Annotated in this window: 30 protein-coding genes (1 of these 30 only partly in view); 16 read left to right on the plus strand and 14 right to left on the minus strand. The window is 68.6% G+C overall.

What is annotated here, in order from left to right; translation table 11 throughout:
- The 3 genes from VFZ09_RS26130 to VFZ09_RS26140 form a co-directional block, all read right to left on the minus strand.
- Positions 1–5,039: the 5' portion of an FG-GAP-like repeat-containing protein gene (locus VFZ09_RS26130; RefSeq protein WP_329730382.1), read on the minus strand. The gene continues 391 nt to the left of window position 1, outside the view; 5,039 of the gene's 5,430 nt are visible here — the first part of the coding sequence; its start codon is at positions 5,037–5,039; the stop codon falls past the left edge of the window.
- Between the two features lie 378 nt (positions 5,040–5,417).
- The gene (locus VFZ09_RS26135) at positions 5,418–5,942 is read right to left on the minus strand and encodes a glycine cleavage system protein R (RefSeq protein ID WP_329730383.1); all 525 of its coding nucleotides are present in this window, start codon (positions 5,940–5,942) and stop codon (positions 5,418–5,420) included.
- Between the two features lie 81 nt (positions 5,943–6,023).
- Positions 6,024–6,515, minus strand: coding sequence for a VOC family protein (locus VFZ09_RS26140; RefSeq protein ID WP_329730384.1), 492 nt, complete (start codon positions 6,513–6,515; stop codon positions 6,024–6,026).
- A 185-nt stretch (positions 6,516–6,700) separates the two neighbouring features.
- Between VFZ09_RS26140 and VFZ09_RS26145 the strand changes: the two genes are divergently transcribed.
- Entirely contained in the window at positions 6,701–7,414 is a 714-nt protein-coding gene (locus tag VFZ09_RS26145; RefSeq protein ID WP_329730385.1) for a methyltransferase, read from the plus strand.
- Positions 7,415–7,543: 129 nt separating this feature from the next.
- Here VFZ09_RS26145 and VFZ09_RS26150 read toward each other — a convergent pair whose 3' ends face one another.
- The 4 genes from VFZ09_RS26150 to VFZ09_RS26165 are packed head-to-tail and all read right to left on the minus strand — an operon-like array spanning position 7,544 to position 12,192.
- Positions 7,544–9,043 (minus strand): DUF4340 domain-containing protein, encoded by a 1,500-nt coding sequence (locus VFZ09_RS26150; protein WP_329730386.1) that lies wholly within the window; start codon positions 9,041–9,043, stop codon positions 7,544–7,546.
- Positions 9,040–10,623 carry a GldG family protein gene (locus tag VFZ09_RS26155; protein WP_329730458.1) on the minus strand — a complete coding sequence of 528 codons (1,584 nt, stop codon included), beginning with the start codon at positions 10,621–10,623 and terminating at the stop codon, positions 9,040–9,042. The genes VFZ09_RS26150 and VFZ09_RS26155 overlap by 4 nt, the downstream gene beginning before the upstream one ends.
- A 4-nt stretch (positions 10,624–10,627) precedes the next feature.
- A complete protein-coding gene (locus VFZ09_RS26160; protein ID WP_329730387.1) occupies positions 10,628–11,422 on the minus strand; it encodes an ABC transporter permease in 795 nt (264 codons plus the stop codon).
- A gap of 38 nt (positions 11,423–11,460) precedes the next feature.
- Positions 11,461–12,192, minus strand: a complete 732-nt coding sequence (locus VFZ09_RS26165; protein WP_329730388.1) for an ABC transporter ATP-binding protein — start codon at positions 12,190–12,192, stop codon at positions 11,461–11,463.
- Between the two features lie 207 nt (positions 12,193–12,399).
- On the opposite strand from VFZ09_RS26165, the gene VFZ09_RS26170 reads away from it, so the two are divergent.
- Complete coding sequence (locus tag VFZ09_RS26170) at positions 12,400–13,593, plus strand: aspartate kinase (RefSeq protein ID WP_329730389.1); 1,194 nt, start codon at positions 12,400–12,402, stop codon at positions 13,591–13,593.
- Between the two features lie 62 nt (positions 13,594–13,655).
- Positions 13,656–14,864 (plus strand): hypothetical protein, encoded by a 1,209-nt coding sequence (locus VFZ09_RS26175; RefSeq protein ID WP_329730390.1) that lies wholly within the window; start codon positions 13,656–13,658, stop codon positions 14,862–14,864.
- A gap of 33 nt (positions 14,865–14,897) precedes the next feature.
- On the opposite strand, the gene VFZ09_RS26180 is transcribed toward VFZ09_RS26175, so the two are convergent.
- Entirely contained in the window at positions 14,898–18,401 is a 3,504-nt protein-coding gene (locus tag VFZ09_RS26180; RefSeq protein ID WP_329730391.1) for a hypothetical protein, read from the minus strand.
- 170 nt (positions 18,402–18,571) lie between these two features.
- Here VFZ09_RS26180 and VFZ09_RS26185 point away from each other — a divergent pair, with 170 nt between their 5' ends.
- Positions 18,572–21,115: a N,N-dimethylformamidase beta subunit family domain-containing protein gene (locus tag VFZ09_RS26185; RefSeq protein WP_329730392.1), complete on the plus strand. Its 2,544-nt coding sequence runs from the start codon at positions 18,572–18,574 to the stop codon at positions 21,113–21,115.
- Between the two features lie 243 nt (positions 21,116–21,358).
- Complete coding sequence (locus VFZ09_RS26190) at positions 21,359–21,922, plus strand: hypothetical protein (protein WP_329730393.1); 564 nt, start codon at positions 21,359–21,361, stop codon at positions 21,920–21,922.
- A 24-nt stretch (positions 21,923–21,946) separates the two neighbouring features.
- On the opposite strand, the gene VFZ09_RS26195 is transcribed toward VFZ09_RS26190, so the two are convergent.
- Positions 21,947–22,894, minus strand: a complete 948-nt coding sequence (locus tag VFZ09_RS26195; protein ID WP_329730394.1) for an ATP-binding protein — start codon at positions 22,892–22,894, stop codon at positions 21,947–21,949.
- A 70-nt stretch (positions 22,895–22,964) separates the two neighbouring features.
- Positions 22,965–23,615 (minus strand): hypothetical protein, encoded by a 651-nt coding sequence (locus tag VFZ09_RS26200; RefSeq protein WP_329730395.1) that lies wholly within the window; start codon positions 23,613–23,615, stop codon positions 22,965–22,967.
- Between the two features lie 279 nt (positions 23,616–23,894).
- Here VFZ09_RS26200 and VFZ09_RS26205 point away from each other — a divergent pair, with 279 nt between their 5' ends.
- The 11 genes from VFZ09_RS26205 (at position 23,895) to VFZ09_RS26255 (ending at position 51,629) form a co-directional block, all read left to right on the plus strand.
- Positions 23,895–27,488 carry a tetratricopeptide repeat protein gene (locus VFZ09_RS26205; protein WP_329730396.1) on the plus strand — a complete coding sequence of 1,198 codons (3,594 nt, stop codon included), beginning with the start codon at positions 23,895–23,897 and terminating at the stop codon, positions 27,486–27,488.
- A complete protein-coding gene (gene gltE, locus VFZ09_RS26210) occupies positions 27,488–28,927 on the plus strand; it encodes an adventurous gliding motility TPR repeat lipoprotein GltE (RefSeq protein WP_414640745.1) in 1,440 nt (479 codons plus the stop codon). Before VFZ09_RS26205 ends, gltE begins: the two co-directional genes overlap by 1 nt.
- A 113-nt stretch (positions 28,928–29,040) precedes the next feature.
- The gene (gene cglF / locus VFZ09_RS26215) at positions 29,041–29,322 is read left to right on the plus strand and encodes an adventurous gliding motility protein CglF (protein WP_329730398.1); all 282 of its coding nucleotides are present in this window, start codon (positions 29,041–29,043) and stop codon (positions 29,320–29,322) included.
- 69 nt (positions 29,323–29,391) lie between these two features.
- Positions 29,392–31,314: an adventurous gliding motility protein GltG gene (gltG, locus tag VFZ09_RS26220; protein WP_329730399.1), complete on the plus strand. Its 1,923-nt coding sequence runs from the start codon at positions 29,392–29,394 to the stop codon at positions 31,312–31,314.
- A gap of 112 nt (positions 31,315–31,426) precedes the next feature.
- On the plus strand, positions 31,427–32,041 hold the full coding sequence (gene cglE, locus VFZ09_RS26225; protein ID WP_329730400.1) for an adventurous gliding motility protein CglE: 615 nt from the start codon (positions 31,427–31,429) through the stop codon (positions 32,039–32,041).
- Between the two features lie 12 nt (positions 32,042–32,053).
- A complete protein-coding gene (locus VFZ09_RS26230; RefSeq protein ID WP_329730401.1) occupies positions 32,054–33,982 on the plus strand; it encodes a DEAD/DEAH box helicase in 1,929 nt (642 codons plus the stop codon).
- A gap of 95 nt (positions 33,983–34,077) precedes the next feature.
- Positions 34,078–46,344, plus strand: a complete 12,267-nt coding sequence (locus tag VFZ09_RS26235; RefSeq protein WP_329730402.1) for a tetratricopeptide repeat protein — start codon at positions 34,078–34,080, stop codon at positions 46,342–46,344.
- A gap of 154 nt (positions 46,345–46,498) precedes the next feature.
- Entirely contained in the window at positions 46,499–48,568 is a 2,070-nt protein-coding gene (gltJ, locus tag VFZ09_RS26240; RefSeq protein ID WP_329730403.1) for an adventurous gliding motility protein GltJ, read from the plus strand.
- 224 nt (positions 48,569–48,792) lie between these two features.
- Positions 48,793–49,704, plus strand: coding sequence for a hypothetical protein (locus VFZ09_RS26245; protein WP_329730404.1), 912 nt, complete (start codon positions 48,793–48,795; stop codon positions 49,702–49,704).
- Between the two features lie 222 nt (positions 49,705–49,926).
- Positions 49,927–50,418, plus strand: coding sequence for a hypothetical protein (locus VFZ09_RS26250; protein ID WP_329730405.1), 492 nt, complete (start codon positions 49,927–49,929; stop codon positions 50,416–50,418).
- 170 nt (positions 50,419–50,588) lie between these two features.
- A complete protein-coding gene (locus tag VFZ09_RS26255) occupies positions 50,589–51,629 on the plus strand; it encodes a TIGR04552 family protein (protein WP_414640747.1) in 1,041 nt (346 codons plus the stop codon).
- 80 nt (positions 51,630–51,709) lie between these two features.
- On the opposite strand, the gene VFZ09_RS26260 is transcribed toward VFZ09_RS26255, so the two are convergent.
- The 4 genes from VFZ09_RS26260 to VFZ09_RS26275 form a co-directional block, all read right to left on the minus strand.
- Entirely contained in the window at positions 51,710–53,662 is a 1,953-nt protein-coding gene (locus tag VFZ09_RS26260) for an Ig-like domain-containing protein (protein WP_329730407.1), read from the minus strand.
- A gap of 262 nt (positions 53,663–53,924) precedes the next feature.
- A complete protein-coding gene (gene ffh / locus VFZ09_RS26265) occupies positions 53,925–55,568 on the minus strand; it encodes a signal recognition particle protein (RefSeq protein WP_329730408.1) in 1,644 nt (547 codons plus the stop codon).
- A 159-nt stretch (positions 55,569–55,727) separates the two neighbouring features.
- The gene (locus VFZ09_RS26270) at positions 55,728–55,946 is read right to left on the minus strand and encodes an MbtH family protein (RefSeq protein WP_329730409.1); all 219 of its coding nucleotides are present in this window, start codon (positions 55,944–55,946) and stop codon (positions 55,728–55,730) included.
- Positions 55,947–55,986: 40 nt separating this feature from the next.
- Positions 55,987–57,576 (minus strand): MBL fold metallo-hydrolase, encoded by a 1,590-nt coding sequence (locus tag VFZ09_RS26275; RefSeq protein ID WP_329730410.1) that lies wholly within the window; start codon positions 57,574–57,576, stop codon positions 55,987–55,989.
- Positions 57,577–57,671: the final 95 nt, after the last annotated feature.

Genomic DNA, 57,671 nt, shown 5'->3' on the forward strand with positions numbered 1-57,671 from the left:
TCCGACAAGGCGTTGAGCTTCTCCGCCTTCATCTCCCGGATCTGCGCCAGCTCCTCGTTGTCGAAGCGTTCGCTCAGCTTGTCGGCGCCCTTCTGGATGTTCTCATCGAGGTGTTTGAACTCGTGGAACAGGCTCTGGGCGGTGTAGGCCCAGCCAATGGCTTGTTTCAGCCTGGAATCCAGGGGGCTGATGGGGGAGGTGAGGGCGGAGGTGGCGCCCCCTGCCCAGGCGGCCTGTGCTGTCTGGGCATTGCCCAGGAAGCCAGCCCCGAAGGTGTACGCGGATGCGGCGCCCAGCAGGATGCCGCCAATGCTCATCAGCACCGGATCTCCGAGGAAGTAGCCGGCCGTCATGGTGGCCGCGCCGATGACGGAGATGGCGAAGGCGGTGCCGGCGAAGCCGGTGGCCATGCCCACGCTGACGGCGGTGGCGATGGCGGCCACCACGGGGACGTGGCCGGTGGGGTCGGTGTTGGAGATGGGGTTGTTGTAGACGTAGGCGTAGCGGTTGAGCGCTTGCGGGTTGAGGGTGGAGGGCACGACGCTGTCCGGCGAGATGAAGCGCCCCAGCTTCGGGTCGTAATACCGCGCGTTCATGTAGACGAGGCCCGTCTCGTCGGTGACATGCCCGCCGTAACCGAGGGGATTGGAGACGGAGGCCGAGGCGGCCACCACGGCGCCGAAGGGGGCGTAGTCGTAGCTGGCCACCTTGTTGCCCGCCTGGTGGGTGATGGCGCGGACGGAGCCCAGGTGGTCCTGGTGGTACCAGTAGGCGCCCGAGGCGTCGCGCCGGGCCACCAGGAGCGGGCCCGCGTAGTAGGAGCGGGTCAGGCCGTTGGGCCCCAGCTCGAGCAGCGGTCCGAAGTAGCGCGTGATGCCGGAGGGGCCGGACTTCACCACCCGCTGGCCGTCCGCGTCGTAGGCGAAGGTGGTGGCACCGCTCGCGGTGGTGACCTTGGCCAGCCGGTCATCGCTGTCCCACTCGAGGGTGCGGCCATCGCCGGCCAGGAGGTTGCCATTGGTGTCGTAACGGTAGGTGGCGCCTCCCGCGGACGTGACGGCGTGCCGGTGCAGGCCATCCGCGTAGGCATGGCTGCCGAGCTGCGAGCTCCAGGTGATGTTGCCCAGCGCGTCGTAGGTGAAGGCCTGGGCCTGGGCCCCCGAGGTGCCGGTGAGCCGGTTCAGGCCGTCATAGGTGAACGAGAGGTTGGAGAGGGGGTTGCTGGCGGAGGACATCGACGTCACGCGCCCGCCCGCGTCGTAGCCGTAGCTGGCCTGGTAGAGCGTTCCGGCCGGCCCCGTCACACTCGCCCCGCTCATCCACTGCCGCGCGTCCGAGTAGGTGAAACGGGACGTCGTCCCATTGGCATACGTGGCCGACACCAGTTGGCCCCGGCCGTTGTAGCTGAAGCCCTGGACGTAGCCGCTCACACTGGCCATCCGCCCGGCGGCATCGTACCCATACGTCACCCGCTCCCCATCCGGGTACGTCACCGCGGCCAGCCGGCCCGCCACGTCATACCCGTACTGGAGCGTGTAGCAGTACCCGCTCACGCACTTCGTGGTGGACGTCATCCGCCCCGCGAAGTCGTAGCTGAGTGACTCGCTGCCCGACGGGAACACCCGCGAGGTCATCGCACCCAGGCCCGCTCCATGGCCGGCCTCGTCGTAGGTCCACTGCGACGTCCTGCCGTCCGCCAGCGTCTTCGTCAACACGCGCCCCAGGGCATCGTACGTGTACGCCGTGGTCTGTCCCTTCGCGTCGCGCCGCGTGAGGAGGTGGCCGCTCGCGTCGTACGTGTAGCTGCTGCAGCCCGTGTCGGGGTCGCACCCCGTGAGCTTGCGCCCGAGCGAGTCCCAGGTGGTGGTGCTGACGTTGCCCGCCGCGTCCGTGGCCCGGGTGAGGTTGCCGAGCAGATCATACTGGTAGGTGGTGTACTGGTAGGCGGAGCCATTCTTCTCGCGCACCTGCGTCATCTGCCCGGAGGCGTCGAACCAGGTCACCCGCTCCTGGCCGAGCTCGTCGTAGCTGGTGACGGAGCCATTGCCGTAGACGCGCTGGCCCCGGGTGCCGTCCGGGTTGGTGACGGTGCGCAGCCGGCCCAGCCCGTCGAAGGCGAACACCTGGTATTGGGGCGTCTCCCCGGGGCCGTACCAGGAGGACTTCTTCCACACCCGGGTGGAGCCGTCGTTGTAGAGCGTCTCCTGGACGAGGCCGCCCTTCTTCACCGTCTTGTAGCGGCGCCCCAGCCCATCCTCGTACACGTCCGTCCACAGGCCGTCCGCCGAGCCGTCGGAGAACGTCTGGCGGATGCGTTGCAACTGGGGGTTGCCCCAGTCCAGGTAGGAGAAGCTCTTGGTGCTGCCGTCCGGCAGGCGCGTCTGGAGTGGCCGGCCCAGGGCATCGTGGGTGGAGGTGGTGAGGTTGCCATTGATGTCCGTTTCGCTCTTCACCAGGCCCAGCACGCCATCCCACGTCTTCGTCGAGCACTGCCCGAGCGCGTTGCACCGCCGCGTCTCGTAGAGGTGGTAGGTGCTGTCGTACTCGTGCGTGGTGAGGGCGCCCCGCTCGTCCGTCTCCGACGTCCGGTTGCCCCACGCGTCGTATCCGAAGCCCCGGAGGATGTAGCCCCCGGTCTGGTTGTTCCAGGCCCGCTGCCGCGTCAGCTGGCCCACCGTCGGTGCCGCCGCGTACGTCCCATTCCCGTCATACTCGTTGAGCGTCTGCTTCAGCAGTGTCCCCGAGGTGCCGATGCCCGCGTAGATGTTCTCGTACGCTGGCAGGCCCACGAGGTAGGCCGACTTGTTCGGATACACGCCTCGCAGGGACGTGCGCTCGTCCCCCGCCACGTCGTAGTCCCCGTGCTCGTACGTCAGATAGCCGTTTCCGTACTCGTCGTAGCCCACCTGCAGCAGCGTCCTGCGGCACGAGGCGGACTGGTTGCACTCGTACTCCCAGCGCTGCGTCATCAGCGACGTGTAGGGCGGCGCGGTGTTCTCCGAGTAGCCGAACGTCGAGTACTTGTAGAGGTTGCCCGCGGCGTCGCGGTGGTACGTCACCTCGGGCTTGCTGATGCAGCCGACGTGCTGGTGGTAGTACGTCTCGGTGTAGTTGCCCGCCGCATCCAGCACCGACGTCACCTTCCGGTAGCCGAGGAACCGCCGCTCCGCCGCCGACCAGAGCCCCCCCGTGTATTGGTAGCGCGTGGTCGCCGAGCTCCCCCGTCCATCCGACGTCGTGACCGCGGTCACCGCGTACAGGACGGTGCTGACCGGCAGGTAGGTATTCGCCCAGGACGATGACGGCCCGTACGACACCGTCGTCGTCCCGCCGAGCCCGTTGGACACGGACGCGAGCAGGTCCGGTGTGGCGCCAGCGCCGAGGAAGAGGCGGTTGGTGCCCGAGGAGGGCCAGTAGACGTAGACGTCGCTCCTGCCGTCGCCGTTGTAGTCGCCCACGTGGAGGGTGTGCGAATCGGAGCCGTTGAGGGCGGCGGCCGCGATGGGGTCGAAGGAGGAGGTGAAGGTGCCGTTGCCGTTGCTCAGGAAGAGGCGGTTGGTGCCCGAGGAGGGCCAGTAGACGTAGGCGTCACTCCTGCCATCGCCGTTGTAGTCGCCTACGTACAGGGTGTGCGAATCGGAGCCGTTGAGGGCGGCGGTCGCGATGGGGTCGAAGGAGGAGGTGAAGGTGCCGTTGCCGTTGCTCAGGAAGAGGCGGTTGGTGCCCGAGGTGGGCCAGTAGGCGTAGACGTCGCTCCTGCCGCCGCCGTTGTAGTCGCCCACGTGGAGGGTGTGCGAATCGGAGCCGTTGATGGCGGCGGTCGCGATGGGATCGTTGTAGGCGGTGAAGGTGCCGTTGCCGTTGCTCAGGAAGAGGCGGTTGGTGCCCGAGGAGGGCCAGTAGACGTAGGCGTCGCTCCTGCCATCGCCGTTGTAGTCGCCCACGTGCAGCTGCCCCCCGGAGCCGTTGATGGCGGCGGTCGCGATGGGATCGTTGTAGGCGGTGAAGGTGCCGCTGCCGTTGCTCAGGAAGAGGCGGTTGGTGCCCGAGGAGGGCCAGTAGACGTAGGCGTCACTCCTGCCGTCGCCGTTGTAGTCGCCCACGTGCAGCTCCCCCCCGGAGCCGTTGATGGCGGCGGTCGCGATGGGATCGTTGTAGGCGGTGAAGGCCAGCGCGCTGGCGGTGTAGCCGTAGCTCATGGCCGGCAGGGCCGTGCCGCTGGTCACCGTCCCCGCCGCGTCGACGCTGGCATCCCTGCCGAACTGCTGAACGCTCGCCAGCATGGACCGGGACGTGCCCCCGCTCGTCGTGTACGCCAGCTTGTAGGCACGCACCCGCGAGCCCGACACCTGCACGTCGAGCGTCTTCAGCCGGTAGCTCGTCCGGCCGAGGCTTCTCCCATTCGCGAACGTGACGACATCCGGCCGGAGCTCGCGGTGCAGGGTCAGCGTCGTTCCATTGTACGCCACGCTCGACGGGTAGCAGTCCAGGTGCGGGCTCCCGTCACACCACCACCCATACGTGACGGTGTTCCCCTTCGTATCGGTGACGCGCGACAGGCCCCAGCGCAACGTGCCACCCGCGGTCGTGTAGAGCGCGTCGAACGTGGCCCGGGTGCCATCCTTCTGCGTGAGCTCCCAGCGGTTGCTCGCCCCGTCGTATTTGATCCGGAGGTAGTTCTCGATCTTCGCCGAATGCGTGCCACCCGTGGTGCAGCTCGGGCTCGTGCTCCCCGCGGCGCACGGGAGCAACTCCTGACCATCGAGGAAGTAGAGATCGGAGCCGCCGTAGGTGGGGGCTCCCTTTCCCGGGCTCATGCGCTCGAGCGTGCTGAACCCTTGCAGACGCCAGCCCACTCCCACGAAGCCGTTTCCGCTCGAGGAGTTGTAGTCCAGGCTCAGCTTCGGCTCGATGCCCTGGAATCGCGGCACCTCGAGCGCGATGTGCTCCTGGTAGCCACCGTAGAAGGTGTTCACCCCGTTGCCGTTAGTGCCAGCCTGCGCGTTGGCGGCGGAGGTGCCCGGGATGAACGCGAGCACATTCAGCAGAAGAAATGAAGCCGTTCGAAGGTACCACCCGGATGTTCCCGCAGAGCTCATGGTGTTCCGCTCCCACGCTTGTCCAGACATTCCCCCCCGCGGCACGAGGTCCAGGCCGGGCTCCGCCCGCCGTGGCCGCCGCGGCTGCTCCGCGGGGGTTGACCTCCCTCATGTGTCGGGTGTCACGGACAGTGTGTCTATTCTACACTCGATATCACGGAAAACGAGGCGAAACCAGATTCGAGGTAGAAGCGGGCGGAGCCCCTGGCGGAGCGGCGCTTTCATGCCCTCGACACGGGTGCCTTCGCGGGTGCCGCCGCGGTGGGAATCGGGCGCTGCGTCCCGGCGGCACTGGAGATCGCCGTGGAGGGCGGTGATTCAGATGGTGTCGAGATCGATGTCGCAGCCGATCTTCTCGCCGAGCGTGGCCAGCTCCTCACGCATCTTGCGGACGCTCGTGCCTGGCGGAAGGGTGATGACGCCCTCGAGCACGAAGAGCGGCGTCCCCGCGAAGGGCGCCGACTCGATCCGTGTCTCCATCTCCTCGACATTGACGGAGTGCTGGCGGAGGAGCGCGGTCACGCGGGCGGTGATGCCAGGCTGATCGTTGCTGTAGACCTTGAGCCGGTAGGGAACGCTGCCGGGGGCACGGGAGGGGGCGGTGTCCGCCTCATACATCTCGAGGCGGAGCCCCATCCGGGTGCCGTCGCTCTCGAGCTTGCGCCGGAGCGAGGCGAGCGACTCGGGGGAGCCCTCGATGAGGGCCAGCAGGGCGAAGTGGCCGCGCAGATTGACCATGCGGCTGTCGGCGAGGCTGGCGCCGACGTCATACACGTGCTGGGTGAGATCTGCGACGAGGCCAGGACGATCGGGACCGACCGCGGTGACGATGAGCTGAGGCATGGCCGGGACCATAACAAGCCGGCCCGGGGGCGAGCACGCGCATTCAGAGCGGCGTGGGCTCGACGACATTCGGGCACGGGCTCACGCGCGGTAGGCCTTCTCGAGCGCCGCGATGTCGAGCTTGACCATCTTCATGAGCGCGTCGGAGACCCTCTTCGACCGGGCCGGGTCCTTGCCGCGCATCATCTCGTCCAGGCTCGCGGGGACGATCTGCCAGCGCAGACCGAACCGGTCGATGAGCCAGCCGCAGGCCTGCGCCTTGCCGCCTCCCTCGAGAAGGGCATTCCAGTAGCGGTCCAGCTCCGCCTGATCGTCGCACTGCACGACGATCGAGATGGCGTCATTGAACTCGTGGTGGGGTCCCGCGCTGATCGCCTGGAAGCGCTGGCCCAGGAGCGTGAAGTCCACGACCTTGACGGAGCCTGGCGGCCCGCTCGGCGAATCACTGAGCATTGGCGTCACCTGGTCGACGTGCGAGTCCGGGAAGATGGAGGCGTAGAACCTCGCGGCTTCCTCCGCCTCCTTTGCGTACCAGAGGTGCGTGAAGATCTTCGATTTGCTCTTCAATGCCATGGCCGTACCTCCTGTGGGGTGCCTCTCGCTTATCAGCGAGCAGCTCCTGCCGTGAGCGCAGCGGTGTGGGCGAGCGCCCAGGGCGTCCGGCAACCGACAACCTCCTGGACCTGGTGAACGAACGCAGTGGGAGGGGTGTCAAAGTGCCATGAGCTGGGGGGAACATGGAAACGTCAGGCAGCGAGATGCTCGAGGTCGTCACCGGTGTGCTCCAGCGGAGCCAGGCCGAGACGTTTCCTCATGAGATTCAGCAATTGGGGATGCCCTTCCTGGTGTTCCGCAATGTGTTCTCTCCCAAGTACCTGCCGGCCGCCGAGAACTTCGCACGCGCGTTGCCATTCCGGCGGGGAATGCACTTCCTGGAGATCGGGCCGGGGATCGGGGTGATTGCCGTCGCGGCGGCGCTCGCGGGGGCCGAACGGGTGGTGGCGATCGACATCAATCAGGACGCTGTCGACAACACACGCGCCAATTTCGTGAAGCACGGTGTCGAGGCTCGCGCCGACGCCCGCCAGGGGGATCTCTTCAGCGCCCTGCGCCCCGGCGAGAAGTTCGACCTCATCTTCTGGAACGTGCCCTTCTTGCACGCTTCTCCCCCCGAGTTGGGTCTCCTGGAGCGCTCGATCACTGACCCCAACTACGAGACCGTGAAGCGCTACATGCTCGAGGGGCTGGAGCAGCTGAGGCCGGGCGGCCGGCTCACCGCGGGCTTCAGCAGCACCATCGGAGACCTGCGCCTTCTCGAGGCGACCGCCAATGCGGCTGGCCTTACGACGGAGATCTTCCACCGGGAGGAGGTCCCCGTATACAGCCCGGTGGATGCCCCTCCCGAAGCCTCCAAGCCCTTCATGCTGGAGATCCTGAACATCTCCCGGGCACACCCGTACCTGATGCCTTGAAGAGTGGAGGCGGTGGGAATCGAACCCGCCGCCGTGCGCGACGAGGTCCTGCGGATTCAAGAAGACGGCGAAGAGCCTTGAGGCCCGGAAGATGGCCCGGCTCGTCTTCGAGCAGCTCCGAGGCGTGTCTCAGGGAGTGCCGGCCGCGGCGGGCGCTCCGTCCATGAGCTCCGTGAGGGCGAGCGGCAGCGCGTCGATGGCGGGCTTCTCCACCTCGAGCACGTCCTCGGACGAGCCGCGGGCCCACAGCCGCTGCGGATTCCCCTTCACCTCGGTGCCGAGCCTCAGCCGGGCGATCTCCTGGCCCTGGGCGTCCTGCAGCGTCACCCCGCGGCCGGTGGTGCCAATGCCATACCTGCCCCAGCTCTTCGGGTTGGACTCGCCGAGCGCCGCCGCCTCGAGCTTCTCCAGCGAGCCCAGCAGCGAGGCCACCTTGAATTGCTTGGCGTTGCCCACCAGGGGGCTGGCCACCTCCCACTTGCCGGTGTCCGGGGCCTGCACGAGGGAGATCGTCTCGCCACCGGGCGTGGCCGGATGGATGACGATGCGGGCCACGTCGCGGATGGTGAAGGCGAGCGCCTTGCGGTCCTTGAAGTCCTTGGGCGCGAGGTCCAGCACGTCCAGGGCGAGCGAGTCCACCACGGAGAGCATGGACTCGGCGTCCCACTCGGACAGCGCGAAGACCTGCTGGATGCCGTCCAGCTCCAGCCCGGTGATGCGCACGCGCACCGGTCCGCCGATCTTGCGCACGAAGGTCGCCTGCACCATCGGCTTCTCCAGGGCCTGACGGACCTTCTCCTCCTGCTCCGGCTCGGGGAAGCCGAGCGCCCGGTATCCCTCGAGCGTGGACACCATCTTCTTCACCTGCTCGGTGGCCGCGCGCAGCTCCACCGGCTGCACCAGCTTCCACGGCTTCTCGGTGGTGGCGCGCTCCAGGGTGAAGGCGTTCTTGCGCGCCTTCGCCTCGATGCGCAGCAGCGAGGCCTCCTCCACGGGGAAGACCACCCGATCCCTCCACTCGTTGGTGTGCTTGAGCAGCACGAAGCGCAGCCCGCCCTGGGCGGAGTACACGCGCGGGTCTCCCTCGCGGCGCACGTACACCGAGCCGTCGAAGTTGTTCTCGACACCCAGGTACACGGTCGTCGAGCGCTGGCGCGAGGGATCCTCCGCGCCGCCGCCCTGCGCGTCCGGCACGTAGGCCCGGGCCGTCACGGTGCCGCGGGGCTGCTTCAGCCCGTAGCGCTCCAGGTCCGCGTCGGTGGGCTTCTCCTCGAGCGTGGCCTTGAACTTCGCGGCGGACAGCTGGCCGAGGAGGTTGCTCACCTCCGTCTTGTTCGCCCGCGTGGAGATGGGCGCGGTGATGCGCCAGGTGCCGTCCTTCAGCTCCATCACCGTCTTGCCCTGGGGCACCTCGACGGATAGCCAGGTGAAGACGGGCTCGGGCGGAGCGCCGCCGTCGGTGCCGGTCTCTCCGGGCGTCTGGAGGGCGAAGACCTTCTCCTCGGCCTCCTTGCGCCGGGTCTCCTGCTGCTCCGGCCGCATCACGCCGAAGTACGCGTAGAGGCCGAGCCCACCGGCCACCACGGCGGCGGCGAGCAACGTGACGAGGTTCTTCTGTTGGGCGTTCACTTGTTTCGCCTCGAGAGCCAGATGGCCAGGCCCACGCCGAGCAGCGACAGGGGCAGGACGTCGGTGGACACGAAACGGATGCGGTGGAGCATGTCCGCATCCAGCTGGAGGGTGGAGGCCGCGCGGTCCGGAGGACGGATGGTCACCTTGTCCTCCTGGCTGGTGGTCCAGGCGAGCGCGTTCATCACCAGGTTGCGGTTGCCCTCGTGGCCCCAGTTGGAGTCCATGAGGAGCTCCGAGTCACCCACCACCACGAGCCGCGCCTCGTCGGAGCGCTTGCCCTGCGCCCCCGAGGTGGTGCGCGTGCTGGCCGTCACCAGGGGAATCTGGCCGGTCCGCTCGCCCTCACCGGGGGCCGGCTTGTCGTCGGGCTTCTGCTCCACCCAGCCGAAGGGCGAGGTGCTGACGACGGGCACCACCTTCACGCCCTCGGCCAGTCCCTGCGTCAGCACGTCGAGGGCCCGGGAGGTGGGGAACTCGATGTTGAGCTCCCGCTGCTTGAGGGGCAGGGAGATCTCGTGCTGGCCGTAGAAGAGCGAGAGCACGACGTAGGGGCTGCCGCTGTTGAACTGCGCGTCGGCGACCACGCCCGGGTCGATGCCCACGCCGTACTCGGCGAGCAGGCCGGACAGCTCCGGGCCGGGCTCCCCGTAGGCCTCGGCGAAGTAGACCATGCGGCCGCCGGCGGACAGGTACTGGCGCAGCGAGTCCACCTCGGAGGGGCTGAAGCGCCCCTTGGCTCCGGCGATGAGCACCAGCGCGGCATCCCGGGGCACCGTGGTGCCGCCCGCGAGGTTGAGCTCCTGGGTGACGTAGCCCTCCTGGGTGAGCTGCTGCTTCATCTCCGAGAGGCTCGTCGTCCGGCCGCGCTGGCCGGGCATGGGCATCGGCTGGTTGAGCGGCCACTCGCCATGGCCCACCACGAAGTACGCCTTCTGCTCGCTCGTCCGGGTGAGCTTGATGAGGGCGTTGGTGAGCTCCTGCTCGCTGATGATGTTGAGCGAGGTATGGGACTCGCTGGCGCCCTCGCCGCGCGTGAGCACCACGGTGACCTGGCCCTCGTGCAGGTCGTACCTGGCGGCCAGGTCCGGGTAGCGGCGCGGATCCTTGAAGGAGTAGTCGAACCTGTCCGGCGCCTCCGCGTGGTAGCGGTCGAAGGTGGTCTGCAGCGCCTCGTAGGCGGGGTGGTCCGTGGGGATGAAGCCGATGGCGCGCACCGGCTCGCGCAGGCCCTGGAGCGTGCTCAGCGTCTGGGGCGAGAGCGTGAAGATCTTCTGCTCCGTCAGGTCCCAGCGCACGTTCTTCTTGTGGGCGATGTAGTTGATGGCCACCAGGGCGCCCAGCGTCAGCAGTAGCGTGAGCGCGGTGCTGCCGAAGAAGAAGCTGGAGCGCCGCGAGGCGAACTGGCCGAACTGTTTGAAGTTCGTGGCGAAGTAGAGGCCCAGGAGCACCAGCCCGGCCACCCCCTTGACGGCGGTGATGGCGAAGGAGCCCGAGGAGAAGAAGAGGGTGAAGGGGCTGGAGAACAGCAGCAGCAGCCCGAAGCCACCCAGGATCTTGCCGATGTTGGACGCTTTCATCACGTCAGGCCCAGCGCTGTGCTTCCACCGTGCGGTGGCTGAGCAGCAGCGAGAAGAAGATGACGGAGAAGAAGAAGACGAGCGCCTTGAGGTCCAACACGCCGCGCATGAGGCCCTGCAACTGCGCGCCGAAAGACAGGTAGCTGAGGAAGGAGCGCACGGGCTCCTCGGTGGCCTGGGCCAGTCCCTGCAGCAGCATCCACGGCAGCAGCACCGCGAAGGTGACGAGCGCGGCCACCATCTGGCTCTCCGTCAGCGAGGAGATGAACATGCCCACGGCCATGCAGGTGGCGCCCCACAGGAGCAGCCCGCCGTAGCCCAGCAGCACCGTGCCCCACTCCAGCGCGCTGCCGGAGTCCCCCTGGCCGAAGACGGTCAGCAGCACGGGGAAGAAGAGGGTGAGCCCCAGGGTGGTGGTGATGATGCCCAGGCCGCCGAGGTACTTGCCCAGGACGATCTCGATGGGCCGCACCGGCGCCGTCATCAGCAGCTCGAAGGTCTTGTTGCGCTTCTCCTCCGCGAACAGCCGCATGGAGAGGAAGGGCACCACGAAGAGGGTGATCATCACCACCGTGGACCAGAAGGGCACCATCACGCCGTCGGTGAGGTTGCGGAACTCCTGGGGGACGCGCTCCCAGCCGTACACGCGCGCCATCTCCTGGGCGCGCTGGAAGTCGAACAGGGAGTTGACGAAGAAGAAGGACGACACGGCCAGCATCGCCGTGAAGACGGCGTAGGCCCAGGGCGTGGTGAAGTAGATGGACAGCTCTTTGCGGGCAATGGCCAGCGCGGTGCGCATGAGGCCTCCAGGAGCGTGGGCGAGGGGACGCGCGGGCCTCAGGCCGCGGTCAACTTGATGAAGATCTCCTCCAGCGAGACGTTCTCCGCCTTGCCGCCGTGCACCTTGGCGAGCTTGCGGATCTGATCGTACGCGACCACCCGGCCCTGGTTGATGATGAGGACCTTCTCGCAGGTCATCGTCACCTCGGGGAGGATGTGGGTGGAGAGGATGACGGTGTGCTTGCCCGCCAGCCCCTTGATGAGGGCGCGCACCTCGGCGCGCTGGGCGGGATCCAGGCCCTCGGTGGGCTCGTCGAGGATGAGCACCGGCGGGGAGCCGAGCAGGGCCTGGGCAATCCCCACCCGCTGCTTGTAGCCCTTGGAGAGGTTCTGGATGACGCGGCCCATGACGTCCGCCAGGCCGGTGAGGCCAGCCACCCGCTCCACCTCGGCCCGGAGGCCGCGGCCGGGCAGCCGCTTGAGCTCGGCCACGAACTTCAAGTACCCGGCCACCGTCATCTCCGGGTAGAGGGGCGGGGTCTCAGGCAGGTAGCCGATCCGCCGCTTGACCTCCAGGGGCTGCTCGAAGACGTCGAAGCCCGCCACCTTGGCCGTGCCCTCGGAGGGGGGCAGGAAGCCGGTGAGGATCTTCATGGTGGTGGACTTGCCCGCCCCGTTGGGACCGAGGAACCCGAGGATCTCTCCCTCGGCGACCGAGAAGTTCAGGGAATCCACCGCGACCCGTTCCCGGTATCGCTTGGTGAGGTTCTGGACCTCGATCATGGGCATGGGGAAGCTCCGGAAAGAAGCGTTCGACCGGCGGCCGATATAAGAGCCGGTCTCGGACTGTCAAGGCGGGCGGGCAGGCGGGGGCGGGTCACGGGAGGGCGCTGGCGAGCCTTGTGCATGAGTGACTTCCAGTGTGTCTGGGCGGACACGCCCGGCAGGTTACCTGTGACCTCCACCGGGCCCTAGGAACAAAGCAGCGGGTGCTTTATGCCAATCGTGGTTCAGAAGTACGGCGGCTCGTCGGTCGCCGATGTGGAGAAGATCCGCAAGGTCGCACTCCGGGTGAAGGAGACGCGGGATCGAGGCTACCAGGTGGTGGTGGTGGTCTCGGCGATGGGAGACACGACGGACGAGCTGCTGGCGCTGGCCAAGCAGGTGTCGCCGGACCCGCCGAGGCGCGAGCTGGACATGCTGCTGACGTGCGGGGAGCGCATCTCCATGGCGCTGTTGTCGATGGCGCTGCAGGAGCAGGGGGTGCCGGCCATCAGCTTCACGGGGAGCCAGAGCGGCATCATCACGAACGACGCGCACTCGCAGGCGCGCATCGTGGAGGTGAGGCCGTACCGCATCCAGGACGAGCTGGCGCGGGGCAAGGTGGTGATCGTCGCGGGGTACCAGGGCGTCTCGTACAAGCGGGAGGTGACGACGCTGGGGCGAGGGGGCTCGGACACGACGGCGGTGGCGCTGGCGGCGGCGTTGAGCGCGGAGTCGTGTGAAATCTACTCGGACGTGGACGGGGTGTTCAGCGCGGATCCGCGGGGGGTGCCGGACGCGAGGAAGCTGGAGACACTGTCGTACGACGAGATGCAGGAGCTGGCGAGCGCGGGGGCGAAGGTGCTGAACGCGCAGGCGGTGGAGTTCGCGAAGGCGAAGGGGATCGTCATCCTGGCGAAGACGGCGCACGCGGCGGGGACGGGGACGGCGGTGCAGGAGCTGGTGGCGCCGGCGGACACGCGGGTGAAGGGGGTGACGGCGGAGGCGGAGATGGCGGTGCTGTCGGCGGCGGTGGAGGCGGTGAAGCTGCAGGAGCTGCTGGAGTTCCTGGACGCGCGAGGGGTGCGCGGGAGGGCGCTGGCCTTCGACGGGTTGATGGGGCAGGGGAGGACGTTCATCGCGGTGCCGTTGCAGGACGTGCACGGGCTGGAGGTGCTGAAGCGGGACGTGGGGGCGCGCTTCGGGGAGGCGGTGACGCTGCGGGAGGAGGTGGGGACGGTGACGGCGGTGGGGGCGGGGATGAACGCGGACTGGAGCTACCTGCGAAGGGCGCTGGGGGTGGCGGAGGAGCTGGGGGCGAGGGTGCACGCGGTGCACACGTCGCCGCTGCAGTTGACGCTGCTGGTGGACAAGCAGCACCTCAAGCCGCTCACGGCGAGGCTGCACCGGGAGTTCCTCGGAGCCTGAGCGCCGGAACCTGACCCCTCCCCCCTGGCTGATCGGTGGGAGACGTTGAAGAATGCCGCTCGATGGCTACGTACAACATCTCCCTGGCGGATCTCCGGCAGGACATCGCGGGGGTCATCCCGGCCGGGCTCGTGCTGAGCTGGAACGGGCAGGAGAAGACCTCGGCCCGGCACGAGCAGTTGCTGGCGCCCTTCCGGACGCGGGGCACGCTGCTCTCCATGGACTCGGCGGGACTGTCCACGCTGACCCAGCGCTACTCCCTGGCCCAGGTGATGAAGCTCGTCTCCGAGCCCAAGGAGGTGCTCCACGCCCACGGCACGGCGATTGGCGGTGAGGCCATCGGCATCTGGGCGGCGGACAACGCGCAGATGTTCTTCGAGGAGGCAATCGAGCCGTCGCGGGTCGTCGCGCAGATGCTCGCGGCGCAGGAGCGGGTGAAGGCGCTGCGGGTGCAGGTGGGCATGGGCATCCACACCTGTGAGTGCTACCGGGTGGGAGGCGGGCTCTTTGGCGAGGGCGCGGACTTCATCGAGGCCATCGCGGAGGACGAGACCGCGGGAGGAGAGCTCGTCGTCTCGGGGGCGATCCTCGAGCGCCTCCCCGCGGGAATTCGCGACGCGGCCCGGTTGCGCGAGGACCTCCGGGAGCGGGGCGAGCTGTGGTCGTTGAAGGACTTCCCCGGACGCGTGGAGGCCGTCGAGGGCGGCAACCTCCACTACCCGACGCCCTTCGACGCGGCGTTCTTCCAGCGGGTGCGCTCGACGTCCGTGGAGGAGCTCGGGAAGGAGTCCTTCCCCGAGTACCGGAAGACGCGGACGGTGGTGTTCGTGAAGGTGAGGCACGTCCCGCACGAGTTCCTGCTGGACTCGTTCACGGACATGTCGCTCATCGACCTCGCGGTGCGCCGGATCGCCTCGTCGCACGGAGCGGACGTCGTGAAGTCCAACGGGACGCTGGCGATCGTGCTCTTCGAGGAGGGGCACGCGGCGGTGGCGTTCGCGCGGGACATCATCGAGGGCAACCGCGCCCTGGGCTTCGAGGCCCACGTGGGCGTGTCCCGGGGCGAGGTCTACCTCTTCCCGCTGGCCAACGGAGAGCGGGAGATCGCGGGCAATCCCGTCAACGTGGCCTCCAAGCTCGCGGAGGACTCGGGCCTGGAGGGAGTGCTCGTCGAGCGCTCCGTCGCGCTCGGAGGGCTCGAGCGCGACGGAGCACCCTTCCAGATGACCCTCTCGCGGGTCGAGCTGGCCGGACATCGCTTCGTGGTCTGAAGCGAGGTCCGGGGTGGTGCGACGGACGGCCTCTCAGGGGGCCAGGTAGTGATCGAAGTGGTGATCCAGCGTGCGCGTGCCGTCGGACAGGTTGACGCCTCCCTGGAGCCACGGCGGAACGACGCCCCCCATCACGGCGGGCACGTTCATCGGCTGCCGCCGCGGATCCTGGTAGCGGGGCCCCGAGCCCGCGGTGAGGGCACCGGGACGCAACCCGGGCAGGGGCGCGGTGGAGGTGTGGCAGGTGAGGCAGAAGGTGTTGGAGCTGGTATCGGGCCGGGGCGCGTTCGCCTGGAACACCGGGAGGGCCAGCTTCTGCGCGCGCTTGCACCGCGACGCCAGGGACGGATTCGCATGCGGGTTCTTGTGGACTCGGTCGATGCACAGGTGCTCGCCGTACTGCGCGGGGTAGTCGCGCGGATCCACATAGGACTCCAGCCGCATCTGTTCGCACAGGAGCGTGGGCGCACCCGGATACAGGCTCGCCCGGGAGCGCAGTACCGTCAGCGCGGGGTGCGAGGACTCACCGGTATACGAGGTGATGTCCACCAGTGTCCCGAGCGCGTTGTTGCAGATGTGCTCGTCGAGCCACGCGGCCTGCGTGTCCTGCGCCGACAGCGAGTAGACGCGGAACTCATCCACCCAGCCGAGGAACGGGAGCCTCGACTGTCCCTGGACGAAGGACGGCCCCGGATCGCCCACCGTCATCCACGTCCAACCGTTGACGGTGTCCGCCATGAGGTTGAAGCCGGTGTCCGTGGGCGCGACGGCGAGCGTGGTGACCGGGGTTCCGTTGACGAGGAACTGGAGCGTCCGTTGGCCGGCCCGGGTGAAGACCTTCACGCCGAGGTGGAAGAAGCGGCCCGGCTGGACGAGCGAGCCGAGGTTCACCGTGTACCGGCCCCCGGTGGCGCCGTTGTACACCTCCAGCTCGTGCCACGTGGCACCGGTGATGTCCCTCGCCGCGACGAGTCCAATCCATGAGTTGTCCGGGAAGTAGAAGAGGGTGCGCGGGAGGGTGCGGGTGATGGAGAAGATGACCTTGGTGGGGAATGCCTGGCGCGAGTCGAGCCAGATGCCGAGGTACCAGTCGCGGCGCGAGGGCTGGACGGGGTAGCCCATGTCCATGAAGTCATTGACGCCATCCAGCCACACGCCCTTGCCGCTGACGCCGCCCAGGGCCACGGGCTCGACGCGCGCGCCGCCGCGCAGCCGCAGCGAGCCGGGCCCCTGGAGGTTCTCGGTGCCGTGAGCGGCGCTGGTGGTGGCCGCGTTCTGCACCAGCGGGTTGCGTGCGAAGCGGAAGTCCGCGATCTCCCCGCCCCGCACGTAGGCCCAGGCGTTGCGCGTGGGGATGAACCCGTCCTTGGGGAACGTCTCGGCGCGCTGCGAGCCGAAGGGCGAGACGTCCATGCGCATGGGCGCGTTCATGTGGGCCACGACGAAGGCCTGTTTGTTGAGGTACTCGTCGAAGGCCACCTCGGAGGTGCGCTGGGTGTTGGACTGGACGTTCCACACCACGTCGAAGGGCAGCGTGGGCCGCAGCGCGTCGAAGTGGTTGAGCTGGTTCTCGAAGGAGAAGATGGAGGAGCTGCCCTGGGGCGTCAGCGAGAGATCGTCCCCGGCGTAGAGGCGCAGCCCGAAGGTGCGCGTGAGGTTGTCCGCGCGGTTTCCTCCCAGGTCGGCGATGCTCAACCCGTTGTCGAGGATGACGGCCTTGCCGTGGGTCCACGCGCCCAGCACGCTGATGGCCTGCGCGGGAGCGCGGTCCGGGTTGAACGCCGCGCGTTCCCCGTCGTTCTGCGGCGGGGCGGAGAGGGACTGGGTGGTGACGTTGGGCCCGAACTGCTCCCGGAGGACCATCTGGCGCGCGTAGTAGCCGTCGTGCGGGTTGTTCTTCGCCGCGAAGAAGAGGTTCTTTCCCTCGCGGTCGAGCCACGCGTACGCGCCCTGGTTGCGCACGCCGAACGGGATGGCGTTGCCCATGGAATCGCGGAACGGTTGCGGCACGCCGCCGATCACCTGGGACTTCGCGATCTCGTAGCGGCCGTTCACCTGGGGATCCATCGGCATCATGCTGATGGGCTTCATGTGCGCCCAGCCGTCCGCGCGGCAGGCGTTGGGTGAGTACGAGTAGAAGAGCCCGTCCATGTTGACGACGAGCAGCCGGCCGTCTCCGCTCACCGTGGGCTCGAAGAGGAAGAGCGGCTTGCCCTCGCCCGACGCGGGCCGCGTGTGGACGCCGTTCCAGTAGCCGCCGTTGCTGATGACGGAGTCCTCGTCATCCTCCACCTGGAAGCGCGAGCGCGAGGACTGCCGATCGAAGAACTGGCACCACTTGGGGATGCTGGGCCCCGTGGCGCGGGGGTAGGTGTAGATGGGCTTGCCCGAGCTATAGCCCACCAGGACCTGATCGTAGCACTTGAAGCCGGGGTGGCTGCTGAGGACCTTCGCCCAGTTGATCTGATTGGTGCCCGAGAGCGTCCAGGTGGAGTTGTTGCCGTCGAGATCGCCCCAGGGCGTCTCGTGCACGTTGAAGGGCCGGAAGGGAGGCAGCTCCCATTGGGGCAGGGACTTCACCTCGCCCTCGGGGTTGCGCGGGTAGATCCACAACCCCCAGCCGCCCGGGTCCCAGCCCTGCCGCTCTCCGGCGGACAGCGTCTTCGGGTCGCGGACGAACACGGTCACGTCCACCGAGCGCAGCTCCCACTGGTTGCCATTCTCCGCCGCGGTGAGCCCGTACAGCAACGAGATGTCGTAGCAGTCGCCGGTGACGAGGGGGGAACCGGCCTCGTAGCGCGCCTGGCACTTGAGGGGATTGTGCTTGCTGGAGACGTAGGCCGGCGCCGAGTCCTCGCAGAGCGTGCTGTGGAGCGCGTCGGGGAAGAAGCCGTTGTTTCGCGTCTGCAGCGAGGAGAAGAGCGGGTTGTAGTAGATGAAGGGGTGGCTGCCGGGCTGATGGGTGGGCTGCGAGAACAGGGCGCCCTTGGCGGCGAAGTCGTACTCGAGGTCCTGTCCGAGCACTTCGGGGCGGAACGTGACGAGCATGGAGCTCTCGCCGCAGCCGCGGCAGCCGCCGCGCAGGGACAGGCGTCCGTCGTTGGTGCTCCGGGTGAAGGGGAGCACCTGCTGGGCACCGTCGGCGTCCGCGGTGGAAGGGATGCGCGGGCCATCCCAGAAGTACTCGAAGGGCGGGTAGGGCTGCACCTTGCCCACGAGCGTGGAGGGGAGCAGCGTCGGCGTTTGTCCCGAGGGCTGATAGGGGCGCCAGGCCGGGGACAGCTCCCGGAAGATGCTGGGCCGCTGCGGATTGGCCTCGTTGTAGCAGTTGTCGATGCGGCTGTAGTCGCTGGAGCACGGCGCCGTGCCCACGAGCGCCACGTCGGTGAAGAGCGTGGGGGTGTCGAGTGCCGCGGCCACCGTGCCGGGGCTCTCCGCCTCGGTGGGGGCGGGGGCCTCGGTGCACGCGGCCCAGGCCGTCAGCACCAGCAGGATGGGCCAATGGCGAGGAGCCGGACGCTTCGATTCTGGACGCATGAGACACTCTAACAGACCTGTACCTCTGGAATCCAATGAAAACCGGGTAATTCCAGTGTGGCGGTGAGGGCGCTGATCTGTCCGGCATGCTGCCCGGGGATGGGTGGAACACTTCCCATGCCGGGGCTCGTGCTTACCCTCGCAGGCCCAGGGGGGTTGGGAGGCGGGCCATGGCGAAGGGTGTTCGGATCATCGGGGTGTTGGCTGCCGTACTCTGCCTCCTGGGCCTGGCCGGAGGGTGTGAGGAGACCGGGCCGGGCACGGGCGACTCGAATGGGGGCGGGCGCGACAATTCGCCGGTGCAGCGCTCGGATGGTGGAGAGCCGGACATCGTGGACGGAGGTCCGGCGGCGCCGCCTCCCGAGGATGGAGGGCCGGAGCCGGTTCCACTTCCCCCGCATGACGGGCAGGCGATCCGCAAGGAGAACGCGCGTCCGGGGACGGGGGCGTGGCGCATCAAGCGGGCGGCCAACAACAACGAGATTGAAGGGTACGCGCTCGTCTCCACGGTGACGCAGGGCGAGCGGGTGCCGATCGCGGTCTCGGTGACGGGAGGGCCGCGCAAGTTCAGCTGGGAGGTGTACCGGCTCGGCTATTACGGAGGGCTGGGAGGCCGGGAGGTGGTGCGCGGAGGGCCGCTGCAGGCGGTGCCGCAGGCGCCGTGCCCGCCGCAGAGGCCCACGGGCATCATCGCGTGCAACTGGACGCCGACGCTGGAGCTCGAGACGAACGCGAGCTGGGTGCGCGGGGTGTACGTGGTGAAGCTGGTGCGGGAGGACGGCTACCAGCGCTACGTGCCGTTCTTCGTGAGGGATGTGCAGCCGCGCTCGGAGGTGACGGTGCTCGTCCCGACGACGACGTGGGCGGCCTACAACACCTGGGGGGGCACGAGCCTCTACGACGACAAGTTCCGCATCACCGGGAAGGGGCGTGCCCACCAGTCCTCGTTCGATCGGCCGTACTCCCGGGGCTATGGCTCGGGGCACCTGCTGGATGACGAGCAGGGGTTGATCATGTGGCTGGAGGCGCAGGGGCTGGACGTGGCGTACGTGCCCAACGAGGAGCTGGAGCGGAGCGGGGACTCGCTGCGCGAGGCGAAGGTGCTGGTGATGTCGGGGCACGACGAGTACTGGACGCGGGCGATCCGGGATCGGGCGGACAATGCGGTGGCCGAGGGCCGGTCGATCATCAACCTGGGAGCGAACCAGGCCTACTGGCAGGTGCGGTTGGAGCCGGCGGCGGATGGGAGGCCGAGGCGCATCGTCACCTGCTACAAGGGAGACGCGGAGGATCCGGTGGGGGTGAGGAGCCCGGAGCGGACGGCGAAGTTCAGGGACCTGGCCACGCCGCGTCCGGAGAACGCGCTGTTGGGGGTGATGTTCTCCAGCCGGTGGCACCAGTTCGCGTTCCCCACGGTCATCACGAACGCGAACCACTGGGCCTTCGAGGGGACGGGGCTGAGGAACGGGGACACGCTGTGGAGGGCGAACGGCTACGAGCAGGACCAGGTGGTGGACAACGGCCAGTCTCCGGAGGGGTTGGAGGTGCTGGCGGAGTCACCGGCGTTGTCGCTGCAGGGGGCGTTCGGCTTCGGGCAGATGGTGGTGTTCCGCAAGGGGAACGCGTGGGTGTTCTCGGCGGGAGGCGTGGACTTCGTGCACACGCTGGGGACGAGCGACGCGGCGGATCCACGTGCGGCGCGCCTGGTGGCGAACGTGCTCTACCGCGCGTTGGGGCGGTCGGTGCCGAGGGACCTGGTGGTGCTCCCGGCGACGCCGTTGCCGAAGCCGCGAGGCACCTACGCTCCGGCGGTGCGCACGGTGGCGGGGGAGGCGGGGCGGCGAGGAGATCAGGATGGAGGGCCGGGCCGTGGGCTGCTGGCGGCGCCCATCGCGGTGGCGGTACTGCCGGGTGGAGGCTGGGCGGTGGCGGACGCGATGGCCAACAAGGTGAAGCGGGTGGCGCCGGATGGGAGCATCTCGACGCTCTCGCCGGTGCGGCTCAACGGCCCGATGGGGATTGCCGCGGACGCGCAGGGGAACGTCTACGTCTCCGACTCGGACAACTACTGCATCCGCCGCATCACGCCGGATGGGACGACGACGGTGTTCGCCGGAGCGGTGATGGCGCCGGGCCTGGTGGATGGGCCGGCGGTGCAGGCGCGTTTCAACCAGCCGGCGGGGCTGGCCATCACGCCGCAGGGCGAGTTGCTGGTGGCGGACCTGGGCAATGGCGTCATCCGGCGGATCGATCTGCGGGCTCCGGACAGCCCGGTGACGACGTTGCCGGCGAACCTGTGGCTGTACCGGCCCTCGGCGGTGGCGCAGGGGCCGGACGGGACGGTGTACGTGGTGGAGACGGGAATGTCGCGCGTGATGGCGCTGCGCAACGGCACGGTGAGCGTGGTGGCGGGCTCGCCGCCGGGAGGCTTCGCGGACGGTGCCGGGGAGAACGCGCGGATGCTGCCGTACCTGGGCCTGGCGGTGCTGGCGGACGGGAGCCTGGCGGTGTCGGATCCAGGCAACTACCGGGTGCGGCGCATCACGCCGAGTGGCGAGGTGACGACGCTGGCGGGCTCGGGCCGTTTCGGCGCTCGCAACGGAAGCGGAGGCGACGCGGACCTGGTACTGCCCGCGGGGCTCGCGGTGGGCCCGGACGGAACGCTGTACGTGGCGGAATCGGGCAACGCGCTGCTGCGCGCCATCACGCCGTGAGCTGAGCCTGTCAGCTCTCCGCGGTTTCATCGGAGCGACTCCGCTCCTTGGGCTACAATCCCGGGAGTGGCCCTGGTGATCCGCGGAGAGGGACATGTCCAAACGGCGCTGGCTTCTCGGTGTGTTCGTAGTGCTGTCCCTCTGGGGCTGCGGCCATACCGGCGCTGCTACGGCCCCACGGGATGAGTCCGGCTCACAGGCTGGGAGCGCTTGATGGAGAAGATGGGAACGGTGAGGTGAGCGATGGCGCACCCTGGACTCGAGGAGTTGATAGCGAGGTTCCAAGCAGCCCGGCAGTCGGGAGATATCGCCCGGCCGAGCGAGGAGCAGCTCCGGTTGCACCGTGAGCTGGCCGAGACCTGCCCTGCGTTCACGCAGAACGCCCTGTTCCTCGCCTGGTTGCTGCAACGGAGGCTCTGGACCGCACCGGATGAGGGGCAGGACCCGGAGCCCGCTTTCGCGGAGGTTCAGCGGCTTCTGGCGCAGGCCGTCCAGGGGTCCTACCGCGGCGCTCCCGCCCTCGTGGAACTGGGCTTCTTCCTGGATACTTATCGTGACTCCTCGCACGAGGCCGCGAAGCTCTACGAGGAAGCCGCGGCCAAGGCTTCGGTGACGCTCAAGGACGCGTGGTGGGGGCTGATCCGGTACTGGAATGCCGAGCGAACGAAGGAGACACTGGAGAAGGCGCTCCGGCTGGGAGAGTTGGCGGAGAAGATGTTTCCGGACTCCCACGAGCTCATCGAGGAGTTGATGACGACGCGGCAGTACGCCGCTCAAGAGGGACTGCTCAAGCCCGAGCAGTCCTGAATTCGTCGCCTCGAGCCCACGATTTCAGCGTCCCGGGCCGCGCATGCCGCCCGGAGGAGGTCCCGGGCGCACGTCCAGCTCCTGCCGCATGCGCCGCTGATCCGGCGTCTCCTTGGGCAGCTCCACGAAGCCGCACATCTCGCACAGGCGGCTGTAGATGCGCTCGCCCACGCGCTCGCGCAGCAGCTCCACGTCGCGGGCCGCGGTCTTCGCGTCCTCGGTGCTGCGGTAGCCGCTCGGTGCCGCGGTCCGGACGCTCTTGCGCTCCGGCTCCAGCGAGTAGTTCGTCGCGAAGAGGGTGGTGCGCCCCGCGTTGTAGCGCCGGGCGATCAGCTCATCGAGCGTCTCCATCTCGAACTGGCTGCCGCGCCCCTTGCCCATCTCGTCGATGGCCAGCACCTCCACGTCCGACAGGGGGCCGATGATCTCCCCGCCGCTCTTGCCCTCCTGGAAGCCGCGCCGGATGGTGGCGTAGAGCAGGGAGATCTCGACGTAGCGCGCCTCCAGGCCCACCTCGAGCACCAGGTGCTTGAGCGTGGCCGCCAGCAGGTGCGTCTTCCCCGTGCCCACCGGGCCACTGAGGATGAAGCCCTTGTTCACCCCGCCCTTGGCGTAGTGGTGGGCGAAGTGCATCGCCAGGTTGCGCGCCCGATCCTGTGCCTCGTTGAAGGCCCGGTAGTTCTCGAAGCTCGCGTGCGCCGCCACGCCGGGCAGCCCCACCTGGTTGAAGTGCTCCATGCGCTTCGCCCGGTGCTGGCAGACGCACGGCACGAGCACCTCGTAGCGCTTGGGGCCCACCTTCGCGCTGAAGGTCTCCTCGCGCGTCTCGTACGCGTACCCGCGTCCCTCACACAGCCCGCACCGGGCCGAGCACGTGCACACCCGTGCCTGCGCCCGGTCTCCGCGCCGCTCGATGAGGTACGTTCGCCCCCCACACTCGCCACACACCTCGCCGCTCGCCTTGGTGCCCATGTCCGCAGGCCATAGCAGAGCGCCCTGACGCTCGTCAGCCTGCTACACGGACGTTCACCCACCTACCGCTCTAGGCATCCATCAGCCCCAGCCGCCGGCGCACCACCGCCAGCAGCCGGAAGCGCCGGGCCAGCCGCCGGGCGCGGAAGGACATGTACTGCTGATCCATGTCCTCCCCCCGGGCCGTGCGCCACAGCTCGCGCCGCTCGGAGAAGGGCAGGGCGCGCAGCAGCATCAGCCCCACCAGCGTCTCCAGGGCCTCCATCCGCGCGAACTCGGTGGGCACCTCGTGCAGCACCGCCTCCAGCAGCCGGTGGACGCGGGGGGCCAGCGCCGGCTCCCGCTCGGCCAGCCGCTCCAGCGAGGCCTGCAGCTGGGCGTGGCGCTGCTCCTCCCACGAGCGCATCCGGGCCGTGCGCCGGCTGCTCTCGGTGCCCGCGCCCGCGGTGCGCTCGCGGTGCTTCTTGATCTCCGCCTCCACCTGCTTGCGGCAGGCCCGGAGGCTGCGCAGCACCGGCTCGCCGGGGCGCGCGTCCCACAGCGCCTTCTCCGCCGAGCGGGCGATGCCCCGCGCCACCACCTCGAAGGGAACTCCCTGCTCGGCCCAGGACGTCAAAAGCTCCACGTCGAGCGCGGACAGCATCAATCCGCTGCCGCGTATCGCGAGGAAGTAGTCCTGCACCAGCTCTTCGAAGCTGGCGCTCTCGGGCAGGAGGCTCATGTGGTGCGACATCTCCCTGGTGGGCAGCCGGACGGCCGGGCGCAAGATTCCCCCTTACCAGGAGGGACTGACAGAGCAACCCGGAGAACGCTTTTCGCACAGCCCTTCTGAAAACTTTCCGGCTGGGTCCAAGCAGCCCGGCATGCCCCCAAGGGGCTGTTGACCGGCCCCAACGCACCGCGCATAGTGCGCGCCTTCCAGATGGAAATTCCCGAAGAGTCCCGGACACTTGCCGAGCAGGCGAGGAACCGCGACGGAAGACCCCCGCAGAGGAAACCCATGCGCCGCACGCTCCTCCTCAGCCTTCTGCTCCTGGCCACGACGGCCAATGCGCAGGACAAGAAAGCGCCGCGCGACGCCAACCTCGGCAAGAAGAGCTCCACGGCCGTGGTGGACAAGTCGCTCGCTGGCGATATCAGCCGCAAGAAGGAGAAGCAGGACAACGCGCCCGCCCTCCAATACGACCAGTTCCGCCTCGGCGTGGAAGGCCAGGTCGCCACCAAGCGCCGCGAGCAGATCGAGTCGCTCAAGAAGATCATCTCCCTCTCGGCGGACCAGAAGGAGCAGCCCGCGCTGCTCTTCCGCCTGGGCGAGCTGTACTGGGAGGAGTCGAAGTTCTACTTCTTCGAGGCGAACCGGAAGGACGACGAGCTCATCGCGGCGATGAACCGCGGGGACGCCGCGGGCCAGAGCCGCGCCAAGGCGGGCAAGGCCGAGCTCCTCACCCGCCAGAAGCAGTACGGCAAGCTCGCGCTCGAGCAGTACACGAAGATCGTCCAGGAGTACCCGGACTTCGAGCGCTCGGACGAGGTGCTCTTCTTCCTCGGCACGTACCTGATGGAGGACGGCCAGGATCGCAAGGCGCTGGTGGCCTTCAAGCGCCTGGTGGAGAAGCACCCGAAGTCCAAGTACATCCCCGACGCCTGGCTGGCCTTCGGCGAGTACTACTTCAACAACTCGAAGGGCAAGCACGCGGACCTGGAGAAGGCGCTCGCCGCCTACAAGAAGGCCGCCGAGTTCCCCGAGAGCCAGGTGTACGCCTTCGCCCTCTACAAGCAGGGCTGGTGCTACTTCAACCTCGCCGACTACGCCAACGCCAAGGACAAGTGGAAGGCCGTGGTGCTCTACGGCGAGCTGGCGGGCGCGCAGGCCGTGGAGAAGGACGGCGGCGCCAACAAGAAGGGCAGCTCGCTGGTGCGCGAGGCGCGCACCGACTACGTCCGCGCCTACGCCCGCGAGGGTGACGTGACGCTGGCCCGCGAGGACTTCTCCAAGGTCGCCACCAACCCGGACGACCGCTTCGCGATGATGCGCACCCTGGCCAACATGTATTACGGCGAGGGCAAGGACCGCGAGGCGGCCATCACCTACAACACCCTCATCAAGGAGAAGCCGCTCTCCCCCGAGGCCCCGGGCTTCCAGGGCCGCATCGTCGACATCGTCCTCCGCATGGGCAACAAGGAGCGCACCGTCACGCAGGTGCGCCGGCTCGTGAAGATCATGAAGGAGGTCGAGGGCTCCGGCGTCATCAAGGAGGAGAAGGACAAGAAGGCGCTCGAGGAGGCCAAGGATCTGGCCGAGCGCACCCTGTCCAACCTCGCCGTCACCTGGCACAACGAGGCGAAGAAGACGCGCGAGGAGGCCACGTTCGGCTACGCCGACATGATCTACTCGGACTACCTCACGCTCTTCCCGGAGAGCTCCAAGGCGTATGACCTGCGCTTCTTCTGGGCCGAGCTCCTCAACGACAACCTCCAGAAGTTCGACAAGGCCGCGGCCAACTACACGCTCGTCGTGTTGCAGGACGTGAAGCAGCTGGAGGCCAAGGACGAGAAGGGCAACCCCAAGCCCGGCAAGCCGGGCAAGTGGCTGAGCAACGCCGCGTACAACGCCGTGCTCGCCTATGACGAGATGGTGAAGGACGCCGAGGCCAAGGGGCTCTTCAAGGACGAGATCAGCAAGGACATCCGCAAGAAGGCCAACATCCCGCAGGGCAAGAAGGACCTGCTGGAGGCCTGCGAGCGCTACCTGAAGTACGTGCCCAAGGGCGACAAGAAGGTGGAGATCGCCTTCAAGGCGGCCAACATCTACTACCGCCACAACCACTTCGACGAGGCGGTGCTGCGCTTCAGCGAGATCGCCCTCGGCTCGCCCGAGTACAAGTTCGAGACCGGCGAGCGCGCCGCGGAGATCGCCGCCAACCTGATCCTCGACTCGTACAACCTGCTCGAGGACTGGGCGAAGGTGAACGAGTGGGCGCGCAAGTTCTACGCCAACGACAAGCTGGCCACCGGCAAGTTCCGTGACGAGCTCTCCAAGGTCATCGAGCAGTCCGCCTTCAAGCTGGTGAGCCAGCTCGAGGCCAAGAACCAGTTCGCCAAGGCGGCCGAGGCCTACCTGTCCTTCGTGGCGGACTTCCCGCAGACGGAGATCGCCGACGTGGCGCTCTTCAACGCCTCGGTGGACTACTACAAGGCGAAGATGCTGGATAAGGCCATCCAGGTCCGCCAGCGCATCATCGAGCAGTACCCGTCCTCGCGCTTCGTGCCGGAGTGCATCTACAACAACGCGGAGGCGCTGGAGGCCATCGGTGACTTCCTCGAGTCCGCGGACGTGTACGAGCAGTACGTGGACGGCTACGAGGCCAGCAAGAGTGGTGGCGCCGCCAGGCCGGCCCCCTCCCGCGCCAAGAAGGGCAAGGGCAAGGGCAAGGCTCCGGTGGTGGTGTCCGACAAGCCCGGCGCCCCGCAGAAGTGGGAGGAGTCCAAGGCCCAGGTGGCGCTCTTCAACGCGGCCACCTACCGCGAGGGGCTCGGCCAGCTCAAGGAGGCCCTGACCCTGCGCGAGCGCTACCTGACGCTCTGGCCCAAGGCCAAGGACGCCGAGGACGTGTTCCTGGCCATCGTGGACCTGCACGAGAAGACGGGCAACTACATCAAGGCCATGACGCAGCTGGAGGAGTACGAGCGCCAGTACATGCGCAGCCCCAGCAAGTTCCTCATGGCCGAGGGCCGCATCGTCGACATCTACGAGAACAAGCTGCGCCGTCCCAAGGACACCGAGCGCCTCTACGCCCGCATCCTCGACTACTACGAGAAGCTGCCCAAGCGTCTGCAGACGTCGCTGGACAAGCCGGCGCTGGAGCCCGTGGCCCGCGCCCAGTTCCGCAGCGTGGAGCCGGACTTCCAGTTCTACTCGCGCGTGAAGCTGTCCTGGGGCCGCCCGGCCAGCCCGGAGAAGTTCAAGGCCTCCATCAAGGACAAGAACGACTCGCGCGCGGTGGTGGAGAAGAAGTACGTGCAGACGGTGCAGATCGGCGCCGCCGAGCCCGGCATCTGCGCCCTGCACCGCCTGGGTCTCGTCTACGACAACTTCGCGGACAAGCTCATCAACGCGCCCATGCCCCCGGGCATCGACGAGGAGACGGAGGGCGCGCTGCGCGAGGAGTTCGGCAACAACGCCCAGCCCCTCAAGGAGAGCGCCGCCGAGGCCTTCGGCAACGCCGTGGCCAAGGCCCGCGAGCTGGACATCTTCAACAACTGCGCGGCCGAGAGCTTGAAGATGCTGCGCACCACCTACCGCCCGGATCAGTTCCCCATGATGGTCGAGGAGAAGGTGGCCCTCTCCAAGGGCAATGACCTCGTCATCGGTGGAGACCTGCTCACCGCCATCCAGGACGTGCCGCCGCCCGTCGTCGAGACGGCCACGGCCGAGCAGACGCAGACGCAGGAGGCCGCCGAGGACGTGTCGGATCTGGCCAGGCGGCTGCAGCAGCAGACGGCCACCCAGGTCGATGGTCCGTCCGCTCCCACCAAGGAGGGGACGCCCAAGAAGGCCGGGACGGACGAGCAGGAACCGGAGGACTTCCTCTAATGAATCGCCCCCCCATGATGCGCTCAATCCTCCTGGCCGCGCTCGCGGCGCTGTTCGCCGCGGGCTGCGCGGGCACCACTGCCGCCACCACCGGCAACACCGGCACCACCGGTGGCAAGACGAGCAAGTCCAACGAGCCGCCCCCCATCTCCAACCGCGCCAAGCTCCTCTTCGAGGACGCCCTCGGCGCGCTGGAGGCCCAGAAGAAGGCCAACGCTCTCGACTACCCGTCGCTCGAGCGCAAGTTCAAGGCCGCGCTCGACGCGGACCCGAACGTGGCCGAGGCCGAGTACAACCTGGGTGTCCTCGCCGAGCGGCAGGGCAACACCCAGGAGGCCGTTGCCCGCTACCAGGCGGCCCTCAAGAAGAAGCCCACCCTGCGCCAGGCCTCCGAGAACCTGGCGGTGATCGCCCAGAACGCGGGCGACATCTCCGGCGCGGTGTCCATCTACCAGGGCATCCTCAAGATCTACCCGGACGACGGCAACGCCCGCGCCCGTCTGGCGGAGATCTACCGGCAGACCGGTGACCAGGAGAAGGCGATGGAGCTGGCGCGCGCCGCCCTCATGCGCGAGCCCCAGTCCGTCACCGCCTACAAGGTGATGATGCGCAGCTACCTGGAGCGCAAGCAGCTGGCCATGGCCAAGCTGGTGGCCCTGCGCGCCATGAAGATCGACCAGAACGATCCCGAGCTGCACCACACCATCGGCCTCGTCCTCCTGCAGGAGGACAAGAAGGACGCCGCGCGCCTGTCCTTCAAGCGCGCCATCGAGGTCCGCGCCGACTACGTGCCCTCGCGCGTGCAGCTGGCGCAGATGGAGCTGGACTCGGAGGACTACCCCGGCGCCGAGGAGCACCTGCGCCGCATCCTCCAGGCCGACAGCAAGAACGCCGCCGCCCACCTCAACCTCGGCATCGCCTACAAGGGCCAGGGCCAGCTGGACAAGGCCATGCAGGAGTATGACGAGGCGGAGAAGCTCGACCCGAAGATGGCCGCCGTCCACTTCAACCGCGCCGTCCTGCTGCACCGCCACAAGGGTGCTCCGGAGCGCGCCATCGAGCTGTACCGCAAGTACATCGCCATGTCCGGCGGTGAGGTGGCCCTCAACGCCGAGCACCCCATCTTCGGGCTGCTGCGCGAGGCCGAGACCATCGTCCAGGCCCAGCGCGAGGCCGTGGCCGCCGAGGAGCAGCAGAAGCAGCTCGAGGCCCTCCAGAAGCAGCAGCAGGAGGCGATGAAGGCCGAGGAGGCCAGGCAGGGTGGCACCGTCACCCCCGCCTCGGGCACCGACGCCCCGCCTCAGACCACCCCGGCCGGTGGCACCCCGCCTCCCGCCGCCGACGCCCCGCCCGCCGCCGGCCAGCAGCCCGCCGCCGCACCTGCGCAGAAGAATCCAGCCAAGACGGAACCGACCGAACCGTCTGACGACATCTTCTAGGAGTGTGTGGCGAGGGTGGGGGGATTGATGCGAACCTTCGTCCGCTGGCGCCGGATTCCGGCGCTGGCGGACGTACTGCGGAACCCCGGAGGGGGAACCGCTCGGAGAAAGTCATGCGGAAGCTCCTGATGCTGTGCGTGGTACTCGCGGTGAGCCCGGCCGTTGCCCAGGACGAGGGGGAGAGTGCTCCTCGCCGGGAGGCCGGTGGGGGTGGGGGCAAGGCCCAGAAGGGCGGCTCCCAGTCCATCGACTTCGAGGACGACACCATCGAGGGTGACCTCACCAAGCCGGATGGCGAGTACGTCGAGGCTCGCAAGAAGGTCCAGCACTCCAACCTGATCCGCATCCGCGAGGACTTCGAGGACAAGGTGATGCAGTCGGTGGGTGAGCTGTAGAAAAAAGCCGGGAACCCGCCACCGCACGCGTTGTCCTAGAGATCGCCGAAAGCCAACTGGGGAATTTCCATGCCCGTCCCTCTGACACTCAAGGTCTTCAAGGGTGACACCCTCGTCACCGCCAAGGACTTCGAGCGCGACATCATCAAGATCGGCCGTCTCGCCTCCGCACACCTGTGCCTGGAGGACGAGAAGGTCAGCCGCATCCACTCCGTCATCGAGGTGGCCGCAGACGGCAGCCTGTCGATCATCGACATGGGCAGCGTCGAGGGCACCTACGTCAACGGCAAGCGCGTCAACAAGGGACAGCTGTCCTTCGGCGATGAGATCAAGGTCGGTGGCACCACCATCCGCCTGGAGAATCCCGCCGCCGTGGCCGCGGTGAACCTGGCGACCGCCGCGGCGAGCACCGCGCCGACCCCGGCTCCCGTGGCCCCCGTGCCCGAGACGCCGCTGGCCGTGGGCCTGTCCCAGGCGGCGGTGTCCCCGGCCGCCGCGGCCGCCGTGACGCCCGCCCCCGTGCCGGTGGTGGTGCAGCAGCCGGTGGCCGCCGCTCCCGCGCCGAAGGCCGCCGCGCAGCCGGTGGCCGCTCCCGTGGAGCACGCTCCCGCCGAGCCCGCTCCGCGCGTGCGCCGGATCGCCCGCAAGGGCAACGGTCCGCTCGGCCTGGGCCTGCACTTCATGTGGGGCGACCAGCGCGTGGGCGACTTCTTCCTCGCCCCGGGCCAGAAGCGCTCCTTCAGCGTCGGCTCCGCCAAGGGCGTCGACTTCATCATGGGTGACGCCAAGCTGGGCGGTGAGCGCTTCGAGGTGGTGCGCACCGACGGCCAGGGCTTCACCGTGCTCTTCACCGGCAAGATGAAGGGCGAGCTCACCCGCAAGGGCGACACCTCGGACCTCAAGGCCGTCATCGAGTCCGGCAAGGCCACCCACGAGGGCGAGGCCTACGCGCTCACCCTCAAGGAGGATGACTTCCTCTGGGTGGACCTGGGTGGCGTGACGCTGGAGGCCGTCTTCGAGCCCGTGCCCAAGCGCGCCATCGCCGCGCTGGGCGAGTCGATGGACTTCGCCGTCATCAACATCTTCCTGGTGATGTTCTTCCTCGCCTCCATGTTCGTCATCGCGGCGGCCAACCACGCCGCGGCCGGTGACGAGTTCGCGGACGAGCTGGCGGGCAACAACTCGCGTCTGGCCAAGCTCATCGTCAAGCCGCCCGAGACGCAGAAGAACAAGTTCCTCGAGAAGCTCAACCAGCAGAAGGCGGAGAAGCAGGCCGAGAAGGCCAAGGCGGCGAAGAAGGAGGACAGCGGGAAGAAGGAGGTCGTGAAGCAGAACCAGCCCGCGTCCAACGCCAAGCCCGACAAGAAGGCGGCGGCCAAGAACATGGCGGCCAAGATCTTCGGTGGCAAGGGCGGCGCCTCCAGCCTCTTCGGCGGTGGCGGTCTCGGTGGTGATCTGAAGAGCGCCATGGGCGGCCTGGTCGGCAAGGGCAGCATGGTGGGCGGCCTCGGTGGCCTCGGCCTGAAGGGCGGCGGCGGTGGTGGCGGTGGTGGCGGTGACGTCATCGGCATCGGCGCGGTCGGCACCAAGGGCCGTGGTGGTGGCATGGGCGGCTACGGCTCCGGCGTGGGCGGCCTGGGTGGCAAGCAGAGCGTGGACGTGGGCATCGCGGCCGAGGACGCCACGGTGAGCGGCTCGCTCGACAAGGAGCTCATCCGCCAGGTCATCCAGCGCAACAAGTCGCAGATCAAGTACTGCTACGAGAGCCTGCTCAACCGCTTCCCGAAGCTGGGCGGCAAGGTGTCCGTGCGCTTCATCATCGCCGCCGAGGGCAACGTCATCAGCTCCTCCGTGGCCCAGTCCACCGCGGGCAACCCCGAGCTGGAGCAGTGCGTGGCCGGCCGCGTCCGCACCTGGGCCTTCCCCAAGCCCAAGGGCGGGGGCTCGGTGACGGTCACCTATCCGTTCATCTTCAAGGCGGCCGGCGAGTAGCTTCCGCCGAGCAGTGAAAAGGTTCAGGTGGGCGGTTCCGCCGAGGCGGGGCCGCCCATCCTGCTTTTTGGCACTGGCGTCCCGGCGCTGCTGGGCTAACGTCCGCCCCCGCATGAAAGCCTTCCGCCCCTTCGTCGTTTGCGCCGCTCTGGCCCTCCCCGCGCTCGCGCATGCGCAGGCCGCCGGTGACAGGCCGGCCGAGTCCTTCGAGGAGATCGAGCGCGGCATCTACTTGTCGGTGCTCGGTGGCCCGTTCTTCGTCGTCAACCCGCCGTCCACCTCGGGCCCGCGGCCCTTCTCTCCCGGGCAGATGGCCCAGGTGGAGCTGGGCGTGGACATCGGCGAGCGCCTGTCGCTGGGCGTCTTCGTGATGGGTGCCTCCAACCGGGCGGGCTCCGAGTACGTGGGCAACTCGGGAGGCGCGGCCTCGGGCGACTTCTCCATGCTGGTGCCCGGCGCGGTGGCTCGCTTCCACCTGGTGGGCCTGGCCGATGCCCAGGACGTCCAGCGCACGTGGATCTACGTCCGCGGCGGTGCCGGGTACGCCCTGTTCAGGCCGCAGCAACTCCTGCCGGACCCCGACATTCTGGTATTCGCCGGACCGGGACTGGAGTACTACACACGCCTTCGCCACTTCTCGGTAGGTATCGAGGTGACGGGCAGCTTCTTCGTCAAGTCTCAGTCATTCGGGTTCGCGGTGACGCCGAACCTTCGCTACGCGTTTTAGCGGGAGAATCACGTGCCTCAGGAGAATGGAAGCGGTGGACCGCGCGGTGGGCGGGGCCCGGGCGCAGGTCCCGGTCAGGGTCCGCGCCGTGAGGGTCCGGGTGGTGGTTTCGGTGGTCGTGACGGCGGTTTCGGTGGTCGTGACGGCGGCCGCGGCGGCCGGGGCGATGGTCCCCGGGGCCGTGGGCGCGATCGCGCGGAAGGCCCCATCGGTCCGGGCCAGCGCGTCATCGCTGATTTGAGCACCCTGGAGAAGGCGCTGGGCAAGAGCGATTTCGCCGCCCAGAAGTCGCCGCTCGAGTCGATCGTCCGCTCGCTGCGCACCATGCGGGTGAAGTCGCTCGAGGAGCTGGATCTCAACGTGCGTGGCCGGCTCATCACCACGCTGCTGCGCGTGCAGCGCCAGACGCGGCCGCCCCAGCCCGAGGCTTCGGCGGCCGGTGAGTCCGGTGCCGCTCCAGAGGCCGCCGCCGAGGCCACTCCGGCTCCCGCGGAGGCCACGGGTGGTGAGGCCGCTGCTGCGGCGGAGGGTGCCGAGGCCGCTGCTCCCGCGGAGGGTGCGGCCGCTCCCGCGGCGGATCCGGCGAAGGAGAAGTTCCAGGCCTACGTGGACGTCATGTACCTGGTGGGCCGTGCCTGGCGCGCCGCGGGCGATGCGGAGCGGGCCTCGTCGGCCTTCGCGCTGAGCGGCCGCGAGCCGCAGCCCGAGCGCGAGGAGCCCGCCGCCGCCCGTCCTCCCGCGGGGGAGCGCCGGGAGGGTGAGCGCGGTGATCGTCGTGAGCGGGGTGATCGCCGCGAGGGTCGTGAGCGCGGCGAGCGCCGGGAAGGCCGTGAGGGTGAGCGCCGGGAGCGTCCTGAGCGCGGCGAGCGCCGGGAGCGCGGCGAGCGTCCCGAGGGCGAGCGCCGGGATCGTGGCGATCGTGAGCGCCGGCAGCCGCTGCCCGAGCTGACGGGTGACTGGTCGGAGCAGGCGAAGCAGCTCGAGGGCATGGGCCGTACCCGCGACGCGGCGCGCATGCACGAGCGCAACAACTCCTTCGCCGATGCCGTCCGGCTCTTCGAGGCCGGTGGGGACATCAAGAGCGCGCTGCGCGTCGCGCTGGCGGGCAAGGACAACGACACCGCCCGCCGCCTCATGGCGACGGTCCCCGCCGAGCAGCTCCCCCAGGTGCTCGAGAAGGCCGGCGCCTACGAGCTGCTGATGGAGATCTACATCGGCAAGGGTGACTTCGAGAACGTCGCCCGGCTGTACGAGCGGGCCCGTCAGTTCGATCAGGCGGCGCTCGCCTACGAGCGTGCCGGGAAGCTGGCGCTGGCGCGCAAGGCGTACGAGCGCACCCGCGACTTCGCGGCGGCCAACCGCGTCCGGGACCTGGAGGTGAAGGCCCTGGTCGAGCGCGGGGATCGGCTCGGTGCGGCCACCCTGCTGGTGAACGCCGGCCGCGGCAAGGAGGCCGTGGAGGTGCTCGGGACGCTGCCGCCTCCCAAGGCCTTCCACTTCCTCAACCGCCTGAAGCTGACGGACGAGGCCAAGGCCCTGGCGCAGAAGGAGCTCGCCCGCGCCGAGGCGGAGAACAAGCCGGCCGGCCGTGCCCGGTGGCTGGAGCTGCTCGGGGAGTCCGCCACCGCGGCGGCGCTCTACGAGGAGATCGGCCGCAAGGAGAAGGCCATGGTGCTCTACGAGCAGATCGGCCACCTGCCCAAGGCCGCCGCCCTGGCCGAGGAGCTCCAGCTGCGGGACAAGGCCACCGAACTGTTCACCAAGCTGGGTGACGACGCGGGCGTGCAGCGTGCCCAGGCCCTGCCCGCCACTCCGCCGCCCAAGCGGCCCGCGGATGCCGCCGCGGCCGCCGAAGAGGCTGAAGAGACTGGGGCCGAGGGCGCGAAGGACTCCGAGGCGAGCTCGTCCGCTCCGGCTGCAAACGAGCAAGAAAGCCAATAAATCTCGACAGTTGGCGGGATTTACGTGATTGCTGGGGGCGGTGAGCGGGCTGTAGAGTCCGCTCCCGCCCCTTTCTTTCGCGAGGCCCGCCCTTCATGGATCAGTCGAACCTCCGTCGACCCGCTGAGCGTGTCGCTTCCGACCGGCCTTTCGCCGAGGTCGAGGCTTCACTCGAGAAGGCTGGCCGCGTCGAGGACCTCATCCGTCTCTACGAGGGACGCGCGCGTGAGACGCCGAACGCGGAAGCGGTTCGGGTGCTCGTGCGCGCGGGACAGCTTGCCTACGAGCGGCTGCGCAACCCCGGCCGTTCCGAGGAGCTGCTGCGGCGCGCGCTGCTGATCGCCGAGGATCCGCGGCCCGTGCTGCGCGGGCTGAAGATCGTCTACGAGGCGCGCCAGGACATGGCCGGGCTCGTGGACGTGCTGGAGCGGCTCGGTGGCCTGAGCCAGGGCGACGAGGCCGCGTCCCTGTTCATGAAGGCGGCCAACCTCCACGAGCAGAAGCTGTTCCGGAGGGATCGCGCGGTGCTGTGCCTGCAGCGGGCGGCGCGCGCGAAGCCGGAGCGCGCCACCTTCAAGCGTGCCCGTCAGCTCCTGATGTCCGAGGAGCGCTTCCAGCCCGTCTTCGAGTCGCTGGAGCGGGAGCGGGCCGCGCTGGGTGGCGAGGGCATGGTGGAGGAGTACGCCGCCTTCGCCGAGCGGCTGGTGGAGGATCCCACCGAGCACGTGCTCGCCCAGCAGGCGCTGGCCGTCGTGCGGGAGCTGGAGCCGCAGAACGCCCGGGCGGAGAAGGCCACGCAGACGCTGCAGCGCTTCGAGCAGGCGTGGCGCGAGCGCGCGCGCATGCTGCGCGGCATGTCCCTGGAGGAGCGCGACCGCAAGAGCGCGGCGCGGCTGTCCCTGCTGGTGGCCAAGCTGCACGCCTGGTACGAGCCGGCCGCCACGGACAAGGTGAAGGAGGCGCTGGATCGCTGCTTCCTGCTGTGGCCCGGCATGCCCGAGGCCCTCAACCTCATCGAGCGCGTGGCCGAGCGCAACGGTGACTTCGGGCCAGCGCAGAGCTGGTTCGAGGCGATGGCGGGCGAGGCGCGCGAGCGCAACGCCCAGGTGGACCTGTGGCTGCGGCTGGGCACGCTGCGCCTCACCCGGCTCAACGACGCGGCCGGTGCGCTCGCCGCCTTCGAGAAGGCCACCAGCGTGGATCCGGCGCGCGCGGACGTGGCGAGCCTCGGTGCCGAGCTGCTGCTGGAGCAGGGCCGCGCGGCGGAGGCCCTCGCCATGCTGGAGCGCTACCTCGGCACGGTGAAGGAGCGCGTGACGCAGGTGGCCCTGCGGCTGCGGCTGGCGGACCTCTGCCTGCACCAGAAGAACGGGGACGCGGCGCGCGCGCACCTCGAGGCCGCGCTCAAGCTGGATCCGGCCAACGCGCTCGCGGCCTTCCAGCTGGCCCGCCTGCTGGCGGAGGACGAGAACTTCGAGGCGATGGAGCCGCTGCTGGACCTGGCGCTGCTCGCCCCGCGCCCGCGCGCCGAGCGCGTGGCCTTCTGCGAGGGACTCGCGCTCCTCTACGAGGAGGCGGACAACGCGCGCGGTGCCTTCGAGGTGCTCGCCCGGGCCCTGGCGCTGGAGCCCGGCCGTCCCATGTTGCTGGACTCCGTGATGGAGCACGCGGGCAAGGCCCACGCGGAGCCCGCCCTGGCGGTGGCGCTGCGCCGGGCGGCCGTGGTCGCGCCTCCCGAGTCGGCCCTCGTGCTCTGGCGGCACCTCGCGCAGCTGCTGCAGGGCACGCTGGCGGATCCCGCGGGCGCCGAGGCGGCCTGGCGGGAGGTGCTCGCGCGTGCGCCGGGTGACAGCGCCGCGCAGGAAGCGGTGAAGTCGCTCCGGGCCGCCGCCGCGCTCGCGGATGACCCGAAGGCGCGCCTGGAGGCGGAGATCTCCCGGCGCGAGGCCACCGGTGTGGCCCCGGTCGAGCTGGAGCCGATGGTGCGCGAGCTGGTGAAGCTCTCTCCGGACGATCCGGGCCCCGTGCGGCGCCTGCAGGCGGTGTGCGTGGCGCTGTCGAAGTTCGAGGAGGCCGCGGCGCTGGCCGGCAAGCTGGCGAAGCTGGCCGAGACGCAGGTGGAGCGCAGCGACTGGGCGGCGCGCCAGGCCCGGCTGTACGCCGAGCGCCTGAACCGGCCGCAGGACGCGGTGGGCATCTTCCTCCAGCTGCTCGCGGAGAACGTGGCCACGGGCGTGGTGCTGGGCGGGCTCGAGCGGCTCTCGGCGGCCGGCGTACGCACGGCGGAGATCTCCGAGGCGCTGGCGGGCCATTACGGCCGCACGGGCGACCACCAGCGCCAGGTGTCCGCGATGCTGCAGCAGCTCGAGGCCACGAAGGACGTGGCGCTGCGGCAGCGGCTGTCCGGGCAGATCGCCACCATCCAGGAGAAGCAGCTGGTCGATGGCCGGGCGGCCTTCGACCTGCGCGTGAAGGCCCTGCGCGAGGCGCCCGCGGACGAGGTGAACCGCGCCGAGGCGGCGCGTCTGGCGCATGACCTGTCCTCCCACGCCGAGCTGGTGCGCGTGCTGAGGGCGCTGGCCACCGAGGCGGAGGCGCCCGCGCTCACGGTGCAGCTGCTGTCCGAGGCGGCGACGCTGGCCGAGCAGTCCGGGGCGCTCCCGGAGGCCATCGGCTCGCTGGAGACGGCGCTGCAGCGGCAGCCCGAGTCGCCCGAGGTGCTCGGCCGGTTGATCAACCTGTACGGCAAGGCGGGGCGCGCGGCGGACGCGGATGCCCTGCTGCGCAAGCGGATCTCCACGGCCACGAAGGCGGAGAAGGTGGAGCTGCAGATGCAGCTCGTGGAGCTCAACGCCGGGCTGGGCCGGCCGCTCCAGGCCGCCGAGGCCCTCCAGGCCGCCATCCACTCCGGTGCGGACGAGGTGCGTCACCTGCCGCGTCTGGCCGAGCTGTACGAGAAGGCCGGCCGCAACCGGGAGCTGGGCGAGGTGCTCGCGCGGCAGATCGCGCTCGCGGAGGACGCGGGTGACCTGGACCGTGTGGCGCGCCTGACGCTCAAGCGCTCGCAGGTGCTGCAGGACTCGTCGGGCGACCGCACCGACGTGGTGCGCAGCTTCGCGGACATCCTCCGCCAGCGTCCCTCCGACGTGGACGCCCGTGCCGCGCTCGAGGGAATGCTCGGCTCCGGCAACGCCCGCGAGGAGGCCGCGCGCGCCCTCATTCCCGCCTACGAGGCCACCAAGGACCACCGCAAGCTGGTGGCCGCGCTGGACGTGCTCGCCGAGGTGGCGCGCGATGACGCCTCGCGCGTGCTGGTGCTCCGTCAGGCCGCGCAGGTGCACCTGACGCAGCTGCGCCAGCCGGAGCTGGCCTTCGCCTCGCTCGCCCGGGCCCTGCGCCTGGCGCCGGGGGACATGCCGCTGCGCGCCGCCGCTCGTCAGGCCGCCGAGGACGCGGACTCGCTGGACGCCTACGCGGAAATCATCATCGAGCTGACGGAGGAGGGGAGCGTCGGTCCCGCCCGGGCGGGGCTGCTGCGCGAGCTGGCCGAGGTCCAGGAGAAGAAGCTCGACGACCGTGACGCCGCGCTGAAGTCGCTCCGTGCGCTGCTGGCGCTGGAGCCGGGCAACCTCGACTGCCTGCGCTCGCTGCAGCGCCTGCACCGCGCGGGTGAGGAGTGGGCCGCGCTCGCCGAGGTGCTGGAGAAGCTCGCCGCCGCCGCGCCCGAGGTGGCCGAGCAGCTCGCGTACCTGCGCGAGGCCGCCCTGCTGCACGAGTCGAAGCTGAGCGACAAGGAGAGCGCCGCCGCCGCGTGGCGCGCCATCGCCGAGCGGGATCCGCTCCAGCGCGAGGCCGCCGTCGCCCTGGACCGGCTCTACGCGGAGCCAGGCCATGAGAAGGATCTGGCGTGGGCGCTCGGCCTGCGCAAGACGCAGGAGGGACAGAGCCCCCAGGGCCGCGAGGTCTCCTTCCGCCTCGCCGAGCTGAAGCGCACCCGGCTGGATGACCCCAACGGCGCGCTCCAGCTCTACCAGGGCATCCTCTCCGAGGACCCGGGCCACCCGGGTGCCCGCGCGGCGCTCGAGGAGTGGGTGAAGGCCGCCGTGCCGATGAGCGCGGGGGCGCTGGAGGTGTTGGACCCGGTGCTCGCGCGGCTGGGCGATCACCAGCGCCGCGTGGCCCTGCGCGAGGCGCGCATGGCCTCCGCCCTCAGCGCGGAGAAGGTGCAGCTCGCCGCGGACATCCGCCGCATCTACGAGCAGGACATGCAGCAGCCGTCGCTCGCCTTCATGGCGGCGGTGAAGGCCTTCTCCCAGGGCGTGGATCGCGAGGGCCAGCGGCCGGAGCTGGAGCGGCTCGCGCGCGAGACGGGCTCCTTCGAGATGCTCGCCGAGCTGTACGAAGAGGCCGGTCTGGACCTCCCCACGGGGGATCCCTCGGCACTCGGCCTGCTGCGCCGGTCCGCGGAGCTGCGCGAGCAACTCGGCCAGACGGAGGAGGCCGCCAGCGTCTGGAAGAAGATCCTCCAGGACGCGCCGCAGGATCGGCAGGCGCTCGAGGCCCTGTCGCGTCTGTACGAGCGGGGGCAGAACGCCAAGAGCCTCTCCGAGGTCTACGCCGCCCAGTCGGCGCTGGTGACGGACCCCGAGGCCCGGCGCGCCCTGCTGGTGAAGTCCGGCGAGGCCTACGCGGCCGCGGGTGATGACGCCAAGGCCATCGAGGCGTGGCGCTCGGCGCTGGCCATCCGCAGGGCGGCCGATGGGTTGCTCGCCCTGGACAAGCTGTTCGCCAAGACGCGGCGGTTCGCGGAGCAGGCGGACGTGTTGGATCTGCTCGCCGAGATGGCCACGGACGCCGAGTCCCGCCGGGGCTTCATCCTGCGCCGGGCGCAGTTGCTGGAGAAGGAGGGCAACCACGCCGAGGCGCTGACCGCGTACCGCGATCTGCTGGCGCTGACCCCGGGAGATCCGCAGTCCGTCGCGGGTCTGGAGCGCATGCTCCAGGTCGATGCGCAGCGCGTGGAGGCGGCGCGGCTGTTGGAGCCCGTCTACCGCGGGCTCAACGACACCCGGAAGCTGGTGGAGGTGTTGGAGACCCTCCTGCCCGTCACGTCGCCCGCGCGGAAGCTGGAGCGCATCCAGGAGATCGCCACCCTGCGCGAGGCGCTGGGCCAGACGTCGCTCGCCTTCGCCGCGCGCCTGCGCGCCTTCAACGAGGCCCCGCAGGGGGACGGCGTGCGCGATGACCTGGAGCGGCTCGCGGCCGACTCCGGCTCCTTCGAGGAGGTCGCGGCGGCGTACGAGGATCAGCTCGAGCGCGGGGCCACCGAGCCCCTGGCGGGCGACCTGTGGCGGCGGCTCGCGGGCATCTACGATGGCCGCCTGAAGCGTTACGACCTGGCGGTGCGCGCGCTGGAGGAGGTCAGCCGGCGCGACCCGCAGAACAAGCAGGTGCTGGAGTCCATCGCCCGCGTGCACCGTCGCACCGGTGCCAACCGCGAGCTGGCCCTGGCCATGCGCCGGCAGGTGGGGGCCGAGCCGTCCGTGCCCGCGCAGGTGAACCTGCTCTTCGAGCTGGCGCACCTCGCCGAGGAGACGCTGTCCGACAAGGCGCTCGCGGCGCAGACGTACCGGGACATCCTCGAGCGCCGGCCCGAGGACGCCAACGCGCTCAAGCTGCTGGGCCGCGTGCTGACGCAGATGGAGCGCTGGCCGGAGCTGGCGCAGCACATCGAGCGGGAGATCCAGCTCGCCGACGCGCGCAAGGCCCAGGAAGAGGGCAGCGAGCTGCGCGTGCGCCTGGGCCGCCTGAAGTTCAGCCGCCTGGATGATCCGCGCGGGGCGCTGGAGCTGTACCAGGACGTGCTCCGCCGCCGCGAGGGACACCCGGGCGCGGTGGGCGCGTTGGAGGAGATGGCGCGCTCGGAGAGCCCGCTGCGTGGCCAGGCGGCGCTGGCACTGGAGCCGGTGTTCGCGTCGGTGGGCGACCACCTCAAGCAGGTGCAGATGCTGGAGTCGCGCGTCTCCGCCGAGCCGGTGCCCCAGGAGCGCGCGGCGCTGCTGCGCCGCATCGCGGAGACGTACGCGGGCCCGCTGGACAACGCGGAGATGGCCTTCCTGTCCGCCACGCGTGCGCTGCGGGACGCGGCGGACGATGCGCGCACGCTGGAGCTGTGCCTCTCGCTGGTGGACAAGGCGGGAGCGGCCGAGGAGTTCGCGGCCGTCCTCTCGGAGATCGCCCCGAGGGCGGGTGACGCGGCCCGTGCCGAGCTGTACCGGGCGCTGGCCCGGCTGCAGGCGCGCCTGGGCGAGGACGACGAGGCGCTGGCCTCGTGGCGCAAGGTGCTGACGCTGCGGCCCACGGACACCGACGCGCTCGACAGCGTGGCGCGGCTCGTGGCCGACACGGGCACGCCGCAGGAGCTGCTGGAGGTGCTGCGCCGCCAGCTCGCGAGCGCCGAGGAGCCGGCCCGCCGGGCGTCGGTGCTGTTGCAGATCGCCGTGCTCCAGGAGGAGAAGCTACAGGACGGGCTGGGCGCACTGGCCACCCTGCGGCGCCTGCTGGACGTGAAGCAGGACGACGCCGCCGCGCTCACGCGGATGGACGCGCTGTGCCAGAAGCTGGAGCGCTGGCCGGAGATGGCGGACGTGCTGTCACGCCGCATCGCGCTCGTGACGCCCGAGGAGGGGCTGGAGCTGCGCTTCCGCCTGGCGGTGCTGCGCGAGACGAAGCTGCTGGACAAGGCGGGCGCGCTGGCGCTCTACGGCGAGGTGCTCTCGCTGCAGCCCAACCATGCCGGAGCGGTGGGGCGGCTGGAGGCGCTGGTGAACCGCGAGCCGCAGAACCTGCTCGCGGTGGAGACGTTGCTGCGCGCCTTCCGGGCGAGCGGGGACGTGGCGCGGCTCGCGTCCGTCATTGAGACGCGGGTGGGCGTGTCGCCGGACGCGTTCGAGCGCAAGTCGCTGTTGAGCGAGCTGGCCACGCTGCGTGAGAGCCAGGGCGAGCCGGAGCTCACCTTCCTGGCGCTCTTCCGCGCCTTCAAGGAGGACCCGAACGACGGCGAGCTGCGGACCCGGCTGGAGAGCGCCACGGACGCGGCCGGCTCGTACGACGAGCTGGTGGTGGCCTACGAGGAAGCGTTGCCGCGCGTGGCCGAGGCGAAGGACGCCTCGGACATGTGCCTCAAGCTGGGCCACCTGTTCGAGGCGCGCCTGCAGGAGCCCGAGCGCGCCGTCGTCTACTACGAGCGTGCGCGCACGCTGAACCCGGCGGCCCAGCAGAAGGCGCTGGCCGCGCTGGATCGGCTGTACGTGGCGCTGGAGGCCTGGCCGGAGCTGGCCAACGTGCTGGAGGCGCTGGCCTCGTCCGCGGAGGAGAAGGCGGACAAGGTTGGCTTCCTCTTCCGCCTGGGCCAGCTGATCCAGGAGAAGCTGGACGGCATGGATCGCGCGGCCTCCGCGTTCGAGCAGGTGCTGGCGCTGGAGCCGGGACACCTGGCCTCGGCGCGGCTGCTGGAGACCATCTACGACTCGGCCGGCGCGCACGACAAGCTGTACAACATCCTCGAGCTGCAGTCCGAGCGCGTCACCGGTCCGGAGCGTGAGCGGGTCCTCACGCGCATGGCGCAGGTGTCCGCCGAGGGCCTGGAGGACCTGGACCGCTCCATCGAGCTGTACCGCGAGCTGCTGGCGAAGAACCCCCGCAACGAGCAGGCGTTCACCGCGCTGGAGGCCCTGCTCGAGAAGTCCGGCCGGCACGAGGAGCTGCGCACGCTCCTGGCGGACCGCCTGTCGCAGACGTTGGATCCGCGCGAGGTGGTGCGGCTCAACGAGCGGCTGGGCCGGGTGCTGTACCGGCTGTTGAAGCAGCCCGAGGCGGCGGTGAGCTACCTCAAGGCCGCACTGGACCGCGACGCGCGGCACCGGGGCGTGCTGGACACGCTGCGCGAGCTGTACGAGGAGACGGGGCAGGCGGAGGAGCTGGTGGGCATCCTGCGGCGGCTCGTTCCGCTGCAGGAGTCGGCCGAGGGCGTGAAGGCGCTGCGCCTGCGGCTGGCCGAGGTGCTCTCGGGCATGGGCCGCCGCGAGGAGGCCCTGGACGCGGCCCGCCGCGCGCTGGAAGTGGAGCCTCACGCGGTGGCGGACCTGGAGCGCGTGCATGCGCTCTTCGTCTCGCTGCGTGCGTACAACGACGCGGTGCGCGCACTCGAGCTGAAGGTGCAGGTGCACCAGCAGGCCGAGGAGCGTGAGCAGGCGGTGGCCGCGTGGTTCGCGGTGGCGGACCTGTGGACGGGCGCGGGCAACAAGCCCGAGCTGGCCGGCGGCGCGCTGGAGAAGGTGCTGGAGCTCGACCCCGCCAACCCCACGGCGTACGCGCGCGTGTGCGAGCTGTACCGGACGCTGAATGACTGGCGTGCCTACGCGCAGGTGGTGGATCGCTACCTGCCGCACCTCGTCACCGAAGAGGAGAAGCTGGCCACCCTCAAGGAGCTGGCGAGGGTGCAGGAGCAGCGGCTCGGCCAGAAGGACGTGGCCTTCCTGGCGCTCTGCCGCGCGCTGCAGATCGACGCGTCGGACGACACGCTGCGCGAGGAGGTGGAGCGGCTCGCCGACGAGACGGGCTCGCACGAGGAGCTCGCCGCCGTCTACGAGGAGGTGGCGGATGCGCTGCCTCGTGGCCCGCTGGCCGAGCGCATGTACGCCACGCTGTCGCGCGTCCATGACCTGAAGCTGAACGATGCGCAGGCGGCCGAGGCGGCGCTGCGGAAGATCCTCGAGTTCGACCCGACGAACGCCACGGCGCTCGATGGGCTCGCGGGGATGTTCCAGCGGCGGGGCCGTGAGCGCGAGTACGTGGTCGCGCTGGAGCAGAAGCTCGAGGCCGCCGGCTCCATCGAGGCGCGCAAGGGCATCCTCCGGGAGATCGCCCGCGTCTTCGAGGAGCAGGGAGAGCCCGACGAGGCCGCGAGTGCGTTGCTGCGCTCGCTGGACCTGGAGCCGGACGCCGAGACGCTGGGCGTGCTCACCGAGCTGTACCGCCGCCAGAAGGCGTGGCGGGAGGTGGCCTCCACGCTGCTCCGGGCGCGGGACCTGGCGGCGACCGTGGAGGAGCGGGCCCGCATCCAGATCGAGGTGGCGGACGTCTACGAGCGCGACATCGGTGACGAGGAGGCGGCGGTGGCCGCCTTCCGTCAGGCGCTCGAGTTCGAGCCGTACAACCTCCAGGCGCTGGAGTCGATGGAGCGCCTGTACACGAAGCTGGATCAGCCGGCGGAGCTGCTCGGCATCTACGAGCGCATGCTCGAGGTGGTCAGCGACTACCGCGAGCGCGTGCGGGTGATGTTCCGCTGCGCGAGCATCTGGGAGGACAAGTACCAGAACCCGGCCAACGCGGACGCCTTCATCGAGGGCGTGCTGGCAATCGATCCGCAGAACCTGCAGGCCATCAAGACGCTCATCCGCCTGCGGCGCGTGCAGGCGCGGTGGGAGGATCTGGTCGTCGCCTACGAGCGGCAGCTGCAGCTGGCCACGTCCACGCAGGAGCAGGCCGAGCTGTACGTGGAGATCGGCAACGTCTACCACCAGCAGCTCAAGCAGGTGGACCGGGCGGTGAACACGTACCACCACGCGCTGGAGGTGGACCCCGGGTGCCGGCCCGCGCTGCACGCGCTCGGCAAGCTGTACGAGCGCAGCGGCAACTGGCCCTACGCCCTGGAGGTGCTGCAGCAGGAGGCGCAGCTGGCGGGCGCCGCGCCCGACGCGGTGGAGCTGTACTACCGCATGGGCAAGATGAACGAGGACATGCTGATGGACACGGGCAGCGCCCGGACGGCCTATCAGAATGCACTCTCCATCGACCCGGGCCACCTGCCCAGCATCCGCGCCCTCAAGGGCATCCAGGAGCAGGAGAAGGACTGGGGCGGCTACGAGCAGACGCTGCTCCAGGAGGCGCAGCAGACCGAGGACGCGGAGGCCAAGGCGCGCTCGCTGCTCGAGGTGGCGCGCTACAACGCCGAGACGAAGGGCGATCCGGAGACGGCCACGGCCTACTACGAGGAGACCCTCAAGTACGCCCCGGACAGCCTGGAGGCGGCGCGTCCCCTCGTGGATGTCTACAGCGCCCGTGAGGACTGGGTGTCCGCCGAGCGCATGCTCGACATCGTCGTGCGCAAGATGGCGGAGAAGGCCATCGCGGAGAAGGACCCCGCGGTCGCCGCGGAGCTGTGCCGGCAGCTGTACCGGCTGGGCTACGTGGCGGACAAGCTGGGCAACCGCGACAAGGCACTCGCCTCGTACAAGAAGGCGTACGACCTCGACGCCACCTACCTGCCGGTGCTCGAGGGCTACGGCCACATGCTCGTGCAGCATGCGAAGCGCTACGACGACGCGCTGCGCATCTTCCAGACCATCCTCATCCACCACCGGGAAGAGCTCACCGACATGGAGGTGGTGGAGGTCTACTGGCAGCTCGGCGATATCCACGCCAGGCTGAACCAGGCGGATCGCGCGCAGAACCACTTCGAGAAGGCGCTGGCCGTCGACCCCAGCCACGAGGCGTCCCTGCGTGCGCTGGTGGCCCTGATGGACCAGGGCGGCCGCTGGGAGCGGGCCGCCGAGCTCCGCCAGCAGCTCGCCCAGGTGCTGGAAGGGGAGGCGAAGGTCCGGGTCCTCCTGGAGCTGGGCCAGCTCGCGCGCGAGAAGCTGAAGGATCCGTACCAGGCCATCGACGCGTACACCGGCGCGCTCAAGATCATGCCGGAGTCGCTCGAGGTGCTGGACGCGCTCTACGTGCTGCTGCGTGAGACGCGCCAGGGCCAGAAGGCCGCGGACATGCTGGACCGGATGCTCCGGCTGCCCGCGCTCACCGCCGAGCCCAACAAGGCCAAGCGGGTGTGGTTCGCGCTCGGCGAGCTGCGCCGGGACGAGCTGCGCGACGTGGACGGCGCGGCCGTGGCCTTCAACACGGCGCTGGATCTGGACCACCGCTTCATCGAGGCCTTCAGCGCCCTCGAGGCGATGCTGGGCGGCGCGGGCAAGTGGAAGGCCCTGGAGGAGAACTACGCGAAGATGCTCGGGCGCATGCCGAAGACGCCCGATACGCACGGCGCGCGCATGGGGCTGTGGCGGGCGCTGGGTGACCTCTACCGCCAGGTGCTGAGGAACCAGGAGGGCGCGGTGGCGGCCTACGGCGTCGTCGCCAAGGGCCTGCCGGACGACGCGCAGGTGCAGGAGGTCTACGCCGAGCTGGCCGCGGCCTCTCCGGGCAAGGAGGACGAGGCCGTCGCCGCGCTCCGCCGCGCCCTGCCCAACACGAACGATCCGCGCAAGGTCGTCGCGCAGCTGGTGCGCCTGTCCGCGGTGCGCAAGGACTACGACGGTGCCTGGATGGCCGCGCAGGCGGCGGCGGGGCTGCTCGGCGAGGCGGGGGATGACGAGAAGGAGATCCTCACCAAGCTCGGGCCCTACGCGAAGCGCAAGGAGGCGGCCCAGCGGCCGCTGTCCGACCAGATGTGGCTGACGCACCTGCTGCACCCGAAGGCGCGGGGTCCGCTCACCGAGCTGATGGGGCTGCTCTTCGTGCAGGTGGGCCACCTGTACGCGGTGCCCCACCAGAACTACCAGATCGTCCCGAAGAAGCACCGGATCGACCTGGCGAGCGCGCAGGAGTACCACGTGCAGCACTACCGGTACGTGGCGCGCCTGTTCGGCCTGGACGCGGTGGAGCTGTACTCGCCGCACCTGGTGGTCCGCCGCGAGAACATGGCGAAGCGCTCCAACGAGCCGGCGCCGGATCCGCTCGTCAACGTGGAGGTGCTGCAGACGCACCCGGCCTGCGTGCGCGCGGGTGGGCGCTTCTTCGCGGAGCAGGGGCAGCGCGAGGCGTACTACCTGCTGGGGCGGACGCTCGCCCTGGTGCGTCCGGAGCTGGCCATGAGCCAGCGGCTGGTCCCGGAGCGGCTCGAGGCCGTGGTGCAGGCCGCGCTGAGCCTGGTGGTGCCCAACCTGCGCTTCACGGTGGACCCGCGGATGGTGGACGCCGAGCGCCGGGTGCTGGAGAAGGCCTTCAGCGAGCCGGCCCGCGCGGCCCTGGCCAAGGTGGCGCGTGTCTACCTGCCCACGGCCACGCCGGCGGATGTGCGCCAGTACCTCGAGGGCGCGGAGCTGACGGCCGCGCGCGCCGGCCTCTTCGCGGCGGGCGAGTGCGAGCCCGTCAAGCGCATGGTGATGGGGGAGACGGGTTCGGCCTTCCGGGTCTCCCCGAAGGCGAAGTTGAAGGAGCTGCTGCTGTTCGCCACGTCCGACGAGCTCCGCGAGCTGCGTGTCGCGGTAGGTACGGACGTGGAGGTGCAGGTAAGGAAGTAGAAGAGCGGCTCGAGAGTGCGTGAGACCCGAAGAGGGGTGTCACGCGTTGAAGAAGCAACCGGGCGGGCCAAAGCGGCATCCTTGACCCCCCCGGGTGCCACCTCTACGATTCCGGCGGATTTTCTGCCGTATTTTCTGAGAGTTGCGGGGAACGATGCGTTTCGTCTGCGATAGCTGCCGCGCGCAGTACATGATTAGCGACGACAAGGTTGGCGCCAAGGGCGTCAAGGTCCGTTGCAAGAAGTGCGGCTACAACATCGTGGTCCGCCCATCCGGCTCCGAGCCGGTCAAGGAGGAGGGGACGAGTGGTGAGGCCGCTGGCGGTGCGGCCGCGTCCCAGAACCAGCCGGCCAACGACGGCTTCGGGTTGCCCCCGACGCTGGGCACGCCTCCCGAGGGCGGCATCTTCAGTGGTGTCGAGGATGACGAGCTCGGAGCCGTGTTCGACCAGGTGCTCAACTCCGGGTCGCACCGGATTCCGGCGGGTGAGGCGTCGGGTCCGGCGCAGCTGGACTCGTCGGCCCTGTCGGACGCGGGCGAGACGGTGCGCAAGCTCGCGGAGGCCGAGGGGAACGCGAAGTCCGCGGCCTCGCACGAGTGGTTCGTCGCCATCGACGAGAAGCAGGTCGGCCCGCTGTCGATGGACAAGGTGAAGGACTACTGGGATCGGGGCGAGGTCGGTCCTGACAGCCTGTGCTGGCGCGCGGGCTTCAGCGACTGGATTCCGCTGTCCGAGGCCACGGAGCTGGCGTCGGTGCTGGCGCCGCGTCCGACGAAGCCGGTCATCGTGGAGCCCGCGCCGGTGGCGTCGTCCGCGCCGGTGGCGTCCGGTCCGGTCGAGTCCGCTTTCGCCAGTGGCCTGGCGAAGCCGGCGAAGTCCGACACGCCCGCGCCCGTTCCGACCGCGCAGGAGACGGGTTGGAAGCCCTCGGCCGCGAGCGTGCTCGCCTCGCTGGTGAAGGAGGAGAACGAGGCGCTGTCGAAGCCCGCGTCCAAGGCGGCGCCGGTGGAGGAGAAGAAGGGGAAGCCGGCGGCCTCGGGGCTGCTGGATGTGCCTCCGCCGGAGGCTGCTCCGGTGGCGGCGCAGAGCCCGCTGATGGCCGAGCCTCCCGCGCCCGCGCCGTACATGCAGCCCGCTCCGGCGCCGGCCTACGCGCAGCCGCCTCCGCAGGCGTACGCGCAGCCGATGGCCCAGCCGTATCCGCCCCAGCAGTACGCGCCTCCGGCCCAGCCGTACGCGCCGCCTCCGGGGTACCCTGGCTATCCGCAGGCCGCGCCCGCGCCGAAGCAGGGCGGGAAGATGGGGATGATCATCGGCGCGGCGGCGGCCGTGTTGCTGCTGGTTGGAGGGGGCGCCTTCTTCGCGACCCGTTCCTCCGAGCAGCCGCCCCCCGTGACGCCGCCCGCGGCGACGCAGCCGATGGCCCAGGCGCCGTCCAAGCCGGTGGAAGTGCCGCCCACGCCGCCTCCTCCGACGGCGGTGGCGCAGAACACCGCGACGCCCGCGGCGGGCACGGCCCAGCCGGCGGCGGCGGCGACCCAGCCGGCCACGGCGCCCGCGACCGCGCCCACGACTGCACCCGCGGTCGCCGCGGCGGGGACGCCTGGAACCACGCCCGCGGCGGCCACGACGACGCCTCCGCCCGCGACCGAGCCGGCGAAGACGGAGCCGCAGCAGGTGGCCCGTGCCGAGGTGCCGAGCAAGCGGACGCCGGCCACTTCGGCCAGCCGTCCCGCGCCGACGCGTACCGCGAGCAACGACGACGAGGAGCCCGTGCGGAGCAAGCCGCAGCCCGCCAAGAGCGGCGGGAGCGCGGATGACGAGTTCGATGAGCTCTTCGGCACGAAGAAGCCCAGCTCCAGCGCCAAGAGCGACACGGTGTCGGCGAACGGCCGTACGGCCTACATCCCGCCGGAGCCTGGCGGGGGTGGTGCGGCGCAGGAGAAGCTGGGGCAGTCGGACATCATGCAGGTGGTGCTGGCCAACAAGCCGGCCATCATCAAGTGCGTGAACGAGCAGAAGAAGAAGGATCCGGGCCTGAGCGGCAAGCTGGTGATGCGCTGGACGATCCAGACCAACGGCAAGACGAAGAACGTGTCCTGCCAGACGTCGGAGTTCCGCACCACCTACATGGCCACCTGCATCTCCGGGCTCATCAAGGGCTGGAGCTTCCCGAAGCACAAGGTGCAGGGCGATCCGATCGACTTTCCGTTCACGTTCTAAACATCCGAGAGGCGGACAGTCACGTTTGTGTCACTACAATCGTACGACTGTCCGCTTCAGTGGGTGTTGAATTCCCTTCTGGGGAATGCGTCGAAGGCCGTGTCGACATTCGTTGACACGTCTGGAGCGCCGGGACTAAAGCCGCGCGCTGCAGGACGGAGGGGGGCCTGAGTGAGTGGCCGGCGGCCCGCCTCGCGACGTATCCATTCAGGAGGAAGTCGAGAATGCAGCTTCGCAAGATGACGTTGATGCTCGCCACGCTGGGCGCGATGAGCATGGTGCTGACGGGTTGCCCGGACGGTGGCCGTGAGAGCCTCGATTGTACGGCGGACACGGACTGCATCGCGGATGAGATCTGTCACCCGACCGCCAAGGTGTGCGTGCAGACCTGTACCTCGGGCGCTGACTGCCCCGAGTCCTCGAAGACCTGCGACGTGGTCAGCTCCACGAACAGCACGAAGGTGTGCCAGTGCAGCACGGACGCGCTCTGCCAGCGTGACGAGCGCATCAGCGATGCTTCGGGTCTGAAGTGCTCGACCGTCTACAAGGTCTGCACGGGCGGTGGCACGACGCCGGCCTGCACCAAGGACACGGACTGTGGCTCGGGCCAGGTCTGCAACACGACCACGGGGACGTGCAGCGCTGCGCCCACCACCTGCTCGGGTGAGGGCAAGGCCACCTGCGCCTACGGTCAGTTCTGCAGCAGCAACACGTGCGCGGCGGTCCCCGCCCCCACGTGCGAGAACTACCAGAACTTCACCGCGAAGAACGAACTGGGCACCACGGGCCCCATCATCTTCAAGGCCGTGACGACGAGCGCTGCGGTGGACACGAACTGGTGCACCTCTGCGTCGACCCCCAAGCGCGTGAAGGTCACCGTGTCTGCCTATGCCAGCACTCCCTTCCCGCAGACCAAGGATGAGCTGAACGGCCTGTTCTATGTTCGGGTTGCCGGCACCAAGGTGGATGGTTCTGACACCATCAGCAGCTCGGCGGGCAATTACACAGTGACTGGGACCAACCGTGAGCGCGCGGACTTCATCATGAACTTCTGCGTTGCGGAGGCCAGCAATACGCTGTCCCTGGGTGTCTACTTCACTGGCGGCAACTTCTTCTGCTACCAGGCCAACTACTGACGCCCCACGCATGAGCGGTTGCGGATTGCTTGGCAGCCGCTGCGGTTTTCTTGGAACCCCACCCAGTGTGTTGCTGGGTGGGGTTCTGTTTTTTGGACGTGGTAGGTTTGTAGCTCAGCGCCGGAGGGGTTCCGCATGGAAATTCGGTATGAATTTGTGCCGGGTGGGAACGTCATGAGGAGTGAGCACACGGGACTCCGGCGTACTCATCAAGGAGAGCACATGCTGCATTCGAAGCTGACTCGCACGCTCGTTGTTGGACTGACGCTTGCCACCTCCGTGGCGTTTGCTGAGGGAACTGCGGCCAGCACCCCCAAGCTGGCGTGCCCGGCCGGGACGAAGCAAACCGGCAATGTGAATGATGGCCTCTACTGCCGGAAGATCGATGCGAAGGCCGGTAGGAATGACGCGCATGGGCCGTATGCGTCTTTCTTCCCCAATGGCAAGAAGAGCGCCGAGGGGCAGTACGTCGATGGGTTCCGCGCCGGCCTGTGGACCTTCTACAGCGAGGACGGTCAGGTCAGGGGCAAGACGGAGTTCCAGGGGGGCAACTACCACGGCAAGCACGTGGAGTACTTCCCCAACGGAAAGCAGCGCTTGGTCGAGGAGTTCGCGAACGGCAAGCGCAACGGTCTTTCCCAGGAGTTCTCCGAGGACGGCAAGCTCGTTCGCCAAGCCCAGTACCGTGATGATCAGCAGGTCGCCGAGAAGTAGAGCGGCTGCCTCGCGGTAACTTCCGGAAGGCCCTCTCCAAGCAGGCGGAGGGCCTTCTGCTTTTCCGGAAGCGCTTCCCTCGATGAGCGGGCTCGGCTAGAAGCCGAGTCGTGAAGTTCCCGCCCATTATCCCACAGTTGTCCGATATCCCCGTTTGCACCGTGGCGGACATGGGCCTCCGCGAGCTTGAGCGCATCCGGCTCATCCTTCGAGGTGGCTCGGTCATCGACTGGCGGCGGATGCACTTCCAAAGCCGGGACGAGGTCGACCGTTTCCTCCGGCTCTGTCAGATCGACACCTCTCGGCCAGAGGACGAGGCCTGGGCTCGTACGGTCCTCGCCGATGCCGTCGAGTATCTCCGTCAGACCTTTGACTACCGGGTCGCGGACGCCGTGGCGGACCCGGAGGAGATCCATGATCTCTTCCTCTATGCCTCCGGCGTGAAGGGGCTCCCGAGACATCGCCGCATCGCTTGTATCGTGCTCAAGGTGATGCACGTGCTCCAGCACATCGAGGGCCGGGACCTGATGCATCGCCTAGCGGTCTCAGAGGCAGAGCTCTCCGAACTGGTGACCGCCAAGGTGTTGGGTGTAGCGCAGCTGCTCCAGGACAAGGGGTTGCCAGTTGTCGAGTTCGCGCATTCCATCAAGTCGCGCGAGTCCCTCATTACGAAGCTGCTGGCCAAGAAGGAAACGGTTGCGGCCCAGATCTATGATCGGACGCGCTTCCGCATCATCACCCAGAAGCCGGCGGACATCGTCCCGGTCCTATACTTCCTGACACAGCACCTCTTTCCCTTTAACTTCGTCGTCCCTGGCCAGACCGAAAACACGCTCGTCTCGTTCAAATCAGTCCTTGAGGAGAATCCTCACCTCCAACAGTTCGCCCAGCATCTCCATCTGGACCTCGATTACGAAGACCGCGAGGAGCGTACTCGTAACCTGTTCTCTGGGAACACCTACCGGGCATTGAACTTCGTCGTGGATGTTCCTGTTCGGATGGATACGTATCTGCCACAACCAGAAGAAGACACGCGCGAGCGCAAGAACCGGACAGTCTTCACGCTCGTGGAGTTCCAGATCATGGACGAAGAGACTGCCCGTCAGAATGAGGAGGGCGAGAACGCCCATAAACTCTACAAGCGTAGACAGAAGCGGCGTGTCTTGCGCCGCCTGTCCCGTGGGCTTGTTGTTCCTAAGCGGCAAGACTGAATTTTATCCTGCCGCTTTCACCGAACTCCGAACATTTTCTGTGAGAGAGGTTTGTGGTAATTGTTCAGGAACTGAGGGAGCTATTCATTGTAGCGCTGCACGTAAGCATATTCCCCCAAGCCGCCGCTCCCTGCCGCATTGCGGCCCTCGGGCCAAACGAGTACAGGTCTCCCGGTTGAGTCGAGTATAAGTGCTGGTTGTGCGCTGCTTTTCTGACTCTGGTTCATGCCATCTTTGCCAGTTAGGCTATTCCAAGATTTGCTGTCCCAGTAGCTTGTAAACAGATGCATGTAACCTGTCTCGGCTATTCCATCGAACTCTGTCCAAGTAACGAAAAGTTTGCCAGAGGGTGTGGCTCGGAGCCGCGTCTGTGCTGCATAGGTGTAACCACTATATGCACTCAAGGGGCTTCCAACCCGATCCCAAGATTGTGGACCAGTGGAGCGGAAAATTTGGATGTCTCTAGGTCCATCAAAGTAGGACTCTTCTGCCCAGGCTAGATACAAGTTGTTCTGAGCATCAATAGTCAGCGAGCAGTCGCTGGCTGGTGTTGCTCCTGTGGATACGCTGAGACCACCAGAGACGTAGCCGTTGGTGTCGTCGCCGTAGAAGGGTGGAACCGCAAAGGCCCAAGATCCGTCTGACTGCATGCGCATGACGTAGATGTTCGTAGGGAAGTATTCCTCTAGCGTCTGTTCTTGGAAGGCCACGATGGGGTATCCATTGTTGTCCAATACGAGCGAGGGTTTGGTGGCGCTGGTAAACTTGAATACGGCACTGACTAGGCCCCCATAAGAGCCCACGCTAGTGAATGCTGCTCCATTGACGGACTTCCAGACGTAAATAGATGAGAATTCATCGATGTTCATCTCATCCCAGGCAACGTAGATGTCGTTTCCGCGTATCGCGAGCGAGGGGTTGCGGGCGGGCGTCGCAACCGGGCTGGAACGCGTGTCATTCTCGGCGGATAGGACTCCTGCTCCCACGGACTGCCAGGCGGTTCCCGTCCAACGTCTGATGTAGATGTTCTCGTTGAACCCGTCCGATTCCTGCCATGCCACGATGGGGTTCCCGCTGCCATCGAGCACCAGGGCAGGTTTGTAGGCGGAGCCGCTCGACGTCCCGTTCAGCGCACTGCCGACCGGAGTGAACGCGTTACCGTCCCAGCGATAAACGAAGATGGATGCCCTGCCTCCCGCAGTGACCTCTTCGCTCCATGCCACCACCGGGTTGTCCTGGCCATCAAGGGCCATGGCGGTGTCTTTCAGGAGCGTATTGCCGCCCACTGCATGCAGTGGTCCTCCGAACGAGTACCAGTGCGGAAGCTGAAAGCTCCATGACGTGCCCGGAACGACGAGGGCGTTGCCGGCTGAATCAGTGATGCCGTTGCTCAGGCCGATCGAGATGGTGGCGGGCAGGGGGGGCTTCACCTTGGGGGCGAGCGTCAGCGTTCTGCCGTCGCTCGAAAGCGAGAGCGTCTTCTCCGCCAGCACTCCAGAGACGGTGAAGCTCACCGTGGTGTCGTTGATTGTCGTGGCCTTCACCGGCTTCGAGAAGAGCACCTGGATGGGCGTGCTGTACGCCACATTGGTCGAGCCAGGGGCCGGTGAACGCGAAGCGACCTGCAGGTTGGTACGGTCGACGATGACGGTGACGGGCGCGCTCGAGAAGGTCCGGCCCGCCTTGAGGGCACGCGCTGTCACCGTGTAACTGCCCTCGGGCTCGGCCGTGGTGTTCCAGGTGTAGCGATAGGGCGAGTCAATGATCGCGAACTCCGCCTCATTCTTGTAGAGCCGCACCAGGTCAGGTGTTCCTCCACGCACGTCGACGGAGAACTCAACGCTCCCGCTCGTGTAGAACGTGCCCGTCGGGGTGGTGATCGTGACGGACAACTCCGTGGAGGGTGTTCCTGAGTCGGCCGGGTCAACTCCCGCGTCCGGCGTATGGGGGCTGTGATCGATCTCCGGCAGCTGCAGGCAGGCGGACATCAATCCGGCGAGGACCAGGGGGATGTAACGTTTGAGGGTTGGCATGCCACTCCGCAGTGCAGGCTCCATTCCAGGTGCCTGGGGCTGAGTCTCGGGCTCTTACGCTCGTAAGCCCCCGAAACGACTCGCGGAGAATGCCTCACTCCACTCGGGCCGTGAATCCACCCACGGGCTCCGTCTCGCTCCCAGGATGCACCGTCCGCAGCACTGGACTGCCCTGGTCCCTCGAAACACCCGCGCCGCTCCAGGAGGCCCTCCTGGGGGCTTCCCGAGCGGCGCGTGGGTGACACCGGAGCCGCGACTGCGGCTACTTCTTCTTCCGGTTCTTCTTCTTGTTTTCCTTCTCGCGCTTGCGGCGCTCCTTGATGGCGTCCTTGTTCTCGGGCTTGCCCGCGGCCGAGGGCGGCGCGTAACCCATCATCCGCGCCTTGGCCATCGCCGCCTGTCCCATCGGCGCCGTGTAGCCCGGGGCGATCTGCGGCATCTGCATCGGCATGCCCCCCATCCCCATCCCCGCCATCGCCTTCTCCATCATCTTCGGGTCTTTCCCGAAGATGCTCGACATGTCCATGTTCTTCATCTGCGCCAGCTGGCCCATCTGCTTGAAGCCAGGGATGCGCCCCAACAGGCCCGGGTTCTGCCCAATCGTCCCCATCACCTGCTGCATCATCCCGAACTTCTGCAGCAACTCCCGCACCTCTTCCGTCTTGCGGCCGCTGCCCTTCGCGATGCGCTTCACCCGGCTGTCGTTGATCAGGTTCGGACGCAGCCGCTCCTGCTCCGTCATCGAGTCGTACATCGCCTCGATCTTCGTCAGCTCCTTCTCGTCCGGGTTCAGGTGCTCCGTCATCTCCCCGAACAGCGGGAACTTCTCCAGCAGATCCTTCAGCGGACCCATCTTCCGCACCATGCGGATCTGCTCGACGAAGTCCTTCATCGAGAAGTTGCCCGACAGCAGCTTCTGCGCGTCCTCCGCCGCCTTCTTCTCGTCGACGACGCCCTCGAAGTCCTTCATCAGGCCCACGATGTCGCCGAAGCCCAGAATCCGGCTCGCCAGTCCGTCCGGGCGGAACTCCTCGAGCTTGTCCATCGACTCGCCCATGCCCAGGAACTTGATGGGCTTGCCCGTCACTTCCTTGATGGACAACGCCGCGCCACCGCGTGCATCACCGTCCAGCTTCGTGAGGATGAAGCCGTCCAGGCTCAACCGCCGGTCGAACTCGGCCGCCGTGCGCACCGCGTCCTGGCCAATCATCGCGTCGCACACCAGCAGGATGTTGTCCGGCCGCACGTTCGCCTTGATGGCCTCCAGCTCGGTCATCAACGCCTCGTCGATGGCCAGGCGGCCCGCGGTGTCGATCAGCACCACGTCGCACTTCTGCTCGCGCGCCGCGGCGTACCCGCGCTTCGCCAGCTCCGGCGGCGGCACGTTCGGCTCGAAATACACCGGCACCTTCAGCCGCTCGCCCAGCACCTTGAGCTGATCCACGGCCGCAGGACGGTAGATGTCCGCCGCCACCAGCAGCGGCTTGCGCCCCTCCTTGAGCAGCTTGCTGGCGAGCTTGCCCGTGGTCGTCGTCTTGCCCGACCCCTGCAGGCCCACCATCATGATGCCGCTGACCTGGTCCTTGGGCTTGAGCTGGATGCTCGTGTCCACCGGACCCATCAGGGCCTCCAGCTCGTCGTGGCAGATCTTGACGAAATGGTCGCCCGCCGAGACGCGGTGCTTCTGGCCGGCCTTGTCGGTCACGGTCGTCTGCACGACCTCCCCAACGGCCTTCTCGCGCACCCGCGCGACGAACTTCTTCACCACATCGAAGGCGACGTCTGCCTCGAGCAGGGAGACGCGGATGTCGCGAAGCGACTCGTCCACCATCTCCGGGGTGATCTCTCTCTTGCCCGCAAGGCGGTTCTTGGCGGCTCGGAAGCCCTTGGCGACGGTCTCAAGCATGGCGGTCGCTATATAACAGCGCAGGCCAGGACGGGATGCCCAAGTGCGTCCGGTCGTCCACCAGTCGAGAGATGGGGGCCCTTCACCCCAGGCCACCCGGCTCCCAGGCCCCTGGGGGAGCCTGCCGCCCGGGCCGGACGGCAGGTCCTACCTACCCCCTCAGTTGGGGCGCGACTGCGCTTCCATCTTCTTGCGCAGGCTCAGCGGACGCATGTCCGTCCACACCTGCTTGATGTACTCCAGGCACTCGGCCTTGGGGCCCTGCTTGCCCGCGTCCTTCCAGCCCGGCGCGTTCTCCCGGTCCGCCGGCCAGATGGAGTACTGCTCCTCGTGGTTCATCACGACCTTGTAGACGGTCGTATCCTCGGTCTCGCTCATGGTTGCGTGCTCCTACAGGTGAAGAGGGGAAAACCGGACGTCAGAAGAAGAGCTCCGCCTGGATGTAGGGCAGCGAGGCGGTGATTCCCTTCTCCTGGCACCACGCGAGCATCTTGCGCGCCTCGACGAGCTGCGGCGAGTTCTCGTGGTAGCCCATCGCCATCACGTGGCCCATCCAGGGCTCGCGGCCCATGGCGTAGATGTGGACCTGCTTGGGGTTGATCCGCCGGGCGATCTCGATGGCCCGCTCGGCGTTGGAGCCGTTGAGCCGCCGCGACTGATCCATCTTGCGCGGCAGCGGCGCGGGCATCAGCGGCCCGTACATCCAGCTCAGCGGCCCTCCCTCGGACTCCATGCCGAGGAACAGCACGTCGATGTCCCCCACGGCCGCGTGCACGTGATCGTACAGGCGCGGCTCGAGCGCGTTGGAGTCCGCCGCCATCAGCAACGAGCGGCCCTTCAGCTGCACCAGGTGCGCCAGCTTCGCCTGGATGTCGAGGTCCGCGTGCTCGCCAATGAAGGGCACCCCCGTGATGGAGCCGCCCGGCACCTCGAGGGACTCCAGCTCGGACAGGGTCACCACGTTCTTGAAGCCCACCGCCTTCAGCATCAGCTTGAGCGAGGGGTCCGCCAGGCCGCCACCATTGCTGGCCGGAACCACGACGGTGCCGATCCGCTGGCGCAGTTGCAGCAACGGCTCGAACATCAGGTGGTCCGCGTGCCCGTGGGTGATGAGCACGTAGTCGATCTTCTCCGGCAGATCCGCGTGCGTGTAGCGCGGCAGGTCCGTGGGGAAGTCGTAGGAGATGACCGGATCCGTCAGGATGCTCACGTCGCGCGACTCGATGAGCACGCAGGCGTGGCCGATGTAGCGCACGCGCACGCCGTCACCGTCGTACCGCGGGGCCGGGCGCGGAGCCTGGTCCGTGAAGAAGGTGGAGAAGAGCTCGGCGTCCCTGGCGCCAATACCCAGGGCCTCGCGGATGGCGTCCACCGAACCCGGCGTGCGCCGCATGGCGTAGAGCTGGTTGATGGCCTCGTGACGGAAGGGCAGGTGCACGTGGAGCGTGTCCTTGTCCGAGTCCAACCGCGGCGTGCTGAAGACGTACGGCCGCGCGTCCCCCTTCAACAGGCGGAACGACAGGCTCTGCGAGGACTCCTTGTAGTGCGGGCTGCGGTAGAGCAGCGGCTCGAAGAAACGCGCCGACGCCCGGTTGTTCAGGTCGTACATCAGCTCCACGTACCCCTGGAGGATGTCCGGCACCTTCTTGTACAGCTCCTCCAGCGAGCTTCCGTTGGACGGGGCCAGCAGCTTGTCCAGCTCCGCCACCGCCTGGGCGAACCGCAGCGTCGCCGCCTGCTCCTTGCGCGTCCGCTCCAGCAACTCCTTGACCTCGCCCGCCCGCTCGACGCCGTAGTTGAGATAGGGGCCTCCCGCCAACGCCGGGTTCTTCAGCGCCGCCACGTGGATGGCCGGGTTGGCCACGAACGACTCCATGATCTTCACATGGTGGTTGGCCACGTACAGCGGCGCGGTCGCCGGCGCGATGAGGTACCACCACGCGTACCACTGGTTGTACAGCGGCTCGACGGCGACGTTCTGCTTCAGGTACAGCGCGGGCTGGGACACTCGGCGCTCCTCGGGCCCCCAGGCGCCCGATGTGATGAGGGGTGGCGGGATGATGAAAGACCCGGAAGCCGGGAGCAAGGGGGGGCTCGCGCATC

The organism is Archangium sp. (assembly GCF_036277355.1).
Classification (GTDB): domain Bacteria; phylum Myxococcota; class Myxococcia; order Myxococcales; family Myxococcaceae; genus Archangium.

What these genes read in the sequence shown, in the direction of transcription:
- VFZ09_RS26145 (WP_329730385.1), top strand. Translation starts at nt 6,701, where the DNA reads ATGCTCGAGGTCGTCACCGGTGTGCTCCAGCGGAGCCAGGCCGAGACG.
- VFZ09_RS26245 (WP_329730404.1), top strand. Translation starts at nt 48,793, where the DNA reads ATGCAGCTTCGCAAGATGACGTTGATGCTCGCCACGCTGGGCGCGATG.
- VFZ09_RS26135 (WP_329730383.1), bottom strand. Translation starts at nt 5,942, where the DNA reads ATGCCTCAGCTCATCGTCACCGCGGTCGGTCCCGATCGTCCTGGCCTC.
- VFZ09_RS26260 (WP_329730407.1), bottom strand. Translation starts at nt 53,662, where the DNA reads ATGCCAACCCTCAAACGTTACATCCCCCTGGTCCTCGCCGGATTGATG.
- VFZ09_RS26175 (WP_329730390.1), top strand. Translation starts at nt 13,656, where the DNA reads ATGGCTACGTACAACATCTCCCTGGCGGATCTCCGGCAGGACATCGCG.
- gltG (WP_329730399.1), top strand. Translation starts at nt 29,392, where the DNA reads ATGCCCGTCCCTCTGACACTCAAGGTCTTCAAGGGTGACACCCTCGTC.
- VFZ09_RS26185 (WP_329730392.1), top strand. Translation starts at nt 18,572, where the DNA reads ATGGCGAAGGGTGTTCGGATCATCGGGGTGTTGGCTGCCGTACTCTGC.
- VFZ09_RS26250 (WP_329730405.1), top strand. Translation starts at nt 49,927, where the DNA reads ATGCTGCATTCGAAGCTGACTCGCACGCTCGTTGTTGGACTGACGCTT.
- cglE (WP_329730400.1), top strand. Translation starts at nt 31,427, where the DNA reads ATGAAAGCCTTCCGCCCCTTCGTCGTTTGCGCCGCTCTGGCCCTCCCC.
- VFZ09_RS26140 (WP_329730384.1), bottom strand. Translation starts at nt 6,515, where the DNA reads ATGGCATTGAAGAGCAAATCGAAGATCTTCACGCACCTCTGGTACGCA.
- VFZ09_RS26235 (WP_329730402.1), top strand. Translation starts at nt 34,078, where the DNA reads ATGGATCAGTCGAACCTCCGTCGACCCGCTGAGCGTGTCGCTTCCGAC.
- VFZ09_RS26205 (WP_329730396.1), top strand. Translation starts at nt 23,895, where the DNA reads ATGCGCCGCACGCTCCTCCTCAGCCTTCTGCTCCTGGCCACGACGGCC.
- VFZ09_RS26255 (WP_414640747.1), top strand. Translation starts at nt 50,589, where the DNA reads ATGGGCCTCCGCGAGCTTGAGCGCATCCGGCTCATCCTTCGAGGTGGC.
- VFZ09_RS26200 (WP_329730395.1), bottom strand. Translation starts at nt 23,615, where the DNA reads ATGAGCCTCCTGCCCGAGAGCGCCAGCTTCGAAGAGCTGGTGCAGGAC.
- VFZ09_RS26270 (WP_329730409.1), bottom strand. Translation starts at nt 55,946, where the DNA reads ATGAGCGAGACCGAGGATACGACCGTCTACAAGGTCGTGATGAACCAC.
- VFZ09_RS26160 (WP_329730387.1), bottom strand. Translation starts at nt 11,422, where the DNA reads ATGCGCACCGCGCTGGCCATTGCCCGCAAAGAGCTGTCCATCTACTTC.
- VFZ09_RS26190 (WP_329730393.1), top strand. Translation starts at nt 21,359, where the DNA reads ATGGCGCACCCTGGACTCGAGGAGTTGATAGCGAGGTTCCAAGCAGCC.
- gltE (WP_414640745.1), top strand. Translation starts at nt 27,488, where the DNA reads ATGAATCGCCCCCCCATGATGCGCTCAATCCTCCTGGCCGCGCTCGCG.
- ffh (WP_329730408.1), bottom strand. Translation starts at nt 55,568, where the DNA reads ATGCTTGAGACCGTCGCCAAGGGCTTCCGAGCCGCCAAGAACCGCCTT.
- VFZ09_RS26165 (WP_329730388.1), bottom strand. Translation starts at nt 12,192, where the DNA reads ATGCCCATGATCGAGGTCCAGAACCTCACCAAGCGATACCGGGAACGG.
- gltJ (WP_329730403.1), top strand. Translation starts at nt 46,499, where the DNA reads ATGCGTTTCGTCTGCGATAGCTGCCGCGCGCAGTACATGATTAGCGAC.
- VFZ09_RS26180 (WP_329730391.1), bottom strand. Translation starts at nt 18,401, where the DNA reads ATGCGTCCAGAATCGAAGCGTCCGGCTCCTCGCCATTGGCCCATCCTG.
- VFZ09_RS26170 (WP_329730389.1), top strand. Translation starts at nt 12,400, where the DNA reads ATGCCAATCGTGGTTCAGAAGTACGGCGGCTCGTCGGTCGCCGATGTG.
- VFZ09_RS26195 (WP_329730394.1), bottom strand. Translation starts at nt 22,894, where the DNA reads ATGGGCACCAAGGCGAGCGGCGAGGTGTGTGGCGAGTGTGGGGGGCGA.
- VFZ09_RS26155 (WP_329730458.1), bottom strand. Translation starts at nt 10,623, where the DNA reads ATGAAAGCGTCCAACATCGGCAAGATCCTGGGTGGCTTCGGGCTGCTG.
- cglF (WP_329730398.1), top strand. Translation starts at nt 29,041, where the DNA reads ATGCGGAAGCTCCTGATGCTGTGCGTGGTACTCGCGGTGAGCCCGGCC.